The organism is Paractinoplanes hotanensis (genome assembly GCF_023717965.1).
Taxonomy (GTDB): Bacteria; Actinomycetota; Actinomycetes; order Mycobacteriales; family Micromonosporaceae; genus Actinoplanes; species Actinoplanes polyasparticus.
Genome location: NZ_JAMQOL010000031.1, coordinates 55,242 through 101,378 on the forward strand (window position 1 = coordinate 55,242; position 46,137 = coordinate 101,378).

The window sequence follows — 46,137 nt, forward strand, 5'->3', positions numbered from 1 at the left end:
AGCCGACAAGCCCTAAGGAGACATCATGGTCAACAGCATCCTCGCGGGCGTCCGCGACTTCCTGCTCATCATCCTGATGCTGGTGCTGATCGCGGGCAGCATCATGCTCAAGGGCTACTTCGACGAGGTGAGCGCGCGATGGGAGCGGGCCACGACCGTCGACCAGGCGTGCGTGCTCGACCCGGAAGCGCCGGGCTGCTGAGATTCGGCCACCGCCCGGCCGCCGCCCGGCCGAATTCCGCCAGCGCCTGGCGCAATTCGCGGCCCGTCCCACGTTGCCCATGGGCAACACCGGGGCGGGCCGCTTCGTGTCCGCCCCACGCGCGCGCGGGCGCGAGGTCGTGTCTCCCATGGGAGACAGAGGCCTAGCCTGTAGCGCGCTACTCGCCCTCGGGGTCCTCGTCGAGCGGCGGCCGGTGCTGCGCCACCCAGGCGTCGACGTCCTCGCGCAGCCAGACCTGCACGCCGCCGGGCAGCGTGTCGAAGGGCTGCGGGAAGTCCTGGCGGCGGTCGTTGACCAGCTGCAGCGCGCGCTGCCGGGTGACGCCGAGCAGGTCGGCGATCTCGCCTGACGTGTAGAGCTTCCGGGCCACGTTGATCACGGTACGTACGGGCGGACTTTACCTTGGGTGTAACCAGGTTCTTTACAGAGGGAAACTCCGGTCGTAACGTGGGCCTCTGGCGTGGCGGGTCTTGGCCCCCAGACCGAGGCCCGTCACTGCCCAGGTGAGTGGAGTGCACTCACCTGCCTTCTGGGGAGGCGGACCCATGACACCGGAGCGGCGGCACAAGGACGCGATCAGCGCGGCGCGCGAGTGGCGCGACGAGCAGCGATCGATCCCGAGGAAGGGCGACCGCATCCTGGTCCGCTGGCCCGGCGGCCCGTACGACTTCGACATGGAGTTCGTCCGTCTGCGCGAGGACCTCGGAGCGCACGCGCCGGGCTGGCTGTGGCTGGTCGGCATCGTCGGCTGGTCAGAACTCGACCACGGCCGTCTCCGCTGGCCGGACGTGCGGACGCTGTACGCCCGGCCGATCGGCGACAGCACGTTCGAGATGGTGCCGCGCCGGCCGCCGCTGCCGCGCTAGGCGTCCAGCTTCCCCTCGATCACCTTGAGCACGTCGCGGATCTCCGCGGTACGTCGCTCGGTGATCGCGGCCAGGCCGCCCAGGCTGTACACCCGGGCGGTGGGGTCGGCGTCGCCGGTGACCACCTTCCGGATCTCCGCGGCGATCCACTTCTTGTCCTCGGCGGTCAGTGCCATCGGTACCCCTTCCAGGTGCCAGGATCGGGTGTCCTGCTCGCGCGCCGGCAGGGCCGACGCCGAGAAGTGAGCGTGCTGGGTGTGCGGGTTGCTGCCGGTGTACGCCTTCGGCTTCCAGCCGCGCGACGACGACCAGATCACCCGGTCGTGGATCACGTACGTGAGCCGTTCCTCGAGGCCGTTCGCGCAGCGCTGCACGATCAAGGCCACCACGTCGCGCATGGTGAAGCCCTCGCCGAGGCCTGCGTCGACGTCGATGGCGTGGACCAGGCCGCGGCCGTCCGGCTGGTGGTCCGAGGTCGAGTCGTGCAGACCGTCGGCGATCCAGCCGTCGGAAGAATTCTTCCGGTCCGGGAATACCTCGTCGAAGTCGGCCCGGAGCGCGACCAGGCAGGGCACGAGGCGCGGCATCAGCGGCCGTCCCTCAACTGACCGGATCCGGTCAGTTGGGCGAGCAGGTCGCGGTTGCCCTGCTGCACGGCGGCCGCGATCCGCGCGTCCAGCTCGCCGTTGACCCGCCGGGCCACCGTGTCCAGGGTCGCCGTCTGCGCGGTGGTCTCCTGCTGGATCTGCTCGACGCGGCCGGACACGCCGCCGGCCACTGCCGCGCCGCCGCCGATGCCGCCGAGGATGCCGAGCACGCCGAGGATCGCCCCGGCGTCCCAGTGCGCCAGGGTCGCCAGCAGCACGGCGATACCGCCGAGCACGGCGATCAGCCCGACCGCGGGCCAGGTGAGTCGCTGCATGACGTCCTCCTACAGGGTGTCGAAGTAGACGGTGACGATGACGGCCCCGGCCGCGCCTGCGCCGCCGTTGACCGCCGACGAGGAAGCGCCGATGTGGCCGCCGGACCCGCCGCCGCCGTACTGCCGCCCGGCCACTCCGGCGCTGTTCGTCCGGCCGGCCTGGCTGCCGCCCATGTGGCTCGCCCCGCCGTCCCCGCCACGGCCCTGCGCCGTGCCTGAGGCGACGGCGAACCCGGTGCCGCCCGTGCCGCCGGCCATGGCCACATCCCCGCCCGAGCCGCCCGAACCGCCGAGCCGGTCGCCCGCCGCCGGGCTGAAGTTGTTCGTGCCACCGGCCGCCCGCGACGACCCGCCGCCGCCGCCGTTCGCGACCATGTGCGCACCGAACGACGTGGTGCCGCCGTCCCCGCCGTCGCCCGTCCCCGCCGTGCCGCCCGCGCCGATCGTCACCGAGACAGACGAGGCGAAGTCCGAGGCGTCGAACCATCCCTCGCGGTACTCGCCCGCGCCGCCGCCGTCGCCGAATGCCCACTGGCTGGCGCCGGTGGCCGTGCCGCCGCCGCCTGCGCCGCCGCCGCCGATGCAGATCAGGTGTACGCGGTGCGCGCCCGACGGCTTGTTCCAGGTCGTCGAGGCCGTGATGACCGTGCGGGTGGGCCCGTTGATGTAGGCGTTCACCTTGTCTTCCACGGTGTCCAGCGCGGTGTCTACCGCCTCGGCCAGGTCCTGGCCCAGCGATGCGCCGTCGGGCGGGTCGCCCGCCTCCTGGTAGGGCAGGCTGTAGTTGGTGGTCACGTCGGCCATGGCCGTGCTCCTTACGTCGGGACCGTGAACCGGCCGAGGACGGCCCACGAGGAGCCGAAGGTCAGGATGCCGACAGAATCGCCGGGGACGATGTCCGCGCTGTCGGCCAGGTTGAGCACCGGCAGGTTGGTGAGCACCGTGCTGCCCACCTGCACGGTGTTGGCGAACGTCACGCCGTCCCAGGCGATCACCACGCCCTTGCGGTAGCCGAGCACGGGCGCACTGGACGGCACCACCAGCGGCACCAGGTCATCGCTGCGCATCAGAGTTCCCCGACCTCGCCGAACGGCTGCTCCCGGGTGATGGCGGTCATGGCCTGCGCGGGCGACAGCGGGATCGTCAGCTCATCGATCACGTGCACGCGCTCCTCACCGCCGAGCACGATCGTCACGGCGTCCCCCACGGTCAGGGCCGGGTTGACGATGGACTGGAAGTCCACCGCGAACGGCACGCCGAGGCTCTGCCGCAGGATCGACGTGGCGGCCGATACCGCCTGGGCGTCGGTGAGCAGGAACGGCGAGGAGTAGTAACGCGGCACCCGGCCGAACGAGCCCTCCCAGTACGTCGGGGAGGCGGGGTCGTCATCGACCACCACGCCCCTGGCGGGGGCGGTGTCGTCGAGCGTCTCGCCGGTGGCCACCACGGCGTTGTAGACGCCCTCGCGCGACAGGTCCCGGCTCAGCTGGACGAGGACACCATCGGCGCCCTCGTTGCACGTCCACACCGGCTCGACCACCGTGGGGGCGTCTTTGATGACCAGCACGCCCCGGTAGTCCCAGTACCAGACCTTGCCGAGCGAGGTGATCAGTTCGTTCAGGAAGGCGTACCGGTCTTCCTCGGCCAGGACGGCCCGGCCGATCTGCTCATCGTCGGTATCGTCGTCCCATTCGATGTCGGCCCATCCCCAGACCGGCCACACCATGCTCTCCAGGACCGTGCCGTATTCCTGGGTGGCACCGAACTGGGTCGGTGAGGACAGCCGGCCGTCCACGATGCCCTGCATGCGGTCGGCGCCGGTGATGCGGATCGGGCCGAACGGTGCCTCGTCCTGCTCGACGGACTGGATGCGGTAGTAGCCGAGCGACACCCACTCGATGGCCCCGCCGCCATAGTCCAGGCCGCGGCGTACGAAGATCTCGTTGCCGTACGGGGTGAGCGCGTCGGTGGCCGACTGGGGGAAGCCGTCTGCGCCGGAGGTCTCGAGCGTCAGGGTGCCGCGCACCTGCGCCTTGGCGTCGAAGCGGACGTCGCCCGACAGAATCTCGATCTCCGTGCCCGTGGGCGACGTTCCGGTCTGGCCGGGAGCCACCACGAACGCCTGACTCACCGCGCGGTGAGACCCCCGCAGGGCGGCCAGGAAACGATCGGAGACCGGCCTCACGGGACCACCACCACACTCGGGCTGGCCACGTACTCGGCCACGTCGGCCCAGGTGCCGAACTCCGTCAGCACGTCCGCCCAGCTGCCGAACTCCAGCAGCAGCGACTCCCACGTGACGGTGGAGCCCACCACGCCAGCGCCGGGCGCGGCCACGACAGTGCACGGCAGGTCGAACCATCGGCGAGCGCTGACGTGGCCGAACCGGCGACGCACGGCGTCGCCCACCACCACGTAGCCGCCGGGGATGTCGCGGGAGTCTGCCGGGGCCTGGATGTAGAGCGGGTCGCCCGAGGCCAGCACCAGCTCGATGGCGTCCGCGTCGGAGATGCTGTCGGCCTTGACGGTCATCTGGAACTGCCGGGCCAGCCGCACATCGGTGACGGCTACCGGGTTGGACCGGCCTATCACCGCGAAGATCCCGTTACGCGCGGGCAGGGTGATATCGCCGTGGCCGACCACGGAGACGGCCCGGTTCAGGAATGGCCGCGTGATCGACTTCAGCCACACCGCCGTCTGCGCCGGGGTGAAGGTGAAATCCCAGAGGTCGGTGCCGTCGTCGATGCGGTAGACGTGCTCGACGCCCGGGGTGAACTCGTAGTCGTCCGCGCGGGCGTCACCGCTGACCACGGTGACCGCCTCGCCGCCGCGCAAGGTGGTCCAGGTCAGCCCGTCGTTGAGGCTCTTCTGGAAGTGCGCCGGCCCGGCCGACAGCCCGGCGCCGACCACACGCACGCGCGAGAGCACGGTATCGAGGGTGACAGCGATGCTCATACGTGCGCTCCCCGCTGCGTGGCCCGGCGCTTCAGGTCCCGGTTGGCGATCTTGATGACCTGCTGGACGGCCCCGCCAAGGTCCACCTGGACGTACAGGTCACCGCTGAAGCCGCCACCCAGCTCGCGGTTCGGCGTGACGTGGCCGTTGCCGCCCATCGTCACCACCTCCGGGCCGCGCTCACCGACGAGGTAGGAGCGGCCGGCCGACACCGGGCCGCCTGAGGCCCGCTTGCCGATCACTCCCGCGATCTGCCGGTTGATGCCGGCCACCACCTGGCCGACGTTGGACCCGACGGAGATATAGACCCGCTCGTCCTTGATCGCGCGCAGCGTGCGGGCCACGCTGGCGGCCACCGAGCCGACGTTCGAGTAGGCCTCCACGCGGACGCGGCGGTCCTTGACGGCGGCGAGCTCGCGGTTCGCGTCGGCCCGGAACTTCGAGAACTTGTCTCGGGCGGCGGCCAGCTTGGGCCCGACGCCGGGCACCCAGGAGAACGCGGCAGCGGCACCATCGAGGATCTTGCCGAACTGGTTGATCACGTACACGCGGAACTCCAGGAAGCCCTCCTTGGTCCGCGTGAGGAAGTTCCGGACGTTGGAGTACCACGACGCCAGCTTCCCGATCGCAACGCCCAGCCCGATGACCACGTTGGTGATCAAGTCGATGAGGTCGGAGAAGAACTGGTTGGTGTCGTCTCCGTTCGCGCTGATCTTCTCGAAGAACAGCGAGATGGCGCGGCCGATGCCGGGGAGTTTGTCGGCCAGGATGCGGAACAGCGGGACGGACGCCTTCACCGCGGACTCGATGCCCGGCATGGCGTTCTTCAGGAACTCGGCGAAGGCGGGGGCGAGGTCATCGACCACCGGGCCGAGCTCGCGGCCGAGGCGGTTGATGGCCGGCCGGATGGCGTCCAGCGCGTCCTCGAAGGTCTTGGCCGCCCGGACCAGCGGCCCCTCGAAGGGCTTGGAGAACTCGGACAGGATGCGGTTCGCCTTGGCCTTCAGCGGCTCGAAGGCCGCCGTCACCGCGGGCGAACTCATCGCCTTCTTGATACCGATGGCCAGCCCGGCGCCGCCCACACCGAGGATGACCGCCGAGGAGATCGCGGCCCCGAGGGCGGGAGCCATCGCGACGGCCAGCCCCGCCACCAGAACGCCGGCCACCATCTTGCCCATGGGTGGGATAGCCGAGATGGCCGACGAGAGACCCTCGCCGATGCTGGAGGTGAGGCGAGACAGCTTGTTCCTCAGGCCCTTGCCGAGCCCGTCAACCGCCTTCTCTGCACCCGCGGCGGCCTTGCCGACGTTGTTCTCGCCGTCGAAGCGGATCTTCACCGTACGGGTGCCGGCCATCAGGACCCTCCGAACTTACGGACCACTTCGTCGGCAGCCTCCAGCCAGCGGCGGGAGATCTCGACCTGGTTGTCCTTGATGGTCTTGAAGAACCAGTACGACTCCGTGCCGATGTGCGGCTTGCCGAACTGGTCGTAGTAGTTCGCGCCGAACTCACTGCCGAACAGCAGCTTGTACGCGGGCTTCTTGTTGCTGCCCAGCTTCTTGTTGCCGCCGGCGACCACCACGGGCAGCCGGTCCTTGGCCGCGCGCACGGTGGTCGCCACCAGCGCGGCCTGACGGCCCTCGTTGATGCCGGCCTGCTTCGCCTCGGCCGCGATCTCCTTGGAGATCTCCAGGGCCGCGGCCTTCAGTTCAACGCTGGCGTCCTTCGGCAGCTGCTTCAGGGCGGCCAGCACTTCGCGGACGCCGGAGATGTGGACGCGGACGGTGAGCGCCGTTTTGGCTGCCATCACTCCTCCGTCCGGTCTCGCATGTCTTCCAGCAGGTCCCAGTGGGTGGCCTTGATCCGGTCATCCCAGGCGGCCACCACGTCATACGGCAGCGTGAGCGACATCGCCAGGGCGATGTCCCGCCGGGTCACGCTGCCGACTGGGTAGGGTCCACCTCGTCCTCGTCCAGCTCGTCCAGGTCGCAGGACTCCTCGAAGTCCTTCGCAGTGCCGTCGAACTGGCCGGTCCGGACCGCCGCGTTGTAGGCGATCTTGTAGAGGTCGGTGGCGTGCATGTCCGCCTGCAACTTGGCCAGCGACGCGCCCTTGTTGGTGCGCTCCCACTTCGCGATGTCGCGGGAGGTCGCCGCCAGCTCGTACGCGTCGCCCTCGTCCGGCATGATCTTCAGCTTGATCATCAGGCGGCCGACTGGCTGAAGACCGGCTGGTCGATGACTTCGAACGTGGCGTCGAACAGCTTCCAGTTGCCGGACTCCCCGCCGAACTCCACCGGCACCGGCACGATGCTGAACGTGGCCACGTCCTGGCCCGTGCCCGCCTTCGCCTGAATGACGATCTCGATCGGGTCACCGGCAGTGGCGGCGGCATCCAGCGCGACGGCCAGGCCGCCCGTGCCGCGGTCCTGGTGGCCGGCCAGCTCCAGCGTCCAGCTGGTGCTGTCGCGGTCCTTGTCCACGCCACCGAACGTGCGCATGGTCTGGGTGGGGGTGTCGGGGACCAGGCGGGCCTTGCTGACCTGGCTGGCGTAGGCCACCTCATCGATCTCAACGGTGGGGTTACGGAACACCATCGCGCGGGCGTAAGCCATCTCAGGCTTCCCTTCGTACGAGTAGGAACATGGCTTGCAGGTCGCCTGCTTCGGTCTGGACCAGGCCGGGCTCGATCCGGTCGACGAAGCCGAAATCGGCCAGGCCGTCAGCGATCGGCTCATGGTGGGAGTCGAACCACTCCGACGCCTTCACCTCGTCCGACGGCAGGATGACCGCGATCCGCCAAGTGGCCTCGAACGCCCCGGCCTCGGGGTTGTCCAGGGACTGAAGAAGCGGCCAGGCGTCGCCGGTGTTCATCGCGTTCGGCCGATACTTGTAGCCCTTCACGCCCTCGATCTCCGAGAGCGCGTCGGCCAGCTCGGCTCGGTCTCCGGTGAGGCTCATCCGACCTTCAGCCTTCTGTGCGGGCCTTCCAGCCGGCGAACCTCGGAGTCACGCGAGGGCGGCACAGTGTTGCCCTGCTCGGAGTCCCCGCGCAGCACCATCAGCGGCAGCTTGCGGCGGGCCAGGTTGACCGCCACGCGACGCATGAGCGCCTCGCGCAGGTCGTCCGGGTAGGTGGCCGGTACGCGGCAGACCCCCCGCTGAGCGGTCGTCTCAGCGTCCAGTGCGTCCTGGATCTCAGTGTCGGTCCAGCTGTTCTCGCCCAGGTAGCCGAGGTCGTCAGGGTCCTCGCGGGCAGGGTCGGCGCCGCGCAGGTCGGCCAGGCCAGGCAGGGCGTTGACCGCGGTCACGTTGGCCACGAAGTGAATCGCGCCCTCGGTGGAGGTGACCGAGGCCAGCCAGCGGCCGGCCGCGTCGACCACCAGGGACCACTCGTACTCGGAGTCCGTCTCCAGAGTGGCGACCGCCGTGGTGCCCTCGGGGTCGGTGACCAGGATGGAAGCCACCGCGTCCGAGGTCACGCCGATGTGCCAGACATCATCGATGCCCAGCTCCTGCACGGCCTCGGTGGTCGCTTCCATCCCGGTCACCTCCCTCAGTTCTTCGTGCTCTTGGCCGGCGGCACGGCCTTGCGGACTGCCGGTGCCGCCTTCAGGCGCTCGATCTCCTGGCGCAGCTGGGCGTTCTCCTGCTCCAGCTGCGTGATGCGTGCGAGCGCCTTACGGCCCTGCGCGACCTTGGCCATTACGCCTCGCTGTTCGGGTCGAACGTCACCTGACGCACGCCCGCGATGTCGGTGTTGGCGACCGCGTAGTCCGCGTACAGGCCGACCGTCACGAAGCTGAGCTGCGGGATGTTGCTCGTCTGGACGGTCGCGCCGAAGTCCCAGAACAGCCGCTCCGGAGCGCCCGCCCACGCCATCACGACGGACGGGTCGAACAGCCACGAGTTGGTGCTGGCGCTCGCCGGCGTGCCCAGCGCGTACGCCGGAACCCAGGTCGAGCCGCCGACGTTGATCGTGGAGTAGCGCGACGCCGTGGTGCCGTTGGCGTTGCTCGGCGCGATCATCGGGTACAGCGGGCGGCCCTGGTCGTCCTTCACCCGGGCGGCCACGCGGTAGAGCGCCTGGTGCACGGCGAAGGCCGTGAACCGGTTGCCGCCGCGAGCGAACAGCAGGTCCGCGTAGGCCTGCTCGAACGACTCCATGGTCGCCTGGTACTCGTCGTTGGACGGGGAGGCGTCCGTGGCCGTCAGCGCGATGTCCGTAGCCGCCGTCAGCGTGGCCAGGAAGGTGGCGATGGCCGCCTCACGGTCCTCGTAGAACTCCCGCAGCATCTGCTCCCACAGGATGCCCGACAGCGCCGGGTTGCCCTGCGTGCGCCACAGCTGGCGAGTGATCTCGACCTTGCCCCAGAGCTGGCCCGGGGTGATGGTCTGGAGCTCGTCGACGAACGAGCCGCCCGCGGGCTCCGTCTTCTCGGTGGCCACGGAGACCAGGCCCGAGGAGCTGGTGAACTTCGGGACGTAGAACGGCATGCCGCCGTCGGGCGGAGCACCGCGGCCCGCAAGGTCCCACAGCGGCGTCGCGTAGTCGCGCTGCGGCACCCACATGTCCGGGCGCAGCTGGGCGACCCGGGTGCCGGGCACGTCGGCGATCTCGACGTCGGCGAACGACTGCTTCACGAAGTCGTCCACGCGGCGCTGGGCGGCGCCCGGGTCGCGCTTCTCCACGAAGGCCGTGATCGTGGCCATGATGTCGCGGGAGAAGTCGTGCTCGGTCGCGCTGGAGAAGTGGTACTTCACCTGACCCTGCTGGTCGGTGCGCGAGAAGGCGTACGACACGGGCTCGGCGACCTGGGTCACCGCGGTCTGCCGGCCGGCGGTCGGGTCGACCACGGGCCGCGGGGCGGCCTCGGGCTTGTAGTTCGCCATGAGCTGGCTGAACATTTCCTTGAACAGGGCGGGAGTGAGCGCCTCATCGGCGGCCTGGACGGTCTCCGGCTTGACTTCGGCCGGAGTCTCCTCCGTGGTGACTTCCTCCGGCATGCCGGATCCCTTCTCGTTTGCCGCCACAGAGATGAGGCGGGCGTCGGTGAATGCCGGGCTGGCCGTGAAGGCCACGCCGGTCAGGTTGGCCATGGACACGAGCGTCGTGCCCGGGTTCTCGGGATCGGGCTGCGTGTCCGCGGTGTCGATGTCGACCTCCACGGAGAAGCCCGTCTTCTTGCCGGCCAGGGCGGCGGCCAGCGCCTTGTCACCGGCCGGACCGTCGAAGACCTTGAAGGTCATCACCAGGCCCTCAGGCGTGCTCTCGGCGGCCGAGGCGCGGCCCAGCTTCATCGAGCCGACGTGCTCATCGTTCAGCCGGATGTACTTCGCGTGGCCGTAGACCGTGGAGTCCGCCGTGAACCGCCACGAGTTGCCGTTGGCGTGCCGCCCGAGCCGGTTCCACGGGACCACCACGCCGCGCAGAGTGCGGCGCTCCTGGTCAACCGTGAACGTCTCGGCGGTCAGTCCGTCGAAGGACAGCAGCTCAGTCACTGAGGGCCTCCTGCTGGCCGAGGGTGGATGTGACCCGCCGCGGTTCGAGCGAAGCGGCGCTGGGGGCCGCGGCGGGAGGCAGTGGGACCTTGCCCTCGTCCTGGCGGTACTCCTCGACCGTCAACGCGCCCATGGCCACCTGCTTCTCGGCGACCTCGACGCGGGTACGCGGATCAGCGCGCAGGTAGTCGTCCAGCTTGAACTGGACGGTCAGGCCGGGCCGGGTCACGTCGGGCATGTTGAGCCGGTCCGTGATGGCGTCCATGTACGGCGCGAACACGGTGTTGATGCGGTCCTGGCGCCGGTCCACAGCGTTCTGATACGTGCGGCTGGTCGTCGAGATGCCGAGGTCTTCGGGGTCGACGCCGATCATGTTGGCGAGGTTCAGGTCGTTGCGCTTCTGCATCTCGATCAGCTGCAGCTCGCTGGGCGTCGGGTCCTGAATCGGGTTGTAGCTCAAGCTCGCCGGGACGTAACCGTCGATGCGCTGCGACCGGGCTTCCTGCCAGTCGGCCAGCATCTCCTCGATCTCCTCGTCCGACCCGGGGTCCACACCCTCAGCCGGCGAGAAGTAGCCGCGCATCTTCGGGTTCGCGGCCAGCAGGTCGGCCACGTCGTCCAGGGCGATGGACCTCGCGATCACCCGATAGCCGACGTCCAGCAGCCCGGGGTTCGGCGACTCGAATTTGATCACCTGGTCGAAGGGGACCTCTTCGCCCTCCATCCAGATGACGCCCTCGGCGGCGTTGCCCGACGGGAGGTAGCCGGCCTGATAGCTCGCCGGAGGATCGAACGAGACGGTGCTGTTGTCGTACCGCCTCACCTGGGACGGCCGGGTGTACTCGTCGAACCCGGTCACCCGCCACCAGCTCACGGCGTCGAAGAGCAGGTCTTCCAGCACCTGGCTCTTCACGACGACGTTGGGCACGTTCGGGTCGTGCTGGGTCAGCAGCGGGATGGGGATCTCGCGGTTGTTCAGATCCTTGGCGACCAGCGGCAGCGTGGCGATCGAGCAGATGAGGTTGCGGCCCTTGAGCACCGCGGGAATGGACAGCGCCTGCTTGCGGTCGACGCCGCCGAGCTTCTGCTCACGCCACGAGACCAGCTGCTGAATCTGCGTGAACTGGCGCTGCTGAACCGGGTCTGGGCGCGCGCCGAAGAAGAACCGGCGCAACGCCTCCCCAAACCCCATGGTCACATGGTAGGACACAAACGGGGACTACTCCCCACTTGCGCTCTCACTTCTTCGGCAGGAGCACCCGCATCCGGCCCGAGGAGACCGGCAACGTCTGCGCCAGGAACGCCGCGCCGCCGGCCGCGTACAGGGCATCGACGTCGCCGTCGCTCTTGCGCGAGAACACCCAGGCGTCACCCCGCGGGGCCTTCTCCGCGCCCAGGGCGTTGTCGTCCAGCAGCGGATCGCCGGAGTGGGCCAGCTGGTGAGCGGTGACCAGCGAGGCCAGCCCCATGCACACCTGCGTCGTCTCGCCCCGGATCTCCTCGGCCGTCACGCCACGCGGCGGCCACAGCGCCCCGGGCGTCTTGCGCTCGGCCAGCTGGGCGCCGGCGGCCGCGGCCGGGCCTGACGGCAGCCACCCGAACGCGCGCGGCTTCACCTTGGCCACCAGGGCAGGCAGCTCGCGGACCGCCCGGTCCACACAGCCGCGACCCTCCCAGGCCTGCACGCCCTCGACGCGGACGCGGCCACCGGGCAGCACGGTGGCGGCGTAGAGCGAGGCGTGCTGCAGCGCCGGCGACACGTCGAAGCACAGCGCCAGCCGGGAGCGGTCCGCGATGGGCGCCGGGTCCAGGCAGAGCGCCCAGTCGTCCGGGTCGATCGCCGGGTCGTCCAGGTCCACCCGGATGCACATCTTCTCCGTACGGAACCCGGCGGCGGCGGCACCGCCCATCGCCATCTTCCGCCGGGCCTCGTTGATGAGGTCTTCCAGTGGCCGGGCGTTGACGTCCCACCCGGTCCGGGGGTTCGCCTGCAGCAGGGCCTGCGGGTCGTCCAGCTCCGAGCCGGGCGGGGCGCTGTACTCGATCAGGCCCAGGCGGTAGTCGCCCTCGCCGGTCTCGATGTGGTCGCGCGCGCTGTCCTGCATCTCGTTGAGCACGACCGAGCGCCGGGAGCCGGCGTTGCTCAGCGCCCAGATCTGGCTGTCCCACAGCGAACAGGCCGGCTCCATCGCCTCCCACGCCTCGTAGGAGAAGTGCTGCCGGAGCTCGTCGGCCACTCCGCGGTTGACGGTCAGCGACCGGCCACCCTCTTCGTTGGCCGGCGCGATCAGATAGCGCGCCTCATGCACCGACCACGACTCGATCTCGCCGTTGGTCTGCCGGTACCACTTCTTGCCCGGCTCGTGCTCCTCGTCCAGCCAGCGAGTGCGCATCACGAGCTTGCGGGCTTTGTTCCAGCTCTCCTTGGCGTACTGAAGCTTCGTCGAGGTGCCCAGCGTGACCGGGTACTTCTTGTGGAACTGCCAGTACGTGCTCAGCAGCACCGGCAGCTCAGTCTTGCCGTTCTGCCGGGCCACCAGCAGCAGCACGATCCGAAACCGCGGCCTGCCATCCTCGAGCAACTCCATACCGTGGATGGCCGTGAAGCGCTGCCAGGGCAGCAACGGGCGTCCGATCCGTTCACACCAGCCCTCGAACTCGAAACCCTCCGTCGTGGCCTCCGTGAGAGCGCATCCACACCCGCACGGGCCCGGCTCCCCAGTGACCAGAGGCGGCGTGAACAGCCGCGGGGTCACTGCACCACGGGTGAGCACTTCAGGCTCGGCTACGAGCGTCACAGCGGCCTCCAGAGGCGTCGGGGAGAGAGAACGGACAGAGGGGCGTGGATGTCTGGACCCCCTGGGTGGGGATAAACGGCCTGGTCACAGCACTGCTCACCATTGCGTCACTGCCTTGACCTGAGGCGGGGCAGTGCGCCCGGGGTCCCCCACGTGCAGGTTGCACGCCTTGCACGCGGCGACCAGGTGGGCGGGGTCATCGGCAGCACAGCCTCGGCAGCGGCCACGCCCGTGCACGTGGTGTACCTGGGTTGCGGTGCCGGTGCAGTACGCCATGCCGCCCATCACCGGCCAGGTGCCTGGGCAGGCGAGCCGGCAGGTGTAGCCATCGCGGGCGAGGACGTCCGCCCGCACCCTCCGCCACCGTCTGGTGCTGCCCCCCGCCCATGCCTCACTCATCGCCGCAGTGCACCGATCACGCCGAGCACGACGACCAGCGCGAGCAGCACCCCGGCCAGGTTGTTGCCGATCTCCAGTGTGATCATGACGTCCCCCTGTTCTCGTTGATCCACGCGAGCTTGGCTGCGTGCCTCTGCCGCAGGCCCCAGTCGCGCTGCCGCTTGCGCACGGCCCGCTCTGCCCGCTTGGCCGTCTTCTTGGCGATCGCCTGCCGGGCCATGTCGGCAAGGCGCTCCCGCCACTCCTGCTCCTCGGTCTCGGTCATCGCTTGCTCCGTGGGCAGTTAGGGCAGGTGCAGTCGAGGCTGCCGGTCGCGGCGTAGTGCTCCTCGTCGGCCAGGAACTCCGCAACGTCAGAGAGGCTGGGCAGCTCGGCGATGTAGGCCGCTCGGCTGATCTCGCGCCGAGCCTTGGCCCATACGTCGGTGTTGGTGTCGTCGGTCATTTCCGCTCCTCTGCGTCCGCTGCGTCCCACTGCGTCCGGGACGCAGGAATCACCTGCGTCCTGCGTCCCACCCCCTATAGGTGGGACGCAGGGACTCAGTGGTTAGGTCTTTTGATCTTGGGACGCAGATGACCGCCCCAATTTCTCGGCGAGCAGGACCCCCGAGTCGGCGATCACGCCCGGCCGCGGGTGCCTCGACGGAACCTCGGGCCAATGGATGTGCCCAGCGCGCTGCAGGATGGTCAGAGCGACGTCGAGCGTCTCCCGCCGGAACGCGACGCCCGCGGCCCGTAGCTGGTTCTCCAGGGACCTCGTGGACGCGAACCGCCCGGACATCTCCCAGCCGAGCACCTGGATGACCGCATCGCCGAGCAGGTCCGCCTGACTGCGCTGCACGTCGTTGCCGGCCGCCTTGTCCGGGGCCGAGCAGTAGACCTCGAGCTGGGCGCCGGAGCTGTCGACGTGCAGCGCCCCGGCGTAGAACCAGCCTTCGCTGCTCGCCTTCTCGTCGGTGGAGCAGTGCTGCTCGACCTGGCCGTAGCGGTCCTTCACGACGTGCAGTGAGGACATCCCGTGCCGGCCGCGCCGGATCGGGCTCTCCTTGGACGCCTTGAGCCGGAAGCCGACCCCGTCCACCTCGTCGAGCCAGGCCGTGGAGCCGTAGCCGTGCCGCTCGTCCTGCCGGTCGCGGGCCTTCGGTGGGTGGCCGAGGCTGAGCGGTGTCCCGCCGGCCGCGATGACCGGGGCGGCGAAGTGCGCCCGGTACTCGCCGACCGCCTCAGGCTTGTCCACAGGCCAGCCGTGTTGTGCACAGGCCGCGTTGATGCCGTCGAGCACGGCCAGGGCGACGCCCTTCGGGATCTCCCGGGCGAACTCCCCCGGCCCCTTCCAGCGCCGCGTGCAGTCGAGCCAGACGAACCGCTCGATCAGGTCGTCGATGGTGAGGTCGGGCGCGATCATCCTGATGCGGTCGAGGGTGCCGCCCGGGTCGGCCTCCTCGAAGTGCGCGTAGACCACGGTGTGGCCAGCGCGCAGCTCGGCGACGACGTGCCAGACCGCCCACCACGACTTCCCGCTGGTCGTCGGTGCGATCAGGGTGTGCCAGCGGCCGGGGTACAGCATCTGCCGCGCGTCGCCACGCTTGCCGCCCACCGCGGGCTGAGGCGGCTCGTACGTGCCGTCCAGCCACGGTTTGAGGTCGACGCGCCGGGAGCGCTCGACCGCTACATCTGTAACGGTCGGCGGCTCGTACGGCTCGAAGTCGGCCTCGGTCAGCCCGGCCGCAAAATGGTCGCTGGTGTCGTGCCCGACCTTGGCCCGGACGAACCTGCTCCCTGGGGCCACGATGGTGTCGAGCTTGGCCCGCACCTGGGCCGCCCACCCGTCGCCCGGCTCGTCCCGGTCGACCACGCACACCACCGCGCGGCCGGCAAGCGGCGACACATCCACCTTGTGGAAGCTCGGCGCGCCCTGCGGCGCCGTGGTAGCCACGATGCCGTTGGCCTCCAGCGTGTGGACGTCCTCCTCGCCCTCGACGAGGTAGATCTCCCGGTGTAGAGGCGCGGCCCGCAGCTGGGCCAGGTGGTAGAGCGTCGGCGTGCCCTCGGTGTTCTCCTGCTCGATCCGCTTCTTGCCGTCCGGCTTGTACGACCGCTTGACGGTGCGGCCGTCGTCGTAGACGTACCGGAGCGGCTTGCTGTAGGTGGGCCGCTCGTTGAACAGGTCGGCCAGCGTGAGGTCGAGCGCGGCCACGATGTCCTTGGCCTTGCATCCGTTGCTGCGGCACACGATCAGCACCCGGTCACCCCGGTCGGTGACGCCGAGCGATGGGTCGTGGTCGTCGTGCGCCGGACACGTCGCGGTGACCTGATCGCGGCGTCGGGTCTCGACGATCCGCGCCCCCTGGGAGCGCAGGGCAGAGATCACCCGCTCGAAGGCAGTCTCGATCATGCGCCACCCCCTGGCGGGGTGACAGGTGGCCACTCGCAGTCGAGGCCCGCGACGTGGACCCGGTTCATCAGGTCCTGGGCGAGCTTGTCGCGCACGCCGAGGCCGTAGCCGGCGCCCCAGGCGTCCAGCTCGGCGTCGGTCGGCACCCAGCCCGGGTTGTGATACCGGGCCAGCACTCGCGCAGCGGCCCGGAGCAGGTGCTCTTCAGCTACGGTGGGTTCGGTGGCCGGCCTGTTAGCCGCAGGCCGGGCGCCCCCATCCCGCTCGCTCATGCGGCACCGCCGAACAGGATCGCGCGGACACGCTCACGCTTCTCGGGCGGCAGGTCCGGCAGCTGGGCCGCGACGGCTTTAGCGGCGGCGAGGATCTTGGCGTCGTGAAGCTCCCGGCGCTGCAGGTCGGCTTCGTCTTCGTCGCCCCTGAGAACGGCAACGGCGAGCTTGCTTCGCGCCTGGCCGACCTCGGGGTCGACGTTGCGCGTTCGCGGGGTTCTCGTCTCCCGTGCCACGTCCGGGAGTAGGTCGATGTTGGCCACGCGGGCTCCTCTCGGAGCCGTGACCAGCGCTTATTAGGTACGACGAACTGGCCACACAACCGTGCATCACACGGCTTAAGCGGCTACGCTCGGCACCCTGGTGAGAGACGTTGGCGCGCCTTTCACCAGCACTGGGCCACGGTCCAGCTGAGGCCCCGGCCGGTGGTACTGACTCGCAAGGTTAAGTCACCGAGCCGGGGCTACCTGATGTTGATGAGACCCTAGCTGGCAAAGCCCCTACGGTCTAACAGTAGGCACCCTTTTCGTGGAGCAATTCTCCAGCTGTGGCGCGTGTCACCGGCATATCAATCTCCCCTGATGCGCACCTAGCGTCTTCCCAAGTCAGAACGCTTGTCATCGTCAAGTCCGGGCTCGACACCGCAAGCGGGTCAAATACGTCAACCCGTTGATTCCGTGCGACTTCGTTGATTGTGAGCGACTGTGTTGATCGCATAACCGGTATGCGATAACGCTAGGCGATCAGATATCCCGAATACGGGTTAGAAATAGCCTGTGTGCACATCAGTGCAGCCCCACGCAGCAACGCCATAGCCGGGCAGTGGCGCTACGTGATGTCGACCGTCGAGGGGTCGAACGGCTTGCGGCCCGGGCCGACCGGGAGTAGCCGTACGGTCATCAGCTCACGCAGCACCGACTGCTGACGCCGGACGTTGCCGAGGTCGAGCCACGCCTGCCCCGGGTCGTCCGCGTCCAGGACCTCGCCCAGCGCCGGTTTGCGGCCGGCCCCGGCGAACGTCGCGCGAATCTCGGCCAGCCGGTCGTCGATGATCTGCCGGGTCTCGGCCGCCTCGGCTTCGGTCAGCGTGCCCAGGGCGAACAGCCGCGGCACGGCCTTGCGCCGGTCGCGCAGCTGCTTCGCCTCCTCCTGCAGCGGCCGCAGGTCGGCGGCCGGCGCGGCCAGCAAGTCGGCCAGGTCGGGCCGCCGGAGCCGCTCGAGAACGACCAGCGTGACGTAGTGATCGACCGGCTCGGCGACGCGCGTGATCGAGCACGCCGGGCACTTGTAGATCCGGGCCTGCGTGCCCCGGCTCACGATCCCCCGGTACGTGGCCTTCATCGCCACGTCGGCCGTGCACCGGCCACAGAGGTAGTAGCCGCTGCCGAGCCACCGCAGGGCGTTGTCCCCGGCCGGTCGTCGCCCGGGCGTGCTCAGGATGCTGCGCGCGGCCTCGAAGGTCGCCTCGTCGACCAGGGCGGGCCAGGCCCCGGCGCCGCGGTACTCGCCGAGGTGCCAGCGCTGCCCGGCGTACCGGGGGTTGAGCAGCATTGACCGCAGGCCGGTCGTGTTCCAGGGCTTGCCGACGGTGGTCGTCCAGCCGGCGGCGGTCAGCCCGGCGGCGATGCTCGTGAGGGTCTTGCCGTCGAGCAGCTGGCTGTACGCGTCGCGCACGGCCTGGGCCTCGCCCTCGACCAGCTCGACGCCGTCGTAGCCGAACGCTCGGCGACCGGTAGGCGGTAGACCGCGGTCCGCGCGCTGCCGGGCCTCGCGCACCTGGCGCTCGGACTTGATCTCGTTCTCGCCGGTGTCGAACTCGCCGATGATGCCGGCGATCATCCGGCCCATCGCGGTCGTCATGTCGACCTCGGGGCCCTTGACCTGAACCAGGGAGACGCGCGCGTCGCGCAGGATCTCGAAGCCCTGGGCGCGCTCGACCCGGTTGCGCCAGAGGCGGCCCTGCGACCAGACGTAGATCCGGTCGATCTCTCCACGCTGGACGGCTTCGAGCAGCCGGGCGTACTCGTCACGCTTGCCGACGCCCTTGGCCGGGGTGTCGTTGTCGACGAACTCGCCGACCAGCTGGTCGCCGCGGCTGCGGATCAGCGCGACGCAGTCTTCACGCTGCCGATCGACGCCGAGCTCCTGCCCGGTACGGTCCTGCGAGATCCGGAGGTAGACCGCTGCTCTCATAAGGGGGTAGTCTACGGCACTAAGGGAGCCCGTAGTTGAACTCGTGATTGCCGAGCGTCACCGCGTCGTACTTGAGCACGTTCATGGCCCGGGCCATCGGGTGCTTCTCGCCGGTCGTGGTGATCGGCTCCTGCTTGGCGTAGTAGGTGGCCAGCGGCGTGCCCTGGATGGTGTCGCCCGCGTCGAGCACCAGCGTCGCCCCGGTCGCCTCGGCGCGCAGCCGGTTGACGAGGGCGGCCAGCTTGGCCACGCCGATGTCGTTGCGCGCGCTGTCGTCGTACTCGGCGTCCTTGTAGTAGTCCCAGTTGTAGACGTTGCCGTGGGTGTCGGAGGTGCCGAGCACGGTGAGGCGGTAGGTGCGTTCCGGGTGGGCCTGAGCCACGCCGGCGCCGACGACCGGGGCCGCCACCGAAGCGGCCCCCGCCGCCAGCAGGGTTCGCCGGGAGAGAGTCATGCGGAGCACCATAACCCTCGATATATCCCGCGGTCTCTACATGACCTCGGGCAGCGGGATGCCGAGCAGATCAAGGCCCAGCCGCAGGCTGTCGCCGGTGCGGGCGGTCAATGCGACCCGGCTCGGCGAGGACTGGATCGGGCATCTCTCGTAGAACGTGGAGAACGCCGCAGCCACCTCGTGCAGGTGGACGGCGAGCCGGTGTGGTTCGCAGTGCTCGATCGCGGCCGCCACGACCGGCTCGAGGCCGAGCAGGGCCAGGGCCAGCCGCCGCTCGGCCGGGTCGCCCAGGACGACCGGACCGGGCTCGGCGACGGCCTTCCGCAGCACCGACCGGATCCGGGCCACGGCGTACTGCAGGTACGGGCCGGTGTTGCCGGTCGTGGCCAGCATCCGGTCCCAGTCGAAGACGTAGTCGCCGCGCCGGTCGGCGGAGAGGTCGGCGTACTTGATCGCGCCGATGCCGACCGCGGGCGCGGTGGCCCGGGCGTCGGCCTCGTCGAGCAGGTCGGCCAGCTTGATCGTCTCGCCCGACCGGCTCTTGAGCATCTTGCCGTCGGCCCCCAGGATCGAGCCGAAGCTGATGTGCTCGGCGGTCGCGGCGTCGCCCAGCCAGCCCGCGTCCCGGCCGACGGCGAAGACCATCTGGAAGTGCATGCTCTGCGGGGCGCCGACGACGTAGAGCAGCCGGTCACCCTTCAGGTCGCGCGTCCGGTGCCGCAGGGCCGCGAGGTCGGTCGCCGCGTACCCGAAACCGCCGTCGCTCTTGCGCACGATCAGCGGGAACGGCTCGCCGTCGCGGCCGGTGAACCCGGCCGGGAAGGCGCAGAGCGCGCCCTCGCTCTCGACGACCAGACCCTTGGCGGTCAGTTCGTCGAGCACCGACGCGAGCTGGTCCTGATAGGAGCTCTCGCCCGCGAAGTCGGCCGCGCCCAGCGTGATGCCGAGCCGGTCGTAGTCGGCCACGAACGACCGCTCCGACTGCTCGACCAACCGCTGCCACATCTGCCGGGTGGGCCCGTCGCCGCTCTGCAGCGCGACCACCCGCAGCCGGGCCCGGGTGCGGAAGTCGTCGTCGCCGTCGAACTTGACCCGGGCCTGCCGGTAGAAGGCGGTGAGGTCGCTCAGGCTGAGCTCGCCCGACGGGCCGCTCAGCGCCCGTTTCGGAGCTAGATCGGCCATGTGCTCGATCAGCATGCCGAACTGGGTGCCCCAGTCGCCGAGGTGATTGACCCGGACGACGTCGTGGCCGGCCCACGTGAACAGCCGGGCCAGGGCGTCACCGATGATCGTCGACCGCAGGTGGCCGACGTGCAGCTCCTTGGCCACGTTGGGGCCGGAGTAGTCGATCACGACTCGCTGCGGCTCGACGGGCGGCGGAGCGACGGGCTCGGCGAGCAGCGCCACCAGCACGTCGTCGGCGACGGTGAGGTTGAGGAAGCCGGGGCCGGAGATCTCGGCCTCGGCCAGGCCCGCGAGGTCGGCCCGCGCGGCCACCTCGGCGGCGATCTGCCGCGGGGCGCGGCCCAGCTTGCGAGCGAGGGCGAGCGCCGCCCCGGACTGGAAGTCGGCGTGCTGCGACGCCCGCACCACGGGATCGACCGGCTCGCCGGCGACGGCCTCGAGGGCCACCGCCAGCCGGGCGGCGAGGAGAGCTTCGAGATTCATGATCAAACCCATCGACGTACGCGGATGACGGGTCGACCGGGTCTGCGGGAGGCATCCGGCGGGATCGACCCGCCGGGGAACAGCAAGAACTCAGCGGCGGCCGTGAAGAGGCCGGCGTCGCTCGCTGAAGGTCTGCATGGGCACACAGTAACGCACGCGGCAAGATGAGAACCGTGACGATGCCGTTGTGGGTGACGGGTGAGACGGGGCTGCTGCGGCTGCCGTCGGGACGGTCGGTGCGGGGGCGCGGGCTGCGGGAGCCGATGCCGTCGGGGCATCCGCCGACGTTCGGGGTCTACCTGCTGGGCTCGGCGCCGGCCGAGTTCGGATGGGTCAGCCGGTGGATCCGGTGGCCCGACTTCCGGCTGCCGGGCGATCCGGCGTACGCGGGAAGGGTCTTGGAAGAAGCTTGGCAGCGCGCCCGGACGGAGCGGGTCGAGATCGCCTGTGGCGGCGGGCGCGGGCGTACCGGAACCGCGCTGGCCTGCCTGGCTGTGCTCGACGGGGTGCCCGCGACGGAGGCGGTGGCGTACGTCCGCGAGCACTACCACCCGCGTGCCGTCGAGACGCCCTGGCAGCGCCGGTTCGTGCGGGACTTCCACGCGCCCAAGAAAACGGGGCAGTGATCAGAAGCGGCCATTACGCTGGAGCAGCATGCCGTCACCCTGGGGGACTCATGATTGTCGTGGAGCGCACGCTTGCCACCAATGTCGCCCCTGGTGTGGCGCTTGATTATCTGAGCGACTTCGGCAACACCGCGGTCTGGGATCCGGCCGTGCGGCAGACCACCCGCAACGACGCCGGGCCGATCGCACCGGGCGCGAGCTGGCACCAGACGTGCCGGCTGCTCGGCATCACCACCGAGATGACGTACACGCTGGTCGAGGTCGCTGCCGGGCGGCTGGTCTTCCACGGGCGCAACGAGGGCGCCACCTGCATCGACACGGTGGCGGTGCGGCCGGCCGGCACGGGCAGCGAGGTGACGTACCGGATCGAGCTCGAAATGCACGGGCTGGCCAAGCTGGCCGGCCCGGTGATCAGGATGGAGTTCGAGAAGCTGGGCACGGCCGGCGCCGGCGCTCTCGCCGCGGCCCTCGACCAGCTCGCCCCCGGCGCCCGCGCCGCCGAACTCCAGTTCCCCGCCGATGTCCCGCACTCCCCCACGCTCCCGGCGCGCAGCCAGGAGGCCCAAGCCTGACGAGAAGCGCCTCCTTTGTGGAGTGCGCTCCCCGTAAAGTCTGTCTCAGGCGCGTGTCGCGACGATCTGCAGGTAGGTGGACGGGATGCGGGCCGTGCCGTCGGTGGCGGTGTTGTAGCGGCCGGCCAGCGACACCAGGTCGTCGTACAGCGGCTTGCCGCCGTCCGGGCCCAGCGCTTCGAACGCTTTCAGGGTCGGGCCGTAGTGCTCGCGGAAGTAATCGGCGAAGTGCTCGGGCGTGGCGAACCGGAAGACGAAGTCGTGCCGCTCGGTGCGCAGGTCGGTGACCCGGTCGCCGAAGAGCTCCCGGACGCGTTCCTCGCTGCCCCACTCGACCGGGCCGCGGATGCCGGGCGGCGGCGGGACGCGGCGGCCGACGGTCCGGAACATCTCGCCGATGAAGCCGTCCGGCGTCCAGTTGGCCAGAGCGATGGTGCCGCCGCTGCGGCAGACACGGGTCAGCTCGGCCGCCGTACGCTCCTGGTCGGGAGCGAACATCGCACCGACCACCGACACCACCGCGTCGAAGCGGCCGTCCGTATAGGGCAGGTCCTCGGCGTCCGCGACCTCGGTGGTCAACGGCAGTCGCTCGGCGTCGGCCCGTTCCCGCGCCCGGGCCAGCAGACCCGGCACGTAGTCGGCGGCCGTCACCCGGCAGCCGCACCGTGCCGCCGCGATCGAGGCGTTGCCGGTGCCGGCCGCGACATCGAGCACATCGGCCCCGGTCGAGAGGTCGGCCGCCTGGATCATGTCCTCGGCCATCGGATGGATCAGGGCCGCCACCGCGCCGTAGTCGCCGCTCGCCCAGGTCTTCTGCTGCTTGGCCTTCAGGCCCTCAAGTACCAGTTCGCTCATGTCTTCGACGGTAGAAATCCGGGCTACCCAGCACATGGGGAGAGCTCCCCATGTTGGCCGCACACTCCCCCTACAGAAGACCGCGGTCGCGGGCCTCGGCGGCAGCGCGGCCGCGCGACGAGACGCCGAGCTTGGCCAGGACGGCCGAGACGTGGTGGTCGACGGTCTTGGCCGAGAGGGTGAGGCGTGCGGCGATGCCGGCGTTGCTCAGCCCCTCGGCGATCAGCCCGAGCACCTCCTGCTGGCGGCCGGTCAACCCGGTCGGATCGGCGGCGGTGGACGGGCGCGGGCCGCGGGGCACCCGCAGGCCGCGTTCCCGCAGATCGGTCCGCAGGCGACGAGCCGGACCGACCGCTCCCAGGCGGTCGAAGACGCGCAGCGCCTCGGCCGCCGCGGGGGCATCGCCGTGGGCCAGGCAGCAGGCGGCCAGGTAGGTGCAGCCGCGCTTGGACCAGGCGTCCGCGGCGGCCCGCCAGTCACCGTCGATCAGCAGGCGGAACGGCTCCGCCGCGACCGCCGGGGCCGGCGAGCTGTCACCGCAGCGCCACTTCCAGAAGGCCAGCTCGCCCGAGAACCACGGATGGCCGATCCGCACCGCCATCTTCAGGCCCCGCTCGGCCTCCTGCGCGGCTCGCACCGGATCGCCGGCCAGCCAGTACGCCTCGGCCAGCGCGATCGCGGCCGGGCAGACGAACTGGGCCTCCTCCGTCGGGTAGCCGCGTTCCGCGGCATCGCGGGCGTCGTCCAGCGCACCCGGTTCGTCGCGCCGGGCCCGCAGCATGGCCCGGGCCGCCACGGCCGGCACCAGGCCGCCGCCGTGCATCGTCGGGCCGGCCAGCGCCTGCCCGGCGTCGTCAGCCGCGGCCGCCCAGTCGCCTCGGGCCAGCAGCAGGCGGGCGCGGTGACCGAGCAGATGGCGGTGGTAGCCGTCGAGGTCGCGGGCGGCCAGGAACGGGATGATCCGGTCGAACGTCTGCTCGGCGATGTCGAAGTCGTAGTTGTCGACGGCGTTGCTGGCCAGGTTGACCAGGGCGCGTCCGGCGGAGTCGTCCAGCCCGCCCACGGCCACCGCCAGGTCGTGCGCGCGGCGCAGCTCGGCCATGCCGACCAGGTCGCCCCGGTGCAGCCGCGCCGACCCCAGGTTGATCAGCGCGTGCACCTCGGTGTCCCGGTCGTCGAGGGCGCGGGCCAGCTCGAGCGCGCGTTCGCCCCAGGCGATCGACCGCACGTTCTCGTCGCCGAGCATGAACAGCTGGGACAGGTTGCTGTAGGCGGCGGCCAGCTCGGGGCCGGGCGGCTGCGTCTCGAGCACCTCGACCGACCGGAAGCCGTAGTCGCGGGCCTGGTCGGGACGGCCGTTCCACCAGCTCAGGCGGGACATCCAGCGCAGGTTCAGGCCGATCGCGACGGGGTCGCCGAGCTCGGTGCGCAGGGCCAGCGCGGCCTGGCAGGCGTCCAGCGCCTCGGTCAGCCCGCCGTGATAGGCGGCCTGCACGTACTCCTCGAGCAGTCCGGCGCGCTCGGCCGCGGGGCGGTCGGCGGCCAGCGGCAACACCCGGGCGTAGTGGGCCGCGGCCTGTTTGTGGGCGCCGACGGAGGCGGCGCGGCGGGCGGCGACGGGAGTCCAGCGCAGGGCGGCCACGGTGTCACCGGCGTGGTGGGCGTGGTGCACAAGGCGGGCCGGGTCGACCGAGCCGGCCGCCTCGAGGACGCTCAGGATCTCGGCGTGCAGGGCCTGACGGCGTACGGGGGAAAGACTCTCTTCGACCGCGCGGCGCAGCAACTCGTGGCGGAACGCGACGCCGTTGCCGCGAGCCGTCAGCACCCCGCGGTCGAGGCACTCGTCGACCTCGGCCAGACGGTTGCCCAGCAGTTCCAGGCCGGCCCGCGACGGCACCACCGACACCAGGTGCGCCACCTCACGGGCGGGCGGCGTCAGCGTGGCCAGGCGGCTGAGAACCAGGTCCTGAACGGTCGGCGGCACACCCTCGGCCGGCGCCGCGAGCACCTCCGTGACCAGCAGCGGGTTGCCACCGGTGACCGCATGCACGTCGGTGGCCCGCCGCCCCGCCCGGCGCGCCAGCTCGGCCACGGCAGCCGCGGTGAGCGGCGGCAGACCCACCCGGCGGATCAACCCCGGCGGCAGTCCGGCCAGGACGGTGCGCAGCCGATGGTCGGGGCCCACCTCGTCCTCCCGGTAGGTGATCACCAGCAGGGCCCGGCAGAGCGCGAGCCGCCGGCCCAGGAACGCCACCATGTCGAGCGTCGCCTCGTCGGCCCAGTGCAGATCTTCCAGCACGACCACCGGACGGGCGGCCTGCGGCGGCCGGTCGAGCGCCTCCAGCAACAGGTCGAAGACCTCGCCGCGGGACCCGTCGCCGATCCGCTCGCGCAGACGCCCGCCGAGCCGCCGGGCGATGTCGTGCAGCGGCCCGAGCGCGCGCGGCGTGAGCAGCGGATCGCAGGCGCCCCACAGCATCTGCGCGCGCGGCCCGGCGGCCTCGGCGAACGCGGCGGCCAGGGTCGACTTGCCCGCGCCGGCCTCGCCGCTGACCACGGCGACGCGCCCACCGGCGGCGCAGCCGGTGAGCAGGCTGTCCAGGGCGGCGAGCTCGGCCGAGCGCTCCAGCAGCACCGTCACACGCTCAGGCTAGACAGGCGGCTCAGCGCCTGCCTAGCGACTATCGGACAGCCTCACTGCCCCGGAGGGTGAGGTAGCCGCTTCCTCGGGCTGAAGGGTGACGCGGAGAACGGCCGTCCGGATCAACGGCCGTCCGAGCCGTACGGATAGAGGCCCTCGATCGTGACCGGCAGGCGGCCCGGCGCGGGAGCCTCGCCGCGCAGCACCGCCGCCAGCGCGGCCAATGAGGGCGGCTGGTATCCGTACGCGGCCACGAACGTCTTCGCCGAGGGGAAGGAGGCCAGGTCGTACGGGGTGCCGACGGCGGCCACGACGATGGGCTTCCCGGTGGCCAGCAGGGCCTCGACCAGTCTGGGCTGGGTGGGATCGGACCACGCGTTGAACGTCGTGACCACGGTGACGTCGGCCTCGCGGGCGGCCGCCACCGCCTGGGCGATCAGGGCGTCGGACGGCGATCCGGTGTAGAGACTGGTCGCGCCCAGGGCCGCCGCCAGCGTGGTCGTGGTGGTCGCTCCCCAGCCGGTCACCAGCACCTTCTGCCCGGGGCGGAGCGGGAGGGCGGCCGAGCGGAGCGTGGTGATCGACCGCCGGGCGATGCCGGACATCGTGGTCAGGGCGGCCGGTGTGCCGACCGTGGGCGGCTCGGACACGTACGGACGGGTGGTCTTGGTCTTGAGGATGCGGCGCACCGACTGGTCGATGCGACGTTCGCTGAGCCGCCCGGACGCGACCGCGTCGAGCAGGATACGGATGGCGCCGGGGACGCTGCGGGGCATCAGCAGTTGATCGACCCCGGCCCGGACGGCGCCCAGGATCACTTCCTCGTCGGTGTAGTCCTCGAGCGCGGCCGCCTCGAGCGCGTCGGTCACCACGACACCGTTGAAGCCGAGCCGCTCGCGCAGCAGGCCGGTGATGATCGGCTTCGAGAGGCTGGCCGGGGCGCCGCTGGGGTCGAGCGCGGGCGCGACGATGTGGGCCGCCATGATGCTTTGCGCGCCGGCCGCGATGACCGCCCGGAACGGGGGCACATGGGTCCGGAGGATCTCGGCGCGGCTCTGGTCGGTGACCGCGACGCCGTTGTCGGTGTTGACCGTGGTGTCGCCGAGACCCGGGAAGTGTTTGGCCGTGGTGCCGATCCCGGCCGCGCGGTATCCCCGTTCGGCGGCGGCGCCGAAGGCCGCGACGTGCGCCGTACGGTCGCTGAACGCCCGCACCCCGTCGGCGGCGTTCCGCGGGTTGGTGTTGACGTCGACCACCGGGGCGTGGGTGACGGTGATGCCGAGCGCCCGCAACTCGGCCCCGCTCACCTTGGCCGCGTCCTGGGCCGTTCGCGGGTCGAAGGTGGCCCCGACGGCCATGTTCCCGGGCGAGATCGCCAGCGGCGCCCCGATCCGGTTGACCGTGCCGCCCTCCTGGTCGGTGCTGATCTGCAGCGGGATGCCGGTGTCGCCCAGCGCCGCACGCTGCAGACCGTTGGACAGGGCGGCGATCTGCGGCGGGTTGCTCAGGTTGCCGCTCCAGGTGAAATAGATGACCCCGCCCAGGTGGTAGGTCTCGACGGCCTGGGCGGGCGTGGCCACCCCGGGGCCGAACATCGCCTCGTTGGCGGCCGACGCGCTGGCCGCGCTGTCGCCGTAGACATACGAGACGATCATCTGCCCGACCTTCTCGGGCAGGCTCATGGCCGCGATGCGCCGGCCGAGCTCGTCGTGGGCCCCGGCCGGGGTGGCGATCGAGGCCACGGTGAGCGCCACCGTCGAACAGAGCGCGAGGATGCGGCGAGTCATGCTCCCATCGAAGCGCGGCTATCCATCCGGGTCAATCCGAAGACGTCCTCGGCCAGGTCGAGGGCCTTGATCCAGGGGAACGGGGCGTCGCTGCCGGGCACCCAGCCGTCGACCGGGCCGAACAGCACCCGGACCCCCTCGGCCCGCAGTTCGTCGAGGGAGCGGCGGAACGGGCGGCGGGCAGCCAGCGGCTCGTTGACCGCGGGCACCACGACCGTGGGGACGCCGCGGCCGATCACGTCGGCCATCGAGCTCAGTGGGTAGGTGTCGGCGATGCCGTTGGCCAGCTTGTTGATCGTGTTGAAGGTCGCCGGGGCCACGATCATGGCATCGGCCGGCGGCGAGATGCGGGTGCCGTCGGCCGCGAACTTGTACGTGGTGCGGATCGGCCGCCCGCTGACCCGGGCGACCTCGCTCGGGTCCATGAACTCGAGGGCGTTCTTCGTCGCCGTGACGTCGACCGTCCAGCCGCGCCGGCAGGCCTCCGCGATCAGGTCGAGCACTCCCCCGGCGGCCGATCCGCCGCAGACCACCACCCGTAAATCACCCATGGTTACGATTCTCCTGGATTGTCGGTGCCCGCCGCAGGTTCTTCTTCGGAACGAGGCGGCGGCGTGGCTGTCGCGTTGTAGGAGCGATAGGTGAGCCAGAGGGCCACCACTGCGGCCACCGCGGCGGCCACACTGGAGAGTTGGTCGGCCCGGGTCGGCCCGAGCGCGGCCACGAAGACGGTGACGGTCAGCAGCACGAGGACGCCGAAGCCGGCGGTGCGCACCCGCGGCGAGGGCGGCCCGACACCCCGGTAGCGCAGGATCAGGTTGAAGGCCGCCTCGACCAGCACGATCGCGGCCGTGACGAGGATCGGGACCTGCCAGGCGTCGATCTCGACGTCGTTCATCCCAGCGCTCCCTGCAGATCCTCGATGAACCGCTGGGTGAGCGGCTCTCCCTCGTGGAGGTAGCGGCGCATGTGATCGGCGAACGACTGGGAGAAATCCGCGTACCGCTTGTGCATCGGCCGCGGACGGGCCGACTCCACCGCGAGCCGGATGTCGTAGAGATGCGGGAGCGCCTCGCTCAGGCCGGGGTCGATGTAGGCGCCGAGCCCGGTGGGCGCGAAGCCGTACTTGGCCAGATGCAGCTGCGAGGAGGCGCTGGTGAGGAAGTGGATCGCCTCCTCGGCCGCCGCCCGGTTCTCGCTGGCGGCCGAGACGGCCAGGCTCTGCCCGCCGATGATGCCGATCGGCAGGCCGCCGATCCGGATCTCGGCGGTCTCCTTCTTGGTCCGCTCGGCGCGGTCGATCGCCGGGTACGACCGCGGCCAGTTGCGCATGTACCGCAGGTCGGACCGCTGGAACGTGCGGGTGGTGTCATCCTCGCCGGCCTCGGTGCGCACCCGCTTCGCCTTGATCGCCGCGGCCAGCGGGCCGACCGCCTCGCGCCACTGGCCGAGGCTGAACGAGAGCGTGCCGTCGGCCGCCAGGATCGCCTTGTCCTGCGCCAGCGCGTGCTCGAGGACGTTGATCACGAAGGCCTCGTCGGTCTGCGGGCCGACCGTCCGCAGCTGGCCGACGAAGGTGCTGGGCGAGCGGGCCAGCACGTCAGCCAGCTCGGGCTTCTCGTCGGCAACGGCCTTGTCGGTGATCCGGCGGTAGAGCATGCCGACGTCGGTGTTGAACGGCAGCGCCCAGAAGTCGTCGGAATCGGGTCGCGCGCTGAGCCGCCGCACCATCGGCAGCAGCTGCAGCTCGCCGCGCGGGGCGATCGGGACGATGCGGCCGTCCTCGGCGAAGCGCGGGATGTGGATGACGTCGAGGTTGAAGATGTCGGCCTTGGTGCCCAGGAACGTCTCGTACTGGTCGCGGGTCGAGCTGTTGACCTCTTTGAGCTCGATGCGGGCGCCCGGGTTGAGCTCGTTCCACATCGTCACCAGCAGGCGGCGGCCGCCGGTCGGATCGGCGCCGGAGGCCAGGGTGAGCTGCACCGATTCGCGACGGGTGAGCACGTAGCCGGCGGCGGCGGAGAGGGTGCCCGCCGTGAGCACGCCGGCCAGGAACGACCGTCGTGAGTAGAGCTCCGTCATGCACGCCCCTCCGTTTCGCGCCTACCCACCGTACCCGCTTGATCGCCCTCGCGTGATCCCGGTCACTCGCGGGCCGCCGGGCCGGGTCACCTCCGGCGGCGAGGGCGCCCAGTCCGCGGTCCGACAGGCCCTGACGGTCTGAGGACTTTGGTCCCACCCGGGTCGGGCGTGATGGCCCGGGTGCGGACCCCTTCGTCGGAGGACTCTCGGAGGTGAGAGAAAACGACGAAGGAGGCAGAGATGAACACCATCCGCCGCAACACCGTGACCCACCTCGAGACGGCCGAGGCACCCGGCGCCATGCTCACCCGGACCGCCGCCAAGGGTTTGGCCGTACTGCGGATCTCGGTGGGGTTCGTCTTCCTCTGGGCCTTCCTGGACAAGACCTTCGGCCTGGGCTATTCGACCCCGTGGGAGCGTGCCTGGGTCAACGGCGGCTCGCCGACCAAGGGCTTCCTCTCGGCCGTCGAGGTCGGGCCGTTCCAGGGCTTCTTCCACTCCATCGCCGGTGACGCCTGGACCAACTGGTCCTTCATGCTCGGCATGCTGGCCATCGGCATCGCGCTGATCGCCGGTGTCGGCCTGCGCCTGGCCGCCGTCGGCACCACGGTCCTGATGGCCCTCATGTGGGCGGCCGAATGGCCCCTCGCAAGCGGCTCGAGCAACCCGGTGGTCGACTACCACGTCATCTACGCGATCGGCGCCGTCGTCATCGCCCTCACCTACGCCGGGCACACCTGGGGCCTGGGCCGCTGGTGGGCGAAGCTCCCCCTGGTGCAGAAGAACCGCTGGCTCATCTGAACCTGCCCCGCAAGCCCTCGGCCGCACCATCGGGCCGAGGGCTTCTTCGCGTCGGCGCTCGCGAAATCATTGGCGGAACGATGACTGGTTCGGCCAGGGTGTGGGCCATGACTAGCTTCGACGGCATGTGGGCGGCGCCCGACAGTGATCCTCGGACCTTCGACAGTCCGGTCGGCGAGATGGCCACGATCCGGGAGTATCTGACCAACTATCGGCTCACGCTGGGCCTGAAATGCGAGGACCTGACGGCCGAGCAGCTGGCCACCCGCTCGGTGCCGCCGTCCACGATGAGCCTGCTCGGGCTGGTGCGGCACATGGCCCGGGTGGAGCACAACTGGTTCTTCCGGGTGTTGCAGGGTCACCTCGATGTGCCGCGGATCTACTGGTCCCCGGAGGACAACGACCTGGACTTCAACGCCGTCGCCGGTGACCCCGCGGCGGTCGACCAGGCGTTCAAGGACTGGCGGGAGCAGATCACCGCGGCCGACCGCTGGCTCGACGACGTCACCGATCTGGGCGCGACATTCGCTTTGCCCGGCGATCGCGGCGGCGAGGCCAGTGCGCGCGACATTCTGATCCACATGGTCGAGGAGTACGCCCGCCATTGTGGACACGCCGACCTCCTGCGCGAGTGCATCGACGGTCGCACGGGTCAATAGCGCGCGGCGGCCGCTGGGCGCCGTTCCGTATCGTCGGGTCAGGGAAACGTCGCTGGGCACCCGGGCATGCGCGTGCTGGTTCAGGCGTACGCGGCGGCGGCCGACCGCCACGGCCCGGCGGTCACCACGCTGGATCAGCAAAGCTTGCCGAACCAGTTGCACTATTTACGCGTCGGCGAGCACTGAACGCAGCGTCGCGGCCACCCCGCCCAGGAACACGGCGGCGCCGGCGTCGGTCTGGTCGTGGTCGATGCCCCAGTTGGCGTCGTCCTCGACCAGCCGCAGCAGCGTGCCCGGTGGTTGCGGCTCGGCCAGCACGGCCTCCAGCGCCTCCAGGTACTGGCGCAGGAAGAAGGCGTTCGTCGAGGCCGTCCGGCGCAGTTCGGCGCGAATCTCGGCGAGGTCCTCCGCGTCCGCGACATAGCTGTGCAGGAGTGCCCGCACCTTCTCGATCGGCGGGAGTGCGGAGCGCTGGGCGATCCGCCGGCGAACCGGTTCGGGCAGCCCGGACGTGTCCATCGGCTCACCCTAGCCCGGCGGGGAAAGCGGTGACGATGAACGGCACGGCAGGGTCAGTACCGGCCACGACGCGAATGCGCACCCGGAAAAGGCTGGTCTCCCCGTACTCCGCCTCCCGGGGGCCCGCACCGAACATGCCCTTATTGTAGTACCCCTGACCGATGCGGTGCCCGGCATCGGAAAGGCCCTCGTGGAACTCGTCGAACGCCAGGTCGTTGCGAATCGCCGGCCAGTTTTCCCGGACGTAGCGATTCACCTCGCGGTTCATGGTTCCGGCGTCGGTCCACCGGTAGGATTTGCTGGCTTCCTTCCCCCAGCCCGTCTCGCCGTAGATGCGGCCTTCGACCGTCTGCACGCCCGGCTCTCTCGGCAATGGCAGCTGCGGGCCGTGTTTGGCGACTGTGTGCGCGCCGCCTCCCGCGTGCGCCTCGTCGTTGAGGGCAATGTTGAATTCCGGTGGTGTGTCGCCGAGTTGCTCGTATCGCCGAACGACCTGTTGAAGCCGGACGTCGTCCGTTGCCGGGCCGGCTTCGCCACCACCGGACCGATTGTGACCCGCGCCGGGATGACCGCGCTCGATGACCCGTTCCGTCGCCCGCTCGGCGGCCACGACGTTGCCAACCGGGCCAGAGTCACGTCTCCCAGGCGGCGCTTGGTCACCGCCGTCATCGTGGGAAGACCGCGGCCGGCCGGTCACGGTGGCACCCGGTCAGTGCTTCCACCCATACGGCTGAAGCTAGCAACCAGCATCCACGGACGTGGATCAATTGCCGGCTGTTTGATTGCCCATGCTGAGCTTTTGCCACAGGAATTCCAGGATCAGCGACCACATCGTGGCGGCCTGCTCGTTGTCGGCGGCGCCGCCGTGGCCGCCCTCCACATTTTCGTAGTAGAGCACCTCGTGGCCCTCTTCGCGCAGCCGTGCCGTCATTTTGCGGGCGTGGGCCGGGTGGACCCGGTCGTCGCGGGTCGAGGTCAGGAAGAACGCCGGCGGGTATCGGCGGTCGGGCCGGATGTTGTGGTACGGCGAGAATTCGCGGAGGTAGGCCCAGTCGGCCGGCACGTCGGGGTCGCCGTATTCGGCTGTCCAGGATCGGCCGGCGAGCAGTTTCGAGTAGCGGCGCATGTCGAGAATGGGCACTCGCGCGACGACCGCGCCGAAAAGCTCGGGATATCGGGTCAGCATGACGCCCATCAGCAGGCCGCCGTTGCTGCCGCCCATGGCGCCGAGCTGGGACGGGGTGGTGATTCCCCTGGTCACCAGGTCGGCGGCGACGGCTGCGAAGTCCTCGAACGCCCGGACGCGATTCTGCCGCAGGGCCGCCCGGTGCCATTCGGGGCCGTATTCGCCGCCGCCGCGGATGTTCGCGACGACGTAGGTGCCGCCTCGGGCGAGCCATCCGCGGCCCAGGATTCCGTTGTAGCTCGGCAGCAACGGGACCTCGAATCCGCCGTACCCGTCGAGAAGGGCGGGGCCGCCCGCGGCGCCGCCCACCACGAAGTACGGGACGCGGGTGCCGTCGGCGGAAACGGCGAAGAACTGGCGCACGTCCATGCCTTCGGCGGTGAAGAACGACGGCTCCTGCTTCAGCACCTCGGCTTCCAGGCTCAGCGTGGCCGGTCGCAGGAAACCCTCGGACGAGAGGAGGTACGAGTCGTTGTTCTCGGGGTCGGTGTCGACGATCCAGGTCTGGTCGAATCCGGCGGTGTCGCCGATCGGTTCGCGCCGCCAGTCCGGGGCGCCGGGAGTGAGGACGTGCACCTGGGTCCGGACGTCGGTCATGGTGACGAGCAACAGATGGTTCCGCGTCCACGAGTACGACCGGAGGAACGTCCGCTCGTCCGGCCGGAACAGCACAGTGAATTCCCGTTCGCCGTCGAGGAAACGGTCGAATCCGGTGGCCAGCAGGGTGCCGGCCGGGAAGCCCAGCCACGGCGACCGGAGGCGGACCAGCAGCCAGTTCCGGTGCACGTCGGCCCGGGCGTCGTCCGGGATCTCGATGCGCACGAGGTCCCCCGCGGGCGTACGAAGGAATTGCTCGCTGTGATAGAAGTCGATGAAGCGGCCCGCGAAGTCGCGTTCGAATCCGGGCGTCGGATCGTGGCTGACCAGCACCGAGACGTCGTCGGCGTGCCCTTCGAAGACGAGCTCGGCCGCGGCGAGAGGGGTGCCACGCCGCCACCTTTTGGCGACCCGCGGATACCCCGACGAAGTCAGTGAGCCGGGCCCGAAATCGGTGCCGACAAAGATGTGGTCGGCGTCGATCCACCCGACGTAGGTCTTGGCCTCGGGCACGACGAACCCGTCGTCGACGAATACCCGCCGCACGAGGTCGAATTCACGCACCACCGTGGCGTCGGCGCCCCCTCGGGAAAGCTCGATCAGGCAGCGGTCGTAGCCCGGCCGCAGCACTTCCACGCCGGCCCAGGTCCAGTTCTCGCCCTCGGCCCGGTTCAGCTCGTCGACGTCGAGCAGCACATCCCACTCGGGGTCGTCCCGCCGGAACTGCTCCGGGGTCGTGCGCCGCCACAACCCGCGCGGATGGTCGGCGTCGCGCCAGAAATCGTAATAGAAACCGTCGCCGCGCCAGCCCGGATAGGGGATTCGCCCTTTGCTGTCGAGCACTTCCTGCAGGGCGTCCCGCGTATCGCCGATGGGCAGCCCGGCCAGCGTTTCCGCATTGCGTTCGCCGACCCAGCTCAGCGCCTCGGGCGATTCGAGGTCTTCCAGCCACAGATAAGCGTCGTCCGGGTCCGCCACCGCTCGACCATCGCACCTTCCGATGCCGGTTGCCAACCACGCCGGGCGGTAGCCTTGCCGTCCATGCAGCCCGCCACGAAGCTGGAACGCCGGGTGGTGAACGCCGCCGAGCAGGCGCTGACGCGGCACCGTCACGTGAGCCCGCTCGACGTGCTGACCGGGCTGGGCTGGTTGCCGCCGGGCCCGCTGACGGAGTGGCGGCAGGGCCGGGCGCCGCACCTGGAGGCGGTGGCCGTGGTGTCGCCGGCCCGGGTGGCCGACGCGCTCGAGATCTTCCACCGCTGGGTCGCGGAGCGGGGCCTGCGGTCCGGCCAGGTCGAGCACGTGGCGGCGACCCGCGACCGGCGGCCGCTGCGCTTCACCGCGGCCGGCGACGGCGCGCGCGAACAGGCGTACCACGTGCAGTGGGTGCCGGCCGAGCTGACCGAGCAGCAGCGGGAGAGGCTGACCACCCGCCAGAACAAGCCGCCGGACCTGGTGGTGGTGCAACCCCTGAAGGCGTTCACCTGCGCCGGCTGCGGGCGCACCGACGCCGACATGCTGATGACCGAGGATGCCGGGGCGGTCTGCCTGGCCTGCGCCGACCTCGACCACCTGGTGTTCCTGCCGGCCGGCGACGCCGCGCTGACCCGGCGCGCCCGGCAGGCCAGCCGGCTGTCGGCGGTCGTGGTGCGGTTCAGCCGGTCCCGCCGGCGGCACGAACGGCAGGGCTTGCTCGTCGAGCGGGCCGCGATCGAGCAGGCCGAGCAGCAGTGCCTGTCCGACGAGGAGGCCCGGGCCCGGCGACGCGAACGCGACCGGCAACGACGGGAGGTCGCGGACGAGTCGTTCCAGCAGGAACTGGCCGGGCACATCGTCCGGATGTTCCCGGGCTGCCCACCGGAACGGGCGGCCGAGATCAGCCGGCACACGGGCGAGCGCGGCAGCGGCCGGGTCGGTCGTAGTGCCGCCGGGCGCGCGCTGGATCCGGACGCCGTGCTGCGGGCGGTGGTCGCCTCGGTGCGGCACGAGGACACCCCGTACGACGAAATGCTGATGGACGGCGTCCCCCGCGACGAGGCCCGGGAACGCATCCGCGGCGACATCGACCGGGTCCTCGCAGCATGGCGGCGGGGTGGTGCCGGCCCCACCGGCGGCTCGGGTCCCAGCACTCCTGACCCGGCCTGCTGACGCGAGCAGGCTGATTCCTGACGGTAAGGCATGCCGGCAGGGAGACTTGCTCGACGAGCTGCCGAAACGCACTGTCTTTCAGCGCGCGATCGTCGACCATCTGCAGGCCGGTCGCCATGGGCACTGTCGGCGCGGCACCGTTCCGATGTAGCTATGTCCCGCCGGTTTGACTGACGGTCGTACGCAACGAGTTCACCGCGTCGGACAGGAGCTCGTGCAAGGTGCGCTTCTCGTCCGGAAGCGTCCATTTCTGAAACGCCACCTGCTGCGCGACCATGGCCGCGCCGGCGGCGAGAAACGCGGTTTCCGGGTCGCAACCGCGCGCGTTGAGCGCGGCTGCGATGGCCTCGGTGAGCACGGCGTTCTTGCTGAGTTCGCGCTCCTGCAACTCCGGGTTGGCGGCGAGGACGGCGTGGCGGCGCGTCACCGCGGCACGGCGATCCTCGAACAGCCTGTCGGCAGCCACTCCCAAGGCCCGCACGACAGCGTCGAGGGGCGGCAGGGTGTCGTCGCCGGCGGCGATCTCCCAAAGGATCTCCTGCTGAAGCTCTGAGCTCAGCCCGAACAGCACCTCGCGCTTGTCGGCGAAGTGGTTGAAGAACGTTCGCTGGGTGAGCCCGGCCCGCTGCGCGATCTCGGTCACCGTCGTCCGCTCGAACCCCTGCTCGCCGAAGAGCTCCAAGGCGGCGGCCTGCAGACGTTCGACTGCGTCCGGTTTCCATCGCGGCATCCCCCGAGCCTAGCGATTGCAGTTTGTGCAGTCACCGGTGCTAGGGTGACTGCACAAGCTGCAATCACTACCGCGGGAGGCTTCTCATGGTCGCTGTATCGATCGTCGGCCCCGGCCAGGGCGAACTGTTCGCCAACGGACCGGCGCAGATCCGGATCCTCGAGGACGGGAGCAACACCGAACACCGCCTGGGGATCGGCGAGATCGTCATTCCGCCGCACACCGCCGGCCCTCCGCAGCACCGGCACGCCCAGCACGACGAGGGCTTCTACGTGCTGACGGGCACCGTGCGGTTCACCATCGGGCCGGACAACTACGACGTCGGCCCCGGCACGTGGGTCACGGTCCCGCCGGGCGCACCGCACACCTTCGCCAACCCGGGCGACGACCCGTTGGTCATGCTGACCACCTTCACGCCGGATCTGTACGTGCACTACTTCCGCGACGTCAAAGCCCTGATCGAATCCGGGCAGCCGATGTCGCGCGAGACCCTGGCGCCGATCTGGAAGCACTACGCCACCGAGCCGTCCACCGAATTCGCGAAGTGACCCTCGCCGGCTGTCATCGACCTCGAAGTGAAGGAACGCCGTGAAAGCAATTCGATTCGACCGGTTCGGCCCGCCCGAGGTGCTCACCCTCGTCGACACCGATGAACCGCATCCCCAGGCCGGCCAGGTACGCATCAAGGTGCGCGCCGCGGGTGTCAACGGCCTCGACTGGAAGCTCCGAGCCGGGCTCGTGCAGGACGTCTTCAAGGTGTCACTACCCAGCGGCACCGGTACGGACGCCGCGGGCATCGTCGACGAGGTGGGCGACGGCGTGACCGACGTCCGGATCGGCGACCTCGTGTTCGGGGTCGGCACCGGCGCCCTGGCGGAATACACCGTGCTGGATGCGTGGACCCTCATGCCGGAGGGCTTGTCCTTCACCGAAGCGGCCGGCTACCCGATCCCCGTCGAGACGGCGTTGCGCATCGTCGACCAGATCGGCGTCCAGCCCGGCCAGACACTGCTCGTCAGCGGCGCCTCGGGCGGGGTGGGCACGGCCGTCGTTCAGATCGCGCGGGATCGGGGCATCACCGTCATCGGCACGGCCGGCGTCGCCAACCAGGACTACCTGCGAGGCTTGGGCGCAGTGCCCACGACGTACGGTGAAGGACTCATCGAACGGGTCCGCGCGCTCGCACCGGACGGCATCGACGCCGCGCTCGACATCTCCGGCTCGGGCGTCATCGCGGAGTGCGTCGAGCTCACCGGCGACCCGTCGCGGGTGCTGTCCATCGCGGACTTCACCGCGCCCCAGCACGGCGCCCGGGTGTCCTACGAGCCCGTCGACATGCCCGCCGCGCTACGCCGAGCCGCCCACCTGTACGCCACGGGGGTACTGGAGATCCCGGTCGACAAAACGTTCACCCTGGCCGACGCGGCCGCCGCACAGGCTCACAACGAGGCCGGCCACGCCGCGGGACGGACGGTCGTGACCGTGCCCGATCCAGCACCTCGAACCTGAACCTGTTCAGTCCTGCTTGGCGGCGGCCACGTCCACGCACACCATTCCCTTGTTGCCGTCCTGGTCGGCGATCACGGTCTGCGAGGGCGCGTTGCTGTCGTCCACGACGGTCCCGCCCGCGGCGAGGGCGTCAGCGATTCGTTGGCCGGCCACCTCGGGTGCCACATAGACCTCGAGGTGGAACCGCTGGCGGGGAGTCTCGTGCTCCTCGGCGTCGGAGAACCACAGGTTGGGAACCCGTCCCGTGGCCTCTCGAATCTCGTCGCTGGGCGTCCCGCGCCCCTGGGACGCGGCGCTCCCGGTCAGCAGGGCGGCCCACACCGGGGCGATGGCCGCGGACCGCGCCGTGTCGAGTCCGAGCTCGAGTTCGCTGACCGAGGCCGGATCGGCGTCGAGCCCGTGATCGGCGGCGATCTCGGTGATCCGTCGCGCGAGGTCGACGTCCTGCTGGGTCACCCACTCGACGACGTGCTCCGTGCCGTCGTCCTCGCGATAGATGGCGTCGTCGCTGACCAGCTCGAAGTCGACGTAGCCCTTGCCCATCGACACGCGCGGATGGTGGCCGACCGCGTCGCCCGCCTCGCCCACCGCGACAACAAACCGGGCCCCGCTGCCGAAATCCTCGACCAGGTAGCGGGTATGCAGTCCCTGTGCCAGCTTTCGCCAGTCGGTCAGGCCGGCCTCGGCGATCTGCTGGCTCCTCAGCATGTCCATGGACGCGGACCCTATCCCCGATACAGCCGCAACGCGCGAGAGCCGGCCAAGTCAGGGTTGGTGCACCCTGTCGACCTTGACGGTGAGGATGACCCGCTGCTGTGGGCCACCGCCGAAACCGGGGTACGGACGGCCGATGTACTTCTGGGACAGCTCGTCGATGTTCTCGCGGGCGCCGTCGGTCGTGGCCTCCACGACACTGCCCCGCAGAGCCCAGGACCGTGACGGTGCGGCCGGGTCGGCGATGCCGATGGCGATGCGCGGGTCGCGTCCGACGTTGCGGGCCTTCTGATGGGTGTCGACCGTGTTGATGAGCACGTGTTCACCGTCGGTGGAGGCCCAGGTCTGCGAGATCTGCGGCGACCCGTCAGGCATGAGAGTGGTGACGAAGCAGATCGCCTTGGCGTTGAGGACGTCGAGCAGGTCGTCGGGCAGAGCCATGCTGAACCTTCACTTCTTCTGGTCGTTGTAGAGGTGATCGATGACGTTCTCGTCCGGCGGGTCACCGGACAGATCGGCATGGCGCAGCCCCGTCAGGGCGATCGCGAGAGCGCGGCGCCACAGCTCCGGGGCGAAAGCACGGGAGGCGTCCATGACGCTGCCCACCATCACGTGCACGGCAGCGAAGTCGGCGGGCGTAGCCCCGGCCGGCAGCTGACCCGCACGAACAGCGCGGGCGATGAGGCCGGCCACGAGCGGGGTCATCCGCTCGTGCGCCCGCCGCACCAGGGCGGTGGCCTGGTTGCGACTGCGCAGCAACTCCCCGAGCCCCCGGCTCTGCCCTTCCATCTCGAGTTGCTGCTCGAGGAACCAGGTGAGCCCGGCCCACGCGTCGTCGTACCGCGAGGCCTGCTCAGCGAACGTGATCACCGTATCGATGTGCTCCCTGAACAGGGCATCCAGCAGGTCCTGCCGTTGCGGAAACCGCCGGTAGACGGTGCCCATACCCGTACCGGCAGCCCGGGCGATGTCTTCGTAAGGGACGTCCAGGCCGGCCGTGGCCATGAGGTCGTACGCCGTACGCAGCAGAAGCTGTCGGTTGCGTTCGGCATCACGACGTAGTGGAGGTTCCGGTTCGGCCACCCACCGACCATACCTAACTGGAAGATCTATTCCAAGTTGAATATCTCTTCTACTTCGTCGCTCCAATCACGATGCCCCGCCGAATCCCGGGAGCACCTGATGAAGCCCATCGTCACCTCCTGACGGTCGGCCTCGCCGAGATACTCGATCGGCGGGCCCGGTCCGGCTCGGACGAGCGAACTCCGACGGCCTGCTGCCAATGGCATCGCGAGCCGGCTTCGGCTCGCATGCGCACGCCGGCCAGGACGCCGTCTCCCGGCAGGCTCCCAGCGTTCACCTTTCGCCGAATCTGCTGTACCAACTGCAGGATGAGCCGGATTGACCGATAGTGAATCTGGTCAATGCAGCAGGAACGATCTGACCCAGCAGGCCGGAGGCGGAGGACATGGGACATAACGGAGACACCATCGCTGAACCGCGTGAGCAGTGGGGCAGCCGGCTCGGGTTCCTTCTGGCCGCCGCAGGCTCAGCGATCGGACTGGGTAACATCTGGCGCTACCCCTACGTGGTCTACGACAACGGTGGTGGCGCCTTCCTCATCCCGTACTTCATCGCCATCGCCACGGCAGCGGTCCCCCTGCTGATCCTGGAATACGCGCTCGGCCACAAGTACCGTCATGCGGCGCCGTTCGCCTTCCGCCGGGTGCGCCGGAAGGCCGAATGGCTCGGCTGGTTCCAGATCGGCATCTCGCTGGTCATCATGACGTACTACATCGTGATCATCGGCTGGGTGCTCAGCTACTTCTACTATTCTTTCGGCACCAGGTGGGGCGATGATCCCAACACCTTCTTCTTCGGCTCCTTCCTGGGCACCACGGACAGCTTCTGGTCGGTCGGCGGCATCCAATGGAAGGTGCTGCTCAGCGTCGCCATCGCCTGGACGCTGACGTACCTGATCCTACGGCGCGGTGTCCGCCGGGGCATCGAACTGGCGGCGAAGATCCTCATCCCCACGCTGGTCCTGATGATTCTGGCCATCGTCATCCGCGGGCTCACGCTGCCGGGCGCCGGGGCCGGGCTCGACGTCCTGCTCAGCCCGGACTTCCGTGCCCTTCTCGATGCGCAGGTGTGGGTCGCCGCCTATGGGCAGGTGTTCTTCTCCTTCAGCATCGGCTTCGCCGTCATGATCGTTTATGCCAGCTACCTACCGCGGCGCAGCGATCTGTCCAACAGCGCCGTCATCGTCGGCATGGGGAACTCGGGGTTCGAATTCCTTGCCGCGCTCGGTGTTTTCTCCGTCCTCGGATTCCTTGCCACGCAGCAGGGCACCGGCGTCACCGAAGTGGTGGAGAGCGGAGTCGGCCTGGCCTTCGTCGCCTTCCCGCAGATCATCAACGAGATGCCGGGGCTCAACTCGCTGTTCGGCGTGTTGTTCTTCGGCGCCCTGCTGTTCGCCGGGCTCACCTCCGCCGTGTCGATCATGGAATGCGCCATCGCCGGTGTCCGCGAGAAGTTCCGCCTTTCACGCAGGGCCGCGATCAACTTGACCTGCGGCATCACTGCCGCGCTCAGCATCGCCTATGTGACTCGGGGCGGCCTGTACTACCTGGACGTGGTCGACCGTTTCGTGAACAACTTCGGCCTGATCTTCGCCGGCCTCGCCGAGGTGATCCTGATCGCCTGGATCGCCCGCCAGATCGGCCCTCTCCAGACACACATCAACCGGGACTCATACCTGCGGGTCGGCTGGTGGTGGAAAATATCCCTGATGGTGGTCACGCCGGTGCTGCTCTCCGTGATGGCGGCGATCAACGTCTACCAGGAGATCGTCAACCGATACGAGGATTACCCGCTCAGCGGCCTGCTCGTGATGGGTTGGGGCGTCGTACTGGCCACCTTCGTCCTGGCACTCGTACTGCAACGGATCCGCCGGCGCGACGAGCTTCCCCAAGCGACGGGAGACTGACATGGGCACGGATGCCGTCATCATGCTGCTGGTCGGGGCGATCGGCCTATGGGGCACATTCGCTGCCGCGGTGTGGAATTTCCTGCGCCGCTCCGCAGCCGCCGAGGACGGAGGCAGCGAATTCCCCTGACCAGATCCCGGTCCGCCGCCGGACCGGATGCGGCAGGCGGGTGTCGCACCCTCCCCATCTCGGTGCGCACGCCCGCGTGGCCGCCTGGTCTTCCAGAACTCGTCCGTGACGTCGGTGCCCAATCGGCCAAGGGCGATGTCGTGCGGGAGGATGACACGATGCCTGGTGATGCAGCGCCACGTGACGTGCTCCTCGCTGCCGGCGCCTGGGCGGCCGAGCAGCTACGCGACGAGGGTTTCGACTGGCGGCCACGGCAACTGATGCTGCGCCGTACGGCCGGAACCCTGCGGCAGGACATCCTTCTGGAGCCAAGCGCCCGCAACGAGCGAAGCGGCTCGATCAGGGTACTCACCGTTCTCGCCCTGTCCGATTCAGCGTTGCGCCGCTGGCGCAGCGCCCATCCGGACCGCGTCACCCGTCTCGACGACCATGTCTGCGGGCACTACCTCGGTTACGCCTGCGGAGACACTGACACCCGGGGAGAGATGGACCTGGGTGTCCCACACTTGCGGGAGAAGCAGCTGACGGACTGGTTGTCGCTCCTTCGCGAACACGCCATGCCGTGGTTCGCCGAGGCTGGCGACCCCGACCGGGTGACCGGGTCCCGAGCGGCCGACCACACCTCCTCGCCGGCCTGGATCGTGGAATGGCTGGCCAGCGTCGGACGTACGGACGTGGTGCCGGAATTCGTCGAGCGGCACGTCCAGCGCCACCGTGGATGGAAGGGGGCGGTGCGGCGGGGAGCGGCACTGGCCGCTGAGGGAGGATGTCCGGGAACGGTCGCGGACTGGCCGCTCGAACTCGGCTGGGTCGCTGCTCGGGTGACCGCCGAGGACAGACGATCACCAACCAACCGGCAGCCCGACGAGTATCGGGACGCGCCATGACGGCCAACGGCGATCACCCGACCGTCTTCGAAGCCGCTCGACGGTGCGACGTGCAAGCCGTCCAGGACCATCTCGGCGCAGCCGTCGCGCAGTTGCTGTCCCGGGGTCACCGGCCGTCCCGTTCCGCAGCCGGCGGCTCCCGAGCCTGATCCCGTCCGGATGCGGGCCGCCCAGTGGCGCGCCGCCAGCGCCGGATCGCCGCCGTCTTCAAGCGCTCACCGACGCGAGGCCTGCACGTTGTGGTCGACGGCATCCAGGACAGCCCTCGATCCCGATGCTGCCGGGGACGACGAGCGAGCCGTCGCTGAACGCCGCTGTCCGTAGCACCGGCGCTCCCTGCTGTGACCACTCACCACCCGGCACGGACGATCCCAATGTCGATCGCTTCCCCCTTACGGATGTCAAAAACGTGCCATGGGTGCCGTCGCACCGCCCAAGGTGGCAGAACTTTGACATTGAAGAGTCATCGATTTCAGCGCGCATCCAGGGATAACGCACCCCTCCAGGCCGGGCGGCTACAGAGTTGGAACATCTGAGAAATGTCAGAGTAATGACGCAGGGTCAGTCTGCTCTCACTAGCAACAGCCGACGGCACGGGGCGGGGAGCTCGGGACGCCGGCGGCTCGCCCGGGACATCTACCTCCGCACAATCCGCCGTGCCGCGACCCCGGCGTCACGCACCCTCCACCAGGAACGGAGTTCTCACATATGTCCTCCACCAGCAAGCGGATGCGCGCGCTTGTAGCCACGGGCGCCATCGGGACGACCATGGCCCTCGTGCTCGCCGGCTGTGGCGCCCGGGCCGGCGACGACACGGCAAGCGCCGGGTCGTCCGCGGCAGCCAGCTGCGTCGACACCTCCGGCGACACCGTCAAGCTCGGCTTCCTCAACTCCCTCACCGGCGGCATGGCGATCTCCGAGAAGACCGTCTCGAACGTGCTGCACATGGCCACCGACGAGATCAACGCCGACGGCGGCATCCTCGGCAAGAAGATCGAGTACGTCCAGGAAGACGGCGCTACCGACTGGCCCACCTTCGCGGAGAAGACCGAGAAGCTGCTCACCCAGGACTGCGTCGCCGCGATCTTCGGCGGTTGGACCTCGTCCTCCCGCAAGGCCGTGAAGCCGGTCGTCGAGAAGTTCAACGGCCTCTTCTTCTACCCGGTGCAGTACGAGGGCCTCGAGTCCTCGCCGAACATCTATTACACCGGCGCGACCACGAACCAGCAGATCATCCCGGCGATGGACTTCCTCGCCGCCAAGGGGGTGAAGACGCTGTTCCTCGCGGGCAGCGACTACGTCTTCCCCCGCACCGCGAACGCGATCATCAAGCTCTATGCGGCCAACCTCGGCATCAAGATCGTCGGCGAGGAGTACGTACCCCTCGACAAGGACGACTGGACCAGCCAGGTCGCGAAAATCGCAGCGGCCAAACCGGACTTCATCTTCAACACCATCAACGGCTCGTCGAACGTCGGCTTCATCAAGGCGTACTACGACGCCGGCCTCACCCCCGCGAAGACGCCGATCATCTCGGTGTCGATCGCCGAGGAGGAGGCGCCGGCCATGGGCCACGAGGTCACCGGCAACTACGCGTCCTGGAACTACTTCCAATCGCTCAAGACCGACACCAACCCGGAGTTCATCAAGAACTGGAAGGCCTATCCCAACAGCAGCGGCGTCACGTCCGACCCGATGGAAGCCGCCTACATCTCGCTGTACCTGTACAAGTCCCTCGTCGAGGCGGCCGGCTCGTTCGACGTCAACGCGGTGAACGCCGCAGCGAAGTCGAAGACCATCACGTTCGACGCGCCGGAGGGCAAGGTCACGCTCAACGGCGAGAACCACCACATCTCCAAGCCGGGCCACATCGGACGGATCAACGCCGACAACCAGTTCGATATCGTCTGGGCCTCGGACAAGTTCATCGAACCCGACCCGTACCTCGAAGGCTACGACTGGTTCCCGGCAGACATCCGCAAGCAGCTCACGGACGCGGCGGGCTGATCACCCTCGGGGTCGCATGTCACCGATGGCATGCGGCCCCTCCCCCATAGGACGCTAGAGAGAGCGAACGCACGTGGACGCATTGATGGCACCACTGCTGAACGGCAGCGCCCAGGGCGCGCTGCTCCTGCTCGCCGCGCTGGGCCTCTCGCTCACCTTCGGCCAAATGGGCGTGATCAACATGGCCCACGGCGAGTTCCTCATGATCGGCGCCTTCGCCGCCTACCTCGTCCAACAGGTAATCACCGCCAGCAACCTGTCGATCCCGGTCGCGCTGCCGGTCGCGTTCGTCGTCGCCGGCCTGTTCGGCCTCGTGCTGGAGGTCACCATCATCCGCTGGATGTACCGCAGACCCCTCGACACCCTGCTCGTCACGGTCGGCGTCGGCCTGATCCTTCAGCAGGCGGCATTGCAGATCTTCCCGTCCCAGGGTGTCCCGGTGGAGAAACCCCGCTGGCTCGACGGGCAGCTGACCATCCTCGGCTACGACTGGCCGCTGCGGCAGGTGTTCACCATCCTGCTCGCGACCGTCTGCGTCGCCGCGCTGTCAGCCTGGCTCAAGTACACCTCGTTCGGCCGCCGCATCCGGGCGACCGTGCACAACCGGGACCTCGCCGAGACCACGGGGATTTCCACCCGCAGCATCGACCGCCTCACCTTCTTCGTCGGGTCGGGTCTGGCCGGGGTCGCCGGCGTGGCCGCTTCGCTCATCGGCGGCACGAACTCCCAGATGGGCGCGCAGTACATCATCCCGGCCTTTCTCGTCGTCGCGGCCGGTGGCATCGGCCAGCTCAAGGGCACCGTCATCGCCGCGTGGGCGGTGGGTGTCGCCCTCTCGTTCTTCGCCTACTGGACGACCGGCAGCCTGGCGCAGGTGCTCGCCTTCATCCTCGTGATCGTCTTCCTGCAGCTGCGCCCGCAGGGCCTGTTCACGGTGCGAACCAGGAGTCTGGCATGACCAAGCTGAAGCCATGGATCTCTCTCAGCGGCATCGGGATGTTCGCCGTCCTGCTCCTGGCGGTCGCCCCCCTCGTCCTCACCGATCACTGGCTCAACAACCTCGGCAAGTACTGCTGCTGGGCCATCGCCGCCGTCGGCATCGGCCTGGCCTGGGGCCGGGGTGGGATGCTGGTGATGGGGCAGGGGGTGTTCTTCGCCCTCGGCGCCTATTCGATGGCCATGCACCTCACCCTGGAGACCGCCGGTGACCGGGTCCCCGGGTTCATGGTGCTCTACGATCCGCTCGCGCCCCTCCCGATGTTCTGGGAGCCGTTCCGGAGCGCGGGGTTCACCCTGCTGGCGATCATTCTGCTCCCGGTGGTCGTGGCCGGCGCCCTCGGCTACGCGCTGTTCAAGCGCCGGGTGAAGGGCGCCTACTTCGCGATCCTGACGCAGGCGCTCGCCGTCGCGCTGGCCACCCTGATCAGCTCCACGATCCGCGAGACCGGCGGCGACACCGGGCTCAGCGACTTCAAGTACTTCTTCGGCTTCGTGCTGAACGACCCGGCGAACAAGTTGTTGGTGTACCTCATCGCGGCCGCGCTGCTCATCGTGTGCCTGCTCGCGGTGTGGCAGCTCTACCGCAGCCGTTTCGGTGAGCTTCTCGTCGCCACCCGGGACGCCGAGGAGCGGGTGCGCTTCCTCGGCTACGACCCGGCCAACATCAAGCTTGTCGCCTTCGTTGTGTCCGCCCTGATGGCCAGCATCGGCGGAGCGCTGTTCGTGCCCATCGTCGGCATCATCACCCCGGCCGAGATCGGCGCCGCCGCCTCGATCTTCATGATCGCGGGCGTTGCCCTGGGCGGCCGCGCGTCGCTCTTCGGCCCCGCGCTCGGCGCGATGGCGGTCGGATGGGGTCAGTCGAGCCTCGGCTCGACCTGGCCCGACGGTTGGACCTACGTCCTCGGTCTGCTGTTCATCGTCGTCATTCTCTTGCTGCCGAACGGGCTGTCGTCGCTGCCGGCGAGGTTGGCTGCGGCACGCCGGAAGCCGGACGTGCCGCCCACTCCGGCGATCGCCGTCGCCGAGCTCGAAGAGGCTCGGTCGTGACCGC

54 protein-coding genes and 1 pseudogene (1 of these 55 cut by a window edge) are annotated in these 46,137 nt (G+C 69.7%); 16 read left to right on the forward strand and 39 right to left on the reverse strand.

Annotated features, from left to right (window positions below; translation table 11 throughout):
* Window positions 1-16, forward strand: the 3' portion of a protein-coding gene (locus LXN57_RS22715; protein ID WP_251800187.1) for a DUF6907 domain-containing protein. 473 nt of this gene lie to the left of the window's left edge; only the last 16 of its 489 coding nucleotides appear in the window; its start codon lies off the left edge, out of view; its stop codon occupies window positions 14-16.
* Between the two features lie 9 nt (window positions 17-25).
* Window positions 26-202 carry a hypothetical protein gene (locus LXN57_RS22720; RefSeq protein WP_251800188.1) on the forward strand — a complete coding sequence of 59 codons (177 nt, stop codon included), beginning with the start codon at window positions 26-28 and terminating at the stop codon, window positions 200-202.
* Window positions 203-380: 178 nt separating this feature from the next.
* On the opposite strand, the gene LXN57_RS22725 is transcribed toward LXN57_RS22720, so the two are convergent.
* On the reverse strand, window positions 381-593 hold the full coding sequence (locus LXN57_RS22725; RefSeq protein WP_251800189.1) for a helix-turn-helix transcriptional regulator: 213 nt from the start codon (window positions 591-593) through the stop codon (window positions 381-383).
* A 175-nt stretch (window positions 594-768) separates the two neighbouring features.
* Here LXN57_RS22725 and LXN57_RS22730 point away from each other — a divergent pair, with 175 nt between their 5' ends.
* Window positions 769-1,089: a hypothetical protein gene (locus tag LXN57_RS22730; RefSeq protein WP_251800190.1), complete on the forward strand. Its 321-nt coding sequence runs from the start codon at window positions 769-771 to the stop codon at window positions 1,087-1,089.
* Here LXN57_RS22730 and LXN57_RS22735 read toward each other — a convergent pair.
* From LXN57_RS22735 to argS, 25 genes and pseudogenes are all read right to left on the reverse strand, one after another.
* Window positions 1,086-1,676, reverse strand: coding sequence for a hypothetical protein (locus LXN57_RS22735; RefSeq protein WP_251800191.1), 591 nt, complete (start codon window positions 1,674-1,676; stop codon window positions 1,086-1,088). The genes LXN57_RS22730 and LXN57_RS22735 overlap by 4 nt on opposite strands.
* Window positions 1,676-2,011: a hypothetical protein gene (locus LXN57_RS22740; protein ID WP_251800192.1), complete on the reverse strand. Its 336-nt coding sequence runs from the start codon at window positions 2,009-2,011 to the stop codon at window positions 1,676-1,678. The genes LXN57_RS22735 and LXN57_RS22740 overlap by 1 nt, the downstream gene beginning before the upstream one ends.
* A gap of 9 nt (window positions 2,012-2,020) precedes the next feature.
* Window positions 2,021-2,815, reverse strand: coding sequence for a glycine-rich domain-containing protein (locus LXN57_RS22745; protein ID WP_251800193.1), 795 nt, complete (start codon window positions 2,813-2,815; stop codon window positions 2,021-2,023).
* 11 nt (window positions 2,816-2,826) lie between these two features.
* The gene (locus LXN57_RS22750; RefSeq protein ID WP_251800194.1) at window positions 2,827-3,078 is read right to left on the reverse strand and encodes a hypothetical protein; all 252 of its coding nucleotides are present in this window, start codon (window positions 3,076-3,078) and stop codon (window positions 2,827-2,829) included.
* A complete protein-coding gene (locus tag LXN57_RS22755; RefSeq protein WP_251800195.1) occupies window positions 3,078-4,196 on the reverse strand; it encodes a DUF5047 domain-containing protein in 1,119 nt (372 codons plus the stop codon). The genes LXN57_RS22750 and LXN57_RS22755 overlap by 1 nt, the downstream gene beginning before the upstream one ends.
* On the reverse strand, window positions 4,193-4,966 hold the full coding sequence (locus tag LXN57_RS22760; RefSeq protein ID WP_251800196.1) for a hypothetical protein: 774 nt from the start codon (window positions 4,964-4,966) through the stop codon (window positions 4,193-4,195). Before LXN57_RS22760 ends, LXN57_RS22755 begins: the two co-directional genes overlap by 4 nt.
* Window positions 4,963-6,321 (reverse strand): hypothetical protein, encoded by a 1,359-nt coding sequence (locus LXN57_RS22765; RefSeq protein WP_251800197.1) that lies wholly within the window; start codon window positions 6,319-6,321, stop codon window positions 4,963-4,965. Before LXN57_RS22765 ends, LXN57_RS22760 begins: the two co-directional genes overlap by 4 nt.
* On the reverse strand, window positions 6,321-6,773 hold the full coding sequence (locus tag LXN57_RS22770; protein WP_251800198.1) for a hypothetical protein: 453 nt from the start codon (window positions 6,771-6,773) through the stop codon (window positions 6,321-6,323). The genes LXN57_RS22765 and LXN57_RS22770 overlap by 1 nt, the downstream gene beginning before the upstream one ends.
* Window positions 6,773-6,904 (reverse strand): hypothetical protein, encoded by a 132-nt coding sequence (locus tag LXN57_RS47950; protein ID WP_285904660.1) that lies wholly within the window; start codon window positions 6,902-6,904, stop codon window positions 6,773-6,775. The genes LXN57_RS22770 and LXN57_RS47950 overlap by 1 nt, the downstream gene beginning before the upstream one ends.
* A complete protein-coding gene (locus LXN57_RS22775; protein ID WP_251800199.1) occupies window positions 6,901-7,170 on the reverse strand; it encodes a hypothetical protein in 270 nt (89 codons plus the stop codon). The genes LXN57_RS47950 and LXN57_RS22775 overlap by 4 nt, the downstream gene beginning before the upstream one ends.
* A complete protein-coding gene (locus LXN57_RS22780; RefSeq protein ID WP_251800200.1) occupies window positions 7,170-7,580 on the reverse strand; it encodes a hypothetical protein in 411 nt (136 codons plus the stop codon). Before LXN57_RS22780 ends, LXN57_RS22775 begins: the two co-directional genes overlap by 1 nt.
* A gap of 1 nt (window position 7,581) precedes the next feature.
* Window positions 7,582-7,926, reverse strand: a complete 345-nt coding sequence (locus tag LXN57_RS22785; protein WP_251800201.1) for a hypothetical protein — start codon at window positions 7,924-7,926, stop codon at window positions 7,582-7,584.
* Window positions 7,923-8,507 (reverse strand): hypothetical protein, encoded by a 585-nt coding sequence (locus LXN57_RS22790; protein ID WP_251800202.1) that lies wholly within the window; start codon window positions 8,505-8,507, stop codon window positions 7,923-7,925. The genes LXN57_RS22785 and LXN57_RS22790 overlap by 4 nt, the downstream gene beginning before the upstream one ends.
* A 14-nt stretch (window positions 8,508-8,521) precedes the next feature.
* Window positions 8,522-8,671 (reverse strand): hypothetical protein, encoded by a 150-nt coding sequence (locus tag LXN57_RS22795; RefSeq protein WP_251800203.1) that lies wholly within the window; start codon window positions 8,669-8,671, stop codon window positions 8,522-8,524.
* On the reverse strand, window positions 8,671-10,467 hold the full coding sequence (locus LXN57_RS22800; protein WP_251800204.1) for a phage major capsid protein: 1,797 nt from the start codon (window positions 10,465-10,467) through the stop codon (window positions 8,671-8,673). The genes LXN57_RS22795 and LXN57_RS22800 overlap by 1 nt, the downstream gene beginning before the upstream one ends.
* Window positions 10,460-11,659, reverse strand: a complete 1,200-nt coding sequence (locus LXN57_RS22805; RefSeq protein ID WP_251800205.1) for a phage portal protein — start codon at window positions 11,657-11,659, stop codon at window positions 10,460-10,462. The genes LXN57_RS22800 and LXN57_RS22805 overlap by 8 nt, the downstream gene beginning before the upstream one ends.
* 46 nt (window positions 11,660-11,705) lie before the next feature.
* Complete coding sequence (locus tag LXN57_RS22810; RefSeq protein ID WP_251800206.1) at window positions 11,706-13,016, reverse strand: terminase large subunit domain-containing protein; 1,311 nt, start codon at window positions 13,014-13,016, stop codon at window positions 11,706-11,708.
* 730 nt (window positions 13,017-13,746) lie between these two features.
* On the reverse strand, window positions 13,747-13,929 hold the full coding sequence (locus tag LXN57_RS22815) for a hypothetical protein (RefSeq protein WP_251800207.1): 183 nt from the start codon (window positions 13,927-13,929) through the stop codon (window positions 13,747-13,749).
* The gene (locus tag LXN57_RS22820; RefSeq protein WP_251800208.1) at window positions 13,926-14,108 is read right to left on the reverse strand and encodes a hypothetical protein; all 183 of its coding nucleotides are present in this window, start codon (window positions 14,106-14,108) and stop codon (window positions 13,926-13,928) included. The genes LXN57_RS22815 and LXN57_RS22820 overlap by 4 nt, the downstream gene beginning before the upstream one ends.
* 102 nt (window positions 14,109-14,210) lie before the next feature.
* Window positions 14,211-16,058 (reverse strand): hypothetical protein, encoded by a 1,848-nt coding sequence (locus LXN57_RS22825; protein ID WP_251800209.1) that lies wholly within the window; start codon window positions 16,056-16,058, stop codon window positions 14,211-14,213.
* Window positions 16,055-16,330, reverse strand: coding sequence for a hypothetical protein (locus tag LXN57_RS22830; protein ID WP_251800210.1), 276 nt, complete (start codon window positions 16,328-16,330; stop codon window positions 16,055-16,057). Before LXN57_RS22830 ends, LXN57_RS22825 begins: the two co-directional genes overlap by 4 nt.
* The gene (locus tag LXN57_RS22835) at window positions 16,327-16,593 is read right to left on the reverse strand and encodes a hypothetical protein (protein WP_251800211.1); all 267 of its coding nucleotides are present in this window, start codon (window positions 16,591-16,593) and stop codon (window positions 16,327-16,329) included. Before LXN57_RS22835 ends, LXN57_RS22830 begins: the two co-directional genes overlap by 4 nt.
* A 565-nt stretch (window positions 16,594-17,158) precedes the next feature.
* The gene (locus LXN57_RS22840; RefSeq protein ID WP_251800212.1) at window positions 17,159-18,523 is read right to left on the reverse strand and encodes a recombinase family protein; all 1,365 of its coding nucleotides are present in this window, start codon (window positions 18,521-18,523) and stop codon (window positions 17,159-17,161) included.
* Between the two features lie 22 nt (window positions 18,524-18,545).
* A pseudogene (locus LXN57_RS22845) lies at window positions 18,546-18,989 on the reverse strand (metallophosphoesterase); the annotation flags it as partial.
* 24 nt (window positions 18,990-19,013) lie between these two features.
* Entirely contained in the window at window positions 19,014-20,645 is a 1,632-nt protein-coding gene (gene argS, locus LXN57_RS22850; RefSeq protein WP_251800213.1) for an arginine--tRNA ligase, read from the reverse strand.
* A 164-nt stretch (window positions 20,646-20,809) separates the two neighbouring features.
* Here argS and LXN57_RS22855 point away from each other — a divergent pair, with 164 nt between their 5' ends.
* Window positions 20,810-21,271, forward strand: coding sequence for a protein-tyrosine phosphatase family protein (locus LXN57_RS22855; RefSeq protein ID WP_438872901.1), 462 nt, complete (start codon window positions 20,810-20,812; stop codon window positions 21,269-21,271).
* A 50-nt stretch (window positions 21,272-21,321) separates the two neighbouring features.
* Window positions 21,322-21,843 carry an SRPBCC family protein gene (locus LXN57_RS22860; RefSeq protein ID WP_251800214.1) on the forward strand — a complete coding sequence of 174 codons (522 nt, stop codon included), beginning with the start codon at window positions 21,322-21,324 and terminating at the stop codon, window positions 21,841-21,843.
* A 45-nt stretch (window positions 21,844-21,888) separates the two neighbouring features.
* Here the strand turns inward: LXN57_RS22860 and LXN57_RS22865 are convergent, their stop codons facing one another.
* The 6 genes from LXN57_RS22865 to LXN57_RS22890 form a co-directional block, all read right to left on the reverse strand.
* Complete coding sequence (locus tag LXN57_RS22865) at window positions 21,889-22,698, reverse strand: class I SAM-dependent methyltransferase (protein WP_251800215.1); 810 nt, start codon at window positions 22,696-22,698, stop codon at window positions 21,889-21,891.
* 70 nt (window positions 22,699-22,768) lie between these two features.
* Window positions 22,769-25,339, reverse strand: coding sequence for an ATP-binding protein (locus LXN57_RS22870; protein ID WP_251800216.1), 2,571 nt, complete (start codon window positions 25,337-25,339; stop codon window positions 22,769-22,771).
* A gap of 122 nt (window positions 25,340-25,461) precedes the next feature.
* Complete coding sequence (locus LXN57_RS22875) at window positions 25,462-27,126, reverse strand: glycoside hydrolase family 3 protein (protein WP_251800217.1); 1,665 nt, start codon at window positions 27,124-27,126, stop codon at window positions 25,462-25,464.
* Window positions 27,123-27,677 (reverse strand): flavoprotein, encoded by a 555-nt coding sequence (locus tag LXN57_RS22880; protein ID WP_221376397.1) that lies wholly within the window; start codon window positions 27,675-27,677, stop codon window positions 27,123-27,125. Before LXN57_RS22880 ends, LXN57_RS22875 begins: the two co-directional genes overlap by 4 nt.
* A 2-nt stretch (window positions 27,678-27,679) precedes the next feature.
* Complete coding sequence (locus LXN57_RS22885) at window positions 27,680-28,024, reverse strand: hypothetical protein (protein ID WP_251800218.1); 345 nt, start codon at window positions 28,022-28,024, stop codon at window positions 27,680-27,682.
* A complete protein-coding gene (locus tag LXN57_RS22890) occupies window positions 28,021-29,208 on the reverse strand; it encodes an extracellular solute-binding protein (protein ID WP_251800219.1) in 1,188 nt (395 codons plus the stop codon). The genes LXN57_RS22885 and LXN57_RS22890 overlap by 4 nt, the downstream gene beginning before the upstream one ends.
* Before the next feature lie 240 nt (window positions 29,209-29,448).
* Between LXN57_RS22890 and LXN57_RS22895 the strand changes: the two genes are divergently transcribed.
* Window positions 29,449-30,009 carry a DoxX family protein gene (locus LXN57_RS22895; RefSeq protein ID WP_251800220.1) on the forward strand — a complete coding sequence of 187 codons (561 nt, stop codon included), beginning with the start codon at window positions 29,449-29,451 and terminating at the stop codon, window positions 30,007-30,009.
* Between the two features lie 107 nt (window positions 30,010-30,116).
* Window positions 30,117-30,668: a DinB family protein gene (locus LXN57_RS22900; protein WP_251800221.1), complete on the forward strand. Its 552-nt coding sequence runs from the start codon at window positions 30,117-30,119 to the stop codon at window positions 30,666-30,668.
* A 165-nt stretch (window positions 30,669-30,833) separates the two neighbouring features.
* Here the strand turns inward: LXN57_RS22900 and LXN57_RS22905 are convergent, their stop codons facing one another.
* The 3 genes from LXN57_RS22905 to LXN57_RS22915 all read right to left on the reverse strand — a co-directional run bounded on the left by LXN57_RS22905 (window position 30,834) and on the right by LXN57_RS22915 (window position 33,948).
* Window positions 30,834-31,187: a hypothetical protein gene (locus LXN57_RS22905; protein ID WP_251800222.1), complete on the reverse strand. Its 354-nt coding sequence runs from the start codon at window positions 31,185-31,187 to the stop codon at window positions 30,834-30,836.
* Window positions 31,188-31,191: 4 nt separating this feature from the next.
* On the reverse strand, window positions 31,192-31,797 hold the full coding sequence (locus LXN57_RS22910) for a hypothetical protein (protein WP_251800223.1): 606 nt from the start codon (window positions 31,795-31,797) through the stop codon (window positions 31,192-31,194).
* A gap of 153 nt (window positions 31,798-31,950) precedes the next feature.
* Window positions 31,951-33,948 (reverse strand): prolyl oligopeptidase family serine peptidase, encoded by a 1,998-nt coding sequence (locus LXN57_RS22915; protein WP_251800224.1) that lies wholly within the window; start codon window positions 33,946-33,948, stop codon window positions 31,951-31,953.
* A 63-nt stretch (window positions 33,949-34,011) separates the two neighbouring features.
* On the opposite strand from LXN57_RS22915, the gene LXN57_RS22920 reads away from it, so the two are divergent.
* Complete coding sequence (locus LXN57_RS22920; protein ID WP_251800225.1) at window positions 34,012-35,118, forward strand: DUF2293 domain-containing protein; 1,107 nt, start codon at window positions 34,012-34,014, stop codon at window positions 35,116-35,118.
* A gap of 151 nt (window positions 35,119-35,269) precedes the next feature.
* Here the strand turns inward: LXN57_RS22920 and LXN57_RS22925 are convergent, their stop codons facing one another.
* The gene (locus LXN57_RS22925; protein WP_285904661.1) at window positions 35,270-35,848 is read right to left on the reverse strand and encodes a TetR/AcrR family transcriptional regulator; all 579 of its coding nucleotides are present in this window, start codon (window positions 35,846-35,848) and stop codon (window positions 35,270-35,272) included.
* A gap of 86 nt (window positions 35,849-35,934) precedes the next feature.
* Between LXN57_RS22925 and LXN57_RS22930 the strand changes: the two genes are divergently transcribed.
* Complete coding sequence (locus LXN57_RS22930; protein WP_251800227.1) at window positions 35,935-36,396, forward strand: cupin domain-containing protein; 462 nt, start codon at window positions 35,935-35,937, stop codon at window positions 36,394-36,396.
* Window positions 36,397-36,436: 40 nt separating this feature from the next.
* Window positions 36,437-37,357, forward strand: a complete 921-nt coding sequence (locus tag LXN57_RS22935) for an NADP-dependent oxidoreductase (protein WP_251800228.1) — start codon at window positions 36,437-36,439, stop codon at window positions 37,355-37,357.
* Window positions 37,358-37,363: 6 nt separating this feature from the next.
* On the opposite strand, the gene LXN57_RS22940 is transcribed toward LXN57_RS22935, so the two are convergent.
* The 3 genes from LXN57_RS22940 to LXN57_RS22950 are packed head-to-tail and all read right to left on the reverse strand — an operon-like array spanning window position 37,364 to window position 39,154.
* Complete coding sequence (locus LXN57_RS22940) at window positions 37,364-38,071, reverse strand: 4a-hydroxytetrahydrobiopterin dehydratase (protein ID WP_251800229.1); 708 nt, start codon at window positions 38,069-38,071, stop codon at window positions 37,364-37,366.
* A 51-nt stretch (window positions 38,072-38,122) separates the two neighbouring features.
* Window positions 38,123-38,512 carry a TIGR03618 family F420-dependent PPOX class oxidoreductase gene (locus LXN57_RS22945; protein ID WP_251800230.1) on the reverse strand — a complete coding sequence of 130 codons (390 nt, stop codon included), beginning with the start codon at window positions 38,510-38,512 and terminating at the stop codon, window positions 38,123-38,125.
* A 9-nt stretch (window positions 38,513-38,521) separates the two neighbouring features.
* Window positions 38,522-39,154: a TetR/AcrR family transcriptional regulator gene (locus LXN57_RS22950; RefSeq protein WP_251800231.1), complete on the reverse strand. Its 633-nt coding sequence runs from the start codon at window positions 39,152-39,154 to the stop codon at window positions 38,522-38,524.
* A gap of 385 nt (window positions 39,155-39,539) precedes the next feature.
* Between LXN57_RS22950 and LXN57_RS22955 the strand changes: the two genes are divergently transcribed.
* The 6 genes from LXN57_RS22955 to urtC all read left to right on the forward strand — a co-directional run bounded on the left by LXN57_RS22955 (window position 39,540) and on the right by urtC (window position 46,133).
* Window positions 39,540-41,060 carry a sodium-dependent transporter gene (locus LXN57_RS22955; RefSeq protein WP_251800232.1) on the forward strand — a complete coding sequence of 507 codons (1,521 nt, stop codon included), beginning with the start codon at window positions 39,540-39,542 and terminating at the stop codon, window positions 41,058-41,060.
* Window position 41,061: 1 nt separating this feature from the next.
* Window positions 41,062-41,190 (forward strand): hypothetical protein, encoded by a 129-nt coding sequence (locus LXN57_RS47955; RefSeq protein ID WP_285904662.1) that lies wholly within the window; start codon window positions 41,062-41,064, stop codon window positions 41,188-41,190.
* Window positions 41,191-41,348: 158 nt separating this feature from the next.
* On the forward strand, window positions 41,349-42,077 hold the full coding sequence (locus tag LXN57_RS22960) for a hypothetical protein (protein ID WP_251800233.1): 729 nt from the start codon (window positions 41,349-41,351) through the stop codon (window positions 42,075-42,077).
* Window positions 42,078-42,785: 708 nt separating this feature from the next.
* A complete protein-coding gene (urtA, locus tag LXN57_RS22965; RefSeq protein WP_251800234.1) occupies window positions 42,786-44,084 on the forward strand; it encodes an urea ABC transporter substrate-binding protein in 1,299 nt (432 codons plus the stop codon).
* An 85-nt stretch (window positions 44,085-44,169) separates the two neighbouring features.
* Window positions 44,170-45,042 carry an urea ABC transporter permease subunit UrtB gene (gene urtB / locus LXN57_RS22970; RefSeq protein WP_251800235.1) on the forward strand — a complete coding sequence of 291 codons (873 nt, stop codon included), beginning with the start codon at window positions 44,170-44,172 and terminating at the stop codon, window positions 45,040-45,042.
* Window positions 45,039-46,133, forward strand: coding sequence for an urea ABC transporter permease subunit UrtC (gene urtC / locus LXN57_RS22975; protein ID WP_251800236.1), 1,095 nt, complete (start codon window positions 45,039-45,041; stop codon window positions 46,131-46,133). The genes urtB and urtC overlap by 4 nt, the downstream gene beginning before the upstream one ends.
* The last annotated feature ends 4 nt before the right edge of the window (window positions 46,134-46,137 follow it).

Coding starts and splice junctions, on each gene's coding strand:
- LXN57_RS22720 (WP_251800188.1), top strand. CDS start 26: ATGGTCAACAGCATCCTCGCGGGCGTCCGCGACTTCCTGCTCATCATC.
- LXN57_RS22730 (WP_251800190.1), top strand. CDS start 769: ATGACACCGGAGCGGCGGCACAAGGACGCGATCAGCGCGGCGCGCGAG.
- LXN57_RS22735 (WP_251800191.1), bottom strand. CDS start 1,676: ATGCCGCGCCTCGTGCCCTGCCTGGTCGCGCTCCGGGCCGACTTCGAC.
- LXN57_RS22740 (WP_251800192.1), bottom strand. CDS start 2,011: ATGCAGCGACTCACCTGGCCCGCGGTCGGGCTGATCGCCGTGCTCGGC.
- LXN57_RS22745 (WP_251800193.1), bottom strand. CDS start 2,815: ATGGCCGACGTGACCACCAACTACAGCCTGCCCTACCAGGAGGCGGGC.
- LXN57_RS22750 (WP_251800194.1), bottom strand. CDS start 3,078: ATGCGCAGCGATGACCTGGTGCCGCTGGTGGTGCCGTCCAGTGCGCCC.
- LXN57_RS22760 (WP_251800196.1), bottom strand. CDS start 4,966: ATGAGCATCGCTGTCACCCTCGATACCGTGCTCTCGCGCGTGCGTGTG.
- LXN57_RS22765 (WP_251800197.1), bottom strand. CDS start 6,321: ATGGCCGGCACCCGTACGGTGAAGATCCGCTTCGACGGCGAGAACAAC.
- LXN57_RS22770 (WP_251800198.1), bottom strand. CDS start 6,773: ATGGCAGCCAAAACGGCGCTCACCGTCCGCGTCCACATCTCCGGCGTC.
- LXN57_RS22775 (WP_251800199.1), bottom strand. CDS start 7,170: ATGATCAAGCTGAAGATCATGCCGGACGAGGGCGACGCGTACGAGCTG.
- LXN57_RS22780 (WP_251800200.1), bottom strand. CDS start 7,580: ATGGCTTACGCCCGCGCGATGGTGTTCCGTAACCCCACCGTTGAGATC.
- LXN57_RS22785 (WP_251800201.1), bottom strand. CDS start 7,926: ATGAGCCTCACCGGAGACCGAGCCGAGCTGGCCGACGCGCTCTCGGAG.
- LXN57_RS22790 (WP_251800202.1), bottom strand. CDS start 8,507: ATGGAAGCGACCACCGAGGCCGTGCAGGAGCTGGGCATCGATGATGTC.
- LXN57_RS22795 (WP_251800203.1), bottom strand. CDS start 8,671: ATGGCCAAGGTCGCGCAGGGCCGTAAGGCGCTCGCACGCATCACGCAG.
- LXN57_RS22805 (WP_251800205.1), bottom strand. CDS start 11,659: ATGGGGTTTGGGGAGGCGTTGCGCCGGTTCTTCTTCGGCGCGCGCCCA.
- LXN57_RS22815 (WP_251800207.1), bottom strand. CDS start 13,929: ATGACCGAGACCGAGGAGCAGGAGTGGCGGGAGCGCCTTGCCGACATG.
- LXN57_RS22820 (WP_251800208.1), bottom strand. CDS start 14,108: ATGACCGACGACACCAACACCGACGTATGGGCCAAGGCTCGGCGCGAG.
- LXN57_RS22825 (WP_251800209.1), bottom strand. CDS start 16,058: ATGATCGAGACTGCCTTCGAGCGGGTGATCTCTGCCCTGCGCTCCCAG.
- LXN57_RS22830 (WP_251800210.1), bottom strand. CDS start 16,330: ATGAGCGAGCGGGATGGGGGCGCCCGGCCTGCGGCTAACAGGCCGGCC.
- LXN57_RS22840 (WP_251800212.1), bottom strand. CDS start 18,523: ATGAGAGCAGCGGTCTACCTCCGGATCTCGCAGGACCGTACCGGGCAG.
- argS (WP_251800213.1), bottom strand. CDS start 20,645: ATGAATCTCGAAGCTCTCCTCGCCGCCCGGCTGGCGGTGGCCCTCGAG.
- LXN57_RS22855 (WP_438872901.1), top strand. CDS start 20,810: ATGAGAACCGTGACGATGCCGTTGTGGGTGACGGGTGAGACGGGGCTG.
- LXN57_RS22860 (WP_251800214.1), top strand. CDS start 21,322: ATGATTGTCGTGGAGCGCACGCTTGCCACCAATGTCGCCCCTGGTGTG.
- LXN57_RS22865 (WP_251800215.1), bottom strand. CDS start 22,698: ATGAGCGAACTGGTACTTGAGGGCCTGAAGGCCAAGCAGCAGAAGACC.
- LXN57_RS22875 (WP_251800217.1), bottom strand. CDS start 27,126: ATGACTCGCCGCATCCTCGCGCTCTGTTCGACGGTGGCGCTCACCGTG.
- LXN57_RS22880 (WP_221376397.1), bottom strand. CDS start 27,677: ATGGGTGATTTACGGGTGGTGGTCTGCGGCGGATCGGCCGCCGGGGGA.
- LXN57_RS22885 (WP_251800218.1), bottom strand. CDS start 28,024: ATGAACGACGTCGAGATCGACGCCTGGCAGGTCCCGATCCTCGTCACG.
- LXN57_RS22890 (WP_251800219.1), bottom strand. CDS start 29,208: ATGACGGAGCTCTACTCACGACGGTCGTTCCTGGCCGGCGTGCTCACG.
- LXN57_RS22895 (WP_251800220.1), top strand. CDS start 29,449: ATGAACACCATCCGCCGCAACACCGTGACCCACCTCGAGACGGCCGAG.
- LXN57_RS22900 (WP_251800221.1), top strand. CDS start 30,117: ATGACTAGCTTCGACGGCATGTGGGCGGCGCCCGACAGTGATCCTCGG.
- LXN57_RS22905 (WP_251800222.1), bottom strand. CDS start 31,187: ATGGACACGTCCGGGCTGCCCGAACCGGTTCGCCGGCGGATCGCCCAG.
- LXN57_RS22920 (WP_251800225.1), top strand. CDS start 34,012: ATGCAGCCCGCCACGAAGCTGGAACGCCGGGTGGTGAACGCCGCCGAG.
- LXN57_RS22925 (WP_285904661.1), bottom strand. CDS start 35,848: ATGCCGCGATGGAAACCGGACGCAGTCGAACGTCTGCAGGCCGCCGCC.
- LXN57_RS22930 (WP_251800227.1), top strand. CDS start 35,935: ATGGTCGCTGTATCGATCGTCGGCCCCGGCCAGGGCGAACTGTTCGCC.
- LXN57_RS22940 (WP_251800229.1), bottom strand. CDS start 38,071: ATGGACATGCTGAGGAGCCAGCAGATCGCCGAGGCCGGCCTGACCGAC.
- LXN57_RS22945 (WP_251800230.1), bottom strand. CDS start 38,512: ATGGCTCTGCCCGACGACCTGCTCGACGTCCTCAACGCCAAGGCGATC.
- LXN57_RS22955 (WP_251800232.1), top strand. CDS start 39,540: ATGGGACATAACGGAGACACCATCGCTGAACCGCGTGAGCAGTGGGGC.
- LXN57_RS47955 (WP_285904662.1), top strand. CDS start 41,062: ATGGGCACGGATGCCGTCATCATGCTGCTGGTCGGGGCGATCGGCCTA.
- LXN57_RS22960 (WP_251800233.1), top strand. CDS start 41,349: ATGCCTGGTGATGCAGCGCCACGTGACGTGCTCCTCGCTGCCGGCGCC.
- urtA (WP_251800234.1), top strand. CDS start 42,786: ATGTCCTCCACCAGCAAGCGGATGCGCGCGCTTGTAGCCACGGGCGCC.
- urtB (WP_251800235.1), top strand. CDS start 44,170: ATGGCACCACTGCTGAACGGCAGCGCCCAGGGCGCGCTGCTCCTGCTC.
- urtC (WP_251800236.1), top strand. CDS start 45,039: ATGACCAAGCTGAAGCCATGGATCTCTCTCAGCGGCATCGGGATGTTC.